The organism is Cryobacterium sp. TMT1-2-1, assembly GCF_004403955.1.
Lineage (GTDB): Bacteria > Actinomycetota > Actinomycetes > Actinomycetales > Microbacteriaceae > Cryobacterium > Cryobacterium psychrotolerans.
Genome location: NZ_SOHC01000029.1, coordinates 1 through 55,560, shown reverse-complemented (window position 1 = coordinate 55,560; position 55,560 = coordinate 1). Strand labels below are relative to the sequence as shown.

General features: G+C 69.0%; 53 protein-coding genes and 1 pseudogene (1 of these 54 only partly in view). 35 read left to right on the top strand and 19 right to left on the bottom strand.

Features of this window, described 5'->3' with window-relative positions:
• The 6 genes from E3T33_RS05240 to E3T33_RS05215 all read left to right on the top strand — a co-directional run.
• Positions 1-1,124, top strand: the 3' portion of a protein-coding gene (locus E3T33_RS05240; protein WP_134574910.1) for an SDR family oxidoreductase. 391 nt of this gene lie to the left of the window's left edge; 1,124 of the gene's 1,515 nt are visible here — the last part of the coding sequence; its start codon lies off the left edge, out of view; the stop codon is at positions 1,122-1,124.
• Positions 1,125-1,234: 110 nt separating this feature from the next.
• Complete coding sequence (locus tag E3T33_RS05235; protein ID WP_166784406.1) at positions 1,235-2,116, top strand: glycerophosphodiester phosphodiesterase family protein; 882 nt, start codon at positions 1,235-1,237, stop codon at positions 2,114-2,116.
• A gap of 69 nt (positions 2,117-2,185) precedes the next feature.
• The gene (locus tag E3T33_RS05230; protein WP_092321565.1) at positions 2,186-2,746 is read left to right on the top strand and encodes a GDSL-type esterase/lipase family protein; all 561 of its coding nucleotides are present in this window, start codon (positions 2,186-2,188) and stop codon (positions 2,744-2,746) included.
• A gap of 19 nt (positions 2,747-2,765) precedes the next feature.
• The gene (locus tag E3T33_RS05225; RefSeq protein ID WP_134574908.1) at positions 2,766-4,628 is read left to right on the top strand and encodes a DUF2207 domain-containing protein; all 1,863 of its coding nucleotides are present in this window, start codon (positions 2,766-2,768) and stop codon (positions 4,626-4,628) included.
• 217 nt (positions 4,629-4,845) lie between these two features.
• A complete protein-coding gene (locus E3T33_RS05220) occupies positions 4,846-7,029 on the top strand; it encodes a DEAD/DEAH box helicase (RefSeq protein ID WP_134574907.1) in 2,184 nt (727 codons plus the stop codon).
• 94 nt (positions 7,030-7,123) lie between these two features.
• The gene (locus tag E3T33_RS05215; protein WP_092321562.1) at positions 7,124-8,152 is read left to right on the top strand and encodes a 6-phosphofructokinase; all 1,029 of its coding nucleotides are present in this window, start codon (positions 7,124-7,126) and stop codon (positions 8,150-8,152) included.
• Positions 8,153-8,258: 106 nt separating this feature from the next.
• Here E3T33_RS05215 and E3T33_RS05210 read toward each other — a convergent pair whose 3' ends face one another.
• Positions 8,259-8,513, bottom strand: coding sequence for a mycoredoxin (locus tag E3T33_RS05210; protein WP_092321561.1), 255 nt, complete (start codon positions 8,511-8,513; stop codon positions 8,259-8,261).
• A gap of 55 nt (positions 8,514-8,568) precedes the next feature.
• Here E3T33_RS05210 and E3T33_RS05205 point away from each other — a divergent pair, with 55 nt between their 5' ends.
• Genes E3T33_RS05205 through E3T33_RS05195 form a run of 3 tightly spaced genes read left to right on the top strand, consistent with a single transcriptional unit; the run spans position 8,569 to position 10,563 of the window.
• Positions 8,569-9,042, top strand: coding sequence for an 8-oxo-dGTP diphosphatase (locus E3T33_RS05205; RefSeq protein ID WP_092321560.1), 474 nt, complete (start codon positions 8,569-8,571; stop codon positions 9,040-9,042).
• Positions 9,035-10,231 (top strand): inorganic phosphate transporter, encoded by a 1,197-nt coding sequence (locus E3T33_RS05200; RefSeq protein ID WP_174775352.1) that lies wholly within the window; start codon positions 9,035-9,037, stop codon positions 10,229-10,231. Before E3T33_RS05205 ends, E3T33_RS05200 begins: the two co-directional genes overlap by 8 nt.
• Entirely contained in the window at positions 10,228-10,563 is a 336-nt protein-coding gene (locus tag E3T33_RS05195; protein ID WP_092321558.1) for a peptidase, read from the top strand. The genes E3T33_RS05200 and E3T33_RS05195 overlap by 4 nt, the downstream gene beginning before the upstream one ends.
• 178 nt (positions 10,564-10,741) lie before the next feature.
• On the opposite strand, the gene E3T33_RS05190 is transcribed toward E3T33_RS05195, so the two are convergent.
• Positions 10,742-12,001, bottom strand: coding sequence for a DUF222 domain-containing protein (locus E3T33_RS05190; protein WP_166784405.1), 1,260 nt, complete (start codon positions 11,999-12,001; stop codon positions 10,742-10,744).
• A gap of 232 nt (positions 12,002-12,233) precedes the next feature.
• Positions 12,234-13,508: a solute carrier family 23 protein gene (locus E3T33_RS05185; protein WP_092325264.1), complete on the bottom strand. Its 1,275-nt coding sequence runs from the start codon at positions 13,506-13,508 to the stop codon at positions 12,234-12,236.
• 40 nt (positions 13,509-13,548) lie between these two features.
• Here E3T33_RS05185 and E3T33_RS05180 point away from each other — a divergent pair, with 40 nt between their 5' ends.
• Together E3T33_RS05180 and E3T33_RS05175 are read left to right on the top strand one after the other, a co-directional pair.
• A complete protein-coding gene (locus E3T33_RS05180; protein WP_241982830.1) occupies positions 13,549-15,132 on the top strand; it encodes a carboxylesterase/lipase family protein in 1,584 nt (527 codons plus the stop codon).
• Positions 15,133-15,275: 143 nt separating this feature from the next.
• Positions 15,276-16,673, top strand: coding sequence for an NCS2 family permease (locus tag E3T33_RS05175; RefSeq protein WP_241982831.1), 1,398 nt, complete (start codon positions 15,276-15,278; stop codon positions 16,671-16,673).
• Between the two features lie 14 nt (positions 16,674-16,687).
• Here the strand turns inward: E3T33_RS05175 and E3T33_RS05170 are convergent, their stop codons facing one another.
• The 5 genes from E3T33_RS05170 to E3T33_RS05150 are packed head-to-tail and all read right to left on the bottom strand — an operon-like array spanning position 16,688 to position 21,777.
• A complete protein-coding gene (locus E3T33_RS05170; protein WP_092325268.1) occupies positions 16,688-17,431 on the bottom strand; it encodes an FCD domain-containing protein in 744 nt (247 codons plus the stop codon).
• Complete coding sequence (locus E3T33_RS05165) at positions 17,431-18,222, bottom strand: 3-oxoacyl-ACP reductase (protein WP_166784404.1); 792 nt, start codon at positions 18,220-18,222, stop codon at positions 17,431-17,433. The genes E3T33_RS05170 and E3T33_RS05165 overlap by 1 nt, the downstream gene beginning before the upstream one ends.
• Before the next feature lie 54 nt (positions 18,223-18,276).
• A complete protein-coding gene (locus E3T33_RS05160) occupies positions 18,277-19,638 on the bottom strand; it encodes an aldehyde dehydrogenase family protein (RefSeq protein ID WP_092325270.1) in 1,362 nt (453 codons plus the stop codon).
• Positions 19,635-20,423, bottom strand: a complete 789-nt coding sequence (locus E3T33_RS05155) for a gamma-glutamyl-gamma-aminobutyrate hydrolase family protein (protein ID WP_198417102.1) — start codon at positions 20,421-20,423, stop codon at positions 19,635-19,637. Before E3T33_RS05155 ends, E3T33_RS05160 begins: the two co-directional genes overlap by 4 nt.
• Complete coding sequence (locus E3T33_RS05150; protein ID WP_092325283.1) at positions 20,410-21,777, bottom strand: glutamine synthetase family protein; 1,368 nt, start codon at positions 21,775-21,777, stop codon at positions 20,410-20,412. Before E3T33_RS05150 ends, E3T33_RS05155 begins: the two co-directional genes overlap by 14 nt.
• 219 nt (positions 21,778-21,996) lie before the next feature.
• Here E3T33_RS05150 and E3T33_RS05145 point away from each other — a divergent pair, with 219 nt between their 5' ends.
• Both E3T33_RS05145 and E3T33_RS05140 read left to right on the top strand, forming a co-directional pair.
• Positions 21,997-23,541: an amino acid permease gene (locus tag E3T33_RS05145; RefSeq protein ID WP_092325274.1), complete on the top strand. Its 1,545-nt coding sequence runs from the start codon at positions 21,997-21,999 to the stop codon at positions 23,539-23,541.
• Between the two features lie 108 nt (positions 23,542-23,649).
• Entirely contained in the window at positions 23,650-24,564 is a 915-nt protein-coding gene (locus E3T33_RS05140) for an alpha/beta hydrolase (protein WP_241982829.1), read from the top strand.
• On the opposite strand, the gene E3T33_RS05135 is transcribed toward E3T33_RS05140, so the two are convergent.
• Genes E3T33_RS05135 through E3T33_RS05125 form a run of 3 tightly spaced genes read right to left on the bottom strand, consistent with a single transcriptional unit; the run spans position 24,540 to position 27,851 of the window.
• On the bottom strand, positions 24,540-25,304 hold the full coding sequence (locus E3T33_RS05135) for a glycosyltransferase family A protein (protein ID WP_134574905.1): 765 nt from the start codon (positions 25,302-25,304) through the stop codon (positions 24,540-24,542). The two genes, E3T33_RS05140 and E3T33_RS05135, sit on opposite strands and share 25 nt — an antisense overlap.
• A 56-nt stretch (positions 25,305-25,360) precedes the next feature.
• Positions 25,361-26,236 (bottom strand): fumarylacetoacetate hydrolase family protein, encoded by an 876-nt coding sequence (locus tag E3T33_RS05130; RefSeq protein ID WP_241982828.1) that lies wholly within the window; start codon positions 26,234-26,236, stop codon positions 25,361-25,363.
• A gap of 4 nt (positions 26,237-26,240) precedes the next feature.
• Complete coding sequence (locus tag E3T33_RS05125) at positions 26,241-27,851, bottom strand: AlkA N-terminal domain-containing protein (protein ID WP_256332742.1); 1,611 nt, start codon at positions 27,849-27,851, stop codon at positions 26,241-26,243.
• Between the two features lie 74 nt (positions 27,852-27,925).
• Here E3T33_RS05125 and E3T33_RS05120 point away from each other — a divergent pair, with 74 nt between their 5' ends.
• From E3T33_RS05120 to E3T33_RS05110, 3 genes are all read left to right on the top strand, one after another.
• A complete protein-coding gene (locus tag E3T33_RS05120) occupies positions 27,926-29,320 on the top strand; it encodes an FAD-linked oxidase C-terminal domain-containing protein (RefSeq protein WP_092323858.1) in 1,395 nt (464 codons plus the stop codon).
• 43 nt (positions 29,321-29,363) lie between these two features.
• Positions 29,364-30,563, top strand: a complete 1,200-nt coding sequence (locus E3T33_RS05115; protein ID WP_092323860.1) for a PrsW family intramembrane metalloprotease — start codon at positions 29,364-29,366, stop codon at positions 30,561-30,563.
• Between the two features lie 170 nt (positions 30,564-30,733).
• Positions 30,734-31,105 carry an FKBP-type peptidyl-prolyl cis-trans isomerase gene (locus E3T33_RS05110; RefSeq protein ID WP_092323862.1) on the top strand — a complete coding sequence of 124 codons (372 nt, stop codon included), beginning with the start codon at positions 30,734-30,736 and terminating at the stop codon, positions 31,103-31,105.
• On the opposite strand, the gene E3T33_RS05105 is transcribed toward E3T33_RS05110, so the two are convergent.
• Entirely contained in the window at positions 31,102-31,344 is a 243-nt protein-coding gene (locus E3T33_RS05105; RefSeq protein ID WP_241982827.1) for a DUF167 domain-containing protein, read from the bottom strand. The genes E3T33_RS05110 and E3T33_RS05105 overlap by 4 nt on opposite strands.
• A 58-nt stretch (positions 31,345-31,402) precedes the next feature.
• Here E3T33_RS05105 and E3T33_RS05100 point away from each other — a divergent pair, with 58 nt between their 5' ends.
• Complete coding sequence (locus tag E3T33_RS05100) at positions 31,403-31,810, top strand: pilus assembly protein CpaE (RefSeq protein WP_134574904.1); 408 nt, start codon at positions 31,403-31,405, stop codon at positions 31,808-31,810.
• Positions 31,811-31,879: 69 nt separating this feature from the next.
• Here E3T33_RS05100 and E3T33_RS05095 read toward each other — a convergent pair whose 3' ends face one another.
• The 3 genes from E3T33_RS05095 to E3T33_RS05085 all read right to left on the bottom strand — a co-directional run bounded on the left by E3T33_RS05095 (position 31,880) and on the right by E3T33_RS05085 (position 33,781).
• The gene (locus E3T33_RS05095) at positions 31,880-32,305 is read right to left on the bottom strand and encodes a pyridoxamine 5'-phosphate oxidase family protein (protein WP_174775332.1); all 426 of its coding nucleotides are present in this window, start codon (positions 32,303-32,305) and stop codon (positions 31,880-31,882) included.
• Positions 32,306-32,404: 99 nt separating this feature from the next.
• Positions 32,405-32,674, bottom strand: a complete 270-nt coding sequence (locus E3T33_RS05090) for a protealysin inhibitor emfourin (protein ID WP_092323868.1) — start codon at positions 32,672-32,674, stop codon at positions 32,405-32,407.
• A gap of 9 nt (positions 32,675-32,683) precedes the next feature.
• Positions 32,684-33,781, bottom strand: a complete 1,098-nt coding sequence (locus E3T33_RS05085; protein ID WP_092323869.1) for a M4 family metallopeptidase — start codon at positions 33,779-33,781, stop codon at positions 32,684-32,686.
• Positions 33,782-33,882: 101 nt separating this feature from the next.
• Here E3T33_RS05085 and E3T33_RS05080 point away from each other — a divergent pair, with 101 nt between their 5' ends.
• Complete coding sequence (locus tag E3T33_RS05080) at positions 33,883-34,770, top strand: LLM class flavin-dependent oxidoreductase (protein WP_134476545.1); 888 nt, start codon at positions 33,883-33,885, stop codon at positions 34,768-34,770.
• Entirely contained in the window at positions 34,767-35,219 is a 453-nt protein-coding gene (locus tag E3T33_RS05075) for a PaaI family thioesterase (protein ID WP_092323872.1), read from the top strand. Before E3T33_RS05080 ends, E3T33_RS05075 begins: the two co-directional genes overlap by 4 nt.
• 69 nt (positions 35,220-35,288) lie before the next feature.
• Here the strand turns inward: E3T33_RS05075 and E3T33_RS05070 are convergent, their stop codons facing one another.
• Complete coding sequence (locus E3T33_RS05070) at positions 35,289-35,573, bottom strand: DUF6457 domain-containing protein (protein ID WP_198417248.1); 285 nt, start codon at positions 35,571-35,573, stop codon at positions 35,289-35,291.
• A 247-nt stretch (positions 35,574-35,820) separates the two neighbouring features.
• On the opposite strand from E3T33_RS05070, the gene ectB reads away from it, so the two are divergent.
• From ectB to E3T33_RS05045, 5 genes are all read left to right on the top strand, one after another.
• Positions 35,821-37,080 (top strand): diaminobutyrate--2-oxoglutarate transaminase, encoded by a 1,260-nt coding sequence (gene ectB, locus E3T33_RS05065; protein WP_198417247.1) that lies wholly within the window; start codon positions 35,821-35,823, stop codon positions 37,078-37,080.
• An 89-nt stretch (positions 37,081-37,169) separates the two neighbouring features.
• Entirely contained in the window at positions 37,170-38,285 is a 1,116-nt protein-coding gene (locus E3T33_RS05060; RefSeq protein WP_092323874.1) for an AI-2E family transporter, read from the top strand.
• Positions 38,286-38,540: 255 nt separating this feature from the next.
• Positions 38,541-39,170: a vWA domain-containing protein gene (locus tag E3T33_RS05055; protein ID WP_134574903.1), complete on the top strand. Its 630-nt coding sequence runs from the start codon at positions 38,541-38,543 to the stop codon at positions 39,168-39,170.
• Positions 39,171-39,456: 286 nt separating this feature from the next.
• A complete protein-coding gene (gene rpsO / locus E3T33_RS05050; protein ID WP_066594293.1) occupies positions 39,457-39,726 on the top strand; it encodes a 30S ribosomal protein S15 in 270 nt (89 codons plus the stop codon).
• A 194-nt stretch (positions 39,727-39,920) separates the two neighbouring features.
• Positions 39,921-40,259 carry a hypothetical protein gene (locus E3T33_RS05045; RefSeq protein WP_134574902.1) on the top strand — a complete coding sequence of 113 codons (339 nt, stop codon included), beginning with the start codon at positions 39,921-39,923 and terminating at the stop codon, positions 40,257-40,259.
• Between the two features lie 13 nt (positions 40,260-40,272).
• Here the strand turns inward: E3T33_RS05045 and E3T33_RS05040 are convergent, their stop codons facing one another.
• Entirely contained in the window at positions 40,273-41,100 is an 828-nt protein-coding gene (locus E3T33_RS05040) for an aldo/keto reductase (protein ID WP_092323879.1), read from the bottom strand.
• Between the two features lie 130 nt (positions 41,101-41,230).
• On the opposite strand from E3T33_RS05040, the gene E3T33_RS05035 reads away from it, so the two are divergent.
• Together E3T33_RS05035 and E3T33_RS05030 are read left to right on the top strand one after the other, a co-directional pair.
• Positions 41,231-42,763, top strand: a complete 1,533-nt coding sequence (locus tag E3T33_RS05035; RefSeq protein ID WP_092323880.1) for an amino acid permease — start codon at positions 41,231-41,233, stop codon at positions 42,761-42,763.
• A gap of 239 nt (positions 42,764-43,002) precedes the next feature.
• Complete coding sequence (locus E3T33_RS05030; RefSeq protein WP_134574901.1) at positions 43,003-43,443, top strand: VanZ family protein; 441 nt, start codon at positions 43,003-43,005, stop codon at positions 43,441-43,443.
• A 16-nt stretch (positions 43,444-43,459) separates the two neighbouring features.
• Here the strand turns inward: E3T33_RS05030 and E3T33_RS05025 are convergent, their stop codons facing one another.
• Positions 43,460-45,151, bottom strand: a complete 1,692-nt coding sequence (locus E3T33_RS05025; RefSeq protein WP_134574900.1) for an alpha-glucosidase — start codon at positions 45,149-45,151, stop codon at positions 43,460-43,462.
• A 103-nt stretch (positions 45,152-45,254) separates the two neighbouring features.
• Between E3T33_RS05025 and E3T33_RS05020 the strand changes: the two genes are divergently transcribed.
• The 6 genes and pseudogenes from E3T33_RS05020 (at position 45,255) to E3T33_RS04995 (ending at position 52,394) form a co-directional block, all read left to right on the top strand.
• Positions 45,255-46,409, top strand: a complete 1,155-nt coding sequence (locus tag E3T33_RS05020; protein ID WP_092323885.1) for an LLM class flavin-dependent oxidoreductase — start codon at positions 45,255-45,257, stop codon at positions 46,407-46,409.
• A gap of 47 nt (positions 46,410-46,456) precedes the next feature.
• Positions 46,457-46,564, top strand: a pseudogene (locus E3T33_RS05015) (NADPH-dependent FMN reductase); the annotation flags it as partial.
• A 350-nt stretch (positions 46,565-46,914) separates the two neighbouring features.
• On the top strand, positions 46,915-49,191 hold the full coding sequence (locus E3T33_RS05010; RefSeq protein ID WP_134574899.1) for a polyribonucleotide nucleotidyltransferase: 2,277 nt from the start codon (positions 46,915-46,917) through the stop codon (positions 49,189-49,191).
• A 164-nt stretch (positions 49,192-49,355) separates the two neighbouring features.
• Positions 49,356-50,258, top strand: a complete 903-nt coding sequence (locus tag E3T33_RS05005; protein WP_134574898.1) for an SGNH/GDSL hydrolase family protein — start codon at positions 49,356-49,358, stop codon at positions 50,256-50,258.
• A gap of 112 nt (positions 50,259-50,370) precedes the next feature.
• Entirely contained in the window at positions 50,371-50,715 is a 345-nt protein-coding gene (locus E3T33_RS05000) for a metalloregulator ArsR/SmtB family transcription factor (RefSeq protein WP_092323892.1), read from the top strand.
• Entirely contained in the window at positions 50,712-52,394 is a 1,683-nt protein-coding gene (locus E3T33_RS04995; RefSeq protein WP_092323893.1) for a SulP family inorganic anion transporter, read from the top strand. The genes E3T33_RS05000 and E3T33_RS04995 overlap by 4 nt, the downstream gene beginning before the upstream one ends.
• A 12-nt stretch (positions 52,395-52,406) precedes the next feature.
• On the opposite strand, the gene E3T33_RS04990 is transcribed toward E3T33_RS04995, so the two are convergent.
• Entirely contained in the window at positions 52,407-52,874 is a 468-nt protein-coding gene (locus E3T33_RS04990; RefSeq protein WP_092323895.1) for an Lrp/AsnC family transcriptional regulator, read from the bottom strand.
• A gap of 132 nt (positions 52,875-53,006) precedes the next feature.
• Between E3T33_RS04990 and pdhA the strand changes: the two genes are divergently transcribed.
• The 3 genes from pdhA to E3T33_RS04975 form a co-directional block, all read left to right on the top strand.
• Positions 53,007-54,104: a pyruvate dehydrogenase (acetyl-transferring) E1 component subunit alpha gene (gene pdhA, locus E3T33_RS04985; RefSeq protein WP_256332743.1), complete on the top strand. Its 1,098-nt coding sequence runs from the start codon at positions 53,007-53,009 to the stop codon at positions 54,102-54,104.
• 29 nt (positions 54,105-54,133) lie between these two features.
• Positions 54,134-55,147 carry an alpha-ketoacid dehydrogenase subunit beta gene (locus E3T33_RS04980; RefSeq protein ID WP_092323971.1) on the top strand — a complete coding sequence of 338 codons (1,014 nt, stop codon included), beginning with the start codon at positions 54,134-54,136 and terminating at the stop codon, positions 55,145-55,147.
• 2 nt (positions 55,148-55,149) lie between these two features.
• Positions 55,150-55,560, top strand: a 411-nt coding sequence (locus tag E3T33_RS04975) for a biotin/lipoyl-containing protein (RefSeq protein ID WP_347233192.1), incomplete at its 3' end; no start/stop codon positions are given.

Here is a 55,560-nt window from a genome sequence, read left to right as displayed (position 1 = left end):
TGGGCAGGATCCTGCTGGCCTCGGGCGTGCCGACGGCAGCGTTGCAAGCCGGCGTGGTGATCGGATCCGGCTCGACGTCATTCGAAATGATCCGCCACCTCACCGACGTGCTGCCCTACATGCCGGCGCCCAAATGGGTGCGCAACCGCATCCAGCCGATCGCCGTGCGTGACGTGCTCTACTACCTCGTGGCCGCCGCCGGTCTCCCGGCCGACGTCAACCGCACCTTCGACATCGGCGGCCCCGATGTGCTCCGGTACGGCCAGATGATGAACGGCTACGCGCTGGAGGCCGGTCTCCGGCAGCGCCCGATCGCGGCCCTCCCCGTGCTCACGCCCTGGCTGGCATCCCAGTGGGTCAACCTGGTCACGCCCATCCCGCGCAACCTCGCCATCCCGATCATCGCGTCGCTCCAATACGACTGCGTGGTGCACGAGCGGGACATCGACACGTACATCCCCCGGCCCGAGGGGGACCTGACCGGGTATCGGCGCGCCGTGCGGCTCGCCCTGGGCCGGATGCAGGGCGGCGAGGTCGAAACGAGCTGGCGGAATGCGTCGATCGAGGGCGCGTCGAGCAACCCGCTGCCCAGCGACCCGGACTGGGCCGGACACCTCGTGTACACCGACCTGCGCCAGAAGCGCACGCGGGCGAAGCCGGAGGCCCTGTGGCGGGTGATCGAGGGCATCGGCGGGGAGAACGGCTGGTATTCGTTCCCGCTCGCCTGGGCCGTCCGAGGCTGGATGGACAAGGTTGTCGGCGGAGTGGGGCTCCGCCGCGGTCGCCGCGATCCGGACCGCCTGCACACTGGCGACGCGCTCGATTTCTGGCGGGTGGAACGCATCGACCGCGGCCGTTTCCTGCGCCTGCGAGCGGAGATGCGGGTGCCCGGCCGCGCCTGGCTGGAGCTGAGCGTCGAACCCACGGATGACGGCGGGGCGCTCTACCGGCAGCGCGCCATCTTCTTTCCCCGAGGGCTCGGCGGCCGGCTGTACTGGTGGTCGATCCTCCCGTTCCACGGCATCATCTTCCGCGGCATGGCCAACCGTGTCACGGAAGAGGCCGCCGCAGAGGGGTCAAGACCGGGAGAAGTCACCCCCGAGCTGGGGCAGCGTCGCAGGTAACGGAACGATAACGGGTCGCGGTAGAGTGACCGGACTGTCCGCCGCAGCGTGGCGCCGGGCAGCCAGAGAGGCTCTACCCTGCAATGAGCGTATTGAGGTCCGTCCGCGGCATGTCACTCCTGTTCGCGATCCCGGCGACGGCCCTCGTGGTCCTCGTGCTCGTGCTCGGTCCGCTCACCCAGCGGGTCGAGGCCGTCGACGTTTTCGGAACGCTGCGAGCGCCGGGTGAAGGCGCCTTCGTGGCCGGCCACCGCGGCGACGGGTCCGCGGCGCCGGAGAACACCATGCCCGCCTTCGACCTGGCGCTCAGCGGACCCAGCGAGTTCGTCGAGACCGACGTGCAACTGAGCAGCGACGGCGTGCCCGTCCTCTTCCACGACGTCACACTGGACCGAACGACCGACGGTCACGGAAGCGTCTCCGACCACACCGCGGCCGAGCTCGCGAGGCTCGACGCCGGCGCCTGGTACGGCAAGTCCTATGCCGGCACCCGGATCCCCACCCTCGACGCGTTCCTCGCCCGCGTGGCGGAATCGGACAAGAAGGCGCTGGTCGAGCTGAAGTTCGGCTGGACGGTGGAGCAGGTGCGCACGGTCACCACCCTGATCGACCGCCATGACGTTCGGTCGAGGGTCGTGCTGCAGAGCTTCAGCCTCGACACCCTGGCCAATCTCCAAGTCGCGGCGGCGCGCTACCCGCGGATCATGCTGGTGCGGGAGCTCCCGGGCGACCCTGTGCCGATGGCCCGCCAGTTCGGTGTCATCGCGCTCGCGACCACGGCGGCCGCGGTCCAGAATGCGCCGGATGCCGTGCGGCTGCTGCACGAGGCGGGGCTCGGCGTGATCTGCTACACGCTCAATTCCCGGGACATGTGGAGCGAAGTGCGGGACCACGGGGTCGACGGGATCATCACGGACACGCCCGGCGACCTCGAGTCGTGGCTGGCCGGCACGGGGCCCGGGACCGGGCGCGCGGCCGGTTCCGCAACCTAGCATCGGCTGGGAGTGCTAGCCACCCCGCCCCGTTGGGGGCATGATGGAGATGGTTTGAGGGAGGCCTGCATGTCGGGATCGATAGTTTTTCTCGGGGACGGACTCACAGCGGCTGGCCGCTGGGAGGAATCGCTTCCGACGTTCGAGGTGCAGAATCTCGGTGTCGGCGGGGACACCACCGACGAGGCCATTGCCCGGCTGGATTCCGTCGTCGGCATGGCACCGGACGCCGTCGTGCTGCTGATCGGCACCAACGACCTGGGCTGGCGCCGGTCGGACGAGTATGTCGTCCGCAACATCGAGACCATCCTCGTGACCCTCCGCAAGCGCCTCCCGCATACCCGGCTCCTCGTGCAGTCCGTGCTGCCGCGCGAGCGTGAATTCGCGACCACCATCCGGTCGATCAACCGCCACCTCCGCCAATTCGCGCCCACCCAGCACGCGCAGTACCTGGACCTCTGGCCGGCGATGGCCGAGCCCGACGGCGAACTGTCTGCCGCGTTCACCAACGACCGGCTCCACGTCAATGACGAAGGCTACGCGGCGTGGGTCGCCGAACTCGGCCCGGCGCTCGAGACGCTCTTCCTGCACGCCCCGACCACAACGGCCATACCGATCCAGCACGCCTGATCGTCGGTAAGGTGGGCGCATGCGTCGAGTAGCCCTGCTCCTGGTGGCGCTGTTCGGCGCCCTCGCGCTCGTTGTCGGGTCGATGGGCGGCGCGGCCGCGGCATCCACAGCGCGGGTTTCCGTCATCGGCGCGGTGCACCAGGGCACCGAGGACTTCACGTTCGACTCCTGGCACTCGGACTTCCGGCTCGGCCTCTCCGCCGACGGGCGCTCGACGCTGACCACAACCGAGGCGATCGTGGCCAGGTTTCCCGACGCCGACCAGAACCGGGGCATCCGTCGCGCCATCCCGACCCACTACGACGGGCATCCGACCGACCTGACGGTCGAGAGCGTCACCGACGGCACCGGTGCGCCGCGCGACTACGAGACCGAAACGAGCGACGACGGCCGGTTCCTGATGGTCACGATCGCGGCCGACGACTTCGTTCACGGCGCCCAGACGTACACGATCAGGTATCGCCAAACCAACGTGACGCTGTTCCCAAGCAACGCCGACGACGAGGAGTTCTACTGGGAGGTGAACGGCTCCGGGTGGGCCCAACCGTTCGGAGAGGTGAGCGCGACGCTGCACGTGGCCCCCGAACTCGTCCCGAAGCTCACCGGGGCCACCAGCTGCTACCAGGGCGCCAGTGCTTCCGGCGAGTCCTGCGCCACGCTCACCAGCGAGGCGGACGGCGACCGTTGGCGGATCGACGTAAGTGCCGGCAGCCTCGGGCCGCAGGAGGGCCTGACCCTGGCGGTCGGCTTCCAGGCCGGGACCTTCCTGCCCAGGGACGGCTCGTTCACCGCTAGCCCGTTCCCCGGCATCGGGCTCGGGGCGGCCCTGCTCGGCCTGGCCGCGATGGTCGTGGCCGGGATCGCCCGCCTGGGCCGGTGGCGCAGCCAGCCGGGGAGGCCGACGATTATCGCCGAGTACCTGCCACCGAAGGGCGTCAACCTGCTCGAGGCGGCGGACGTGGCGCGGGCCACCACCAAGGCCATGGCCGCCCAATTCCTCAGCTTCGCTGTCCGCGGTAACGTGCGCGTGCTCGAGGTGGAGGGCAAGAAGCATTACCAGCTCGAATTAGAGCACGCCGACCAGGTCGACGAGGCCGAGCGCAGCATCCTCGCCAGGCTCTTCCCCGGGCTGCAACAGGGCACCCGCCGTGACCTCAAGGCGAGGGACGCGAAGCTCTCGCTCGCCCTGCAGCGCGAGCTGCGGGTATCCCGCAAACGGATGCTCACCGCGGGTCTGCGGCAGAAGAAAGGCGGGGCCCTGCGCGTCTGGCTCATCGCCCTCGCCGTGGTCTCCGGCATCGTGAGCATCGGCGCGAGCGCCGTCGCGATCGGCAGCGAGATCGGGGGAGCCTGGCCGATCCTGGTCCTCATCCTGGGCGCGGCGTTCTCCGGCGGCATCCTCGCCCTGACGGCCAGCGTCCGCCCGCTCACCGCCGCGGGGGCGGAGCTCCGCGACTACCTCAAGGGCGTGAAGGTGTACATCGCGCTCGCCGAAGCCGACCGGCTTCGGGTGCTGCAGAGCCCGGAGGGCGCCCTGCGCTCGCCGTACCGGCCCGACCAGGCGGCGCTGCCGACCGACGCCGGCGCCGGGGGAACGCCGCAGGTCCTGAAACTCTACGAACGACTCCTGCCTTTCGCCGTGCTGTTCGGCCAGGAGAAGCAGTGGTCGCGGGTCCTGGGAGAGTACTACGAGGCCGGCGGAACCCAGCCCGGCTGGTACAGCGGACCAGGCGGATTCAACGCCGGCTATTTCGCGGCCGGTATCAGCTCGTTCGCCAGCACCACCTCGGCCAGCTGGTCGGGCAGCTCGTCGAGTTCCGGCTCCGGCGGCGGGGGTTCGGTCGGCGGCGGGGGCGGCGGCGGAGGCGGCGGAGGAGTCTGACCCGCGCGCGTGCCGGTGCTCGGGCACCGCCGCGTGGGCGTACACTGAAGGCGCGCCTGAAGGACCCGGTCACCGTCTCGACCGTGCACCTGCATCACAACCGCAGTTGCACGATGCTCGCCTCAGGGTTCGGCGCATCGATCGCACCGGCATCCGCGGATGCCGCGACACGACGAGCGAGTGCTTCCGCACTCGCTCTGAAGTGAAGTGGAGAAGCATGGCTAACACCCGCCACCAGGCCTCAGGCTCGGCCAGCCGAGGCAGCGCCCCCAGCAGGGGCAGCCGCCAGCGGCCCAGGTCCCGCGACGACGATGCCCCGATCATCCCGATTCTCGCGCGCAAGGTGCGCGAAGTGGAGGCGAAGGCGCAGGCCGGCGGCAAGCTGGGCCCCACCAACCGCACCAAGTACCAGGTCATCGCGCTGCTGATGCGCGAGGAACGCGCCAGGGTCAAGGGCGACTCTGAAATCGGCGACGTGAACCGGGCCGAACTGCTCAAGCGGCTGGACGGCATCGCCCAGATTCTGGCCAGGACGGCCGCCAGGGACACCAGCCTGATCACTCTGCTGGAACCGGACGCCGGGGTCTCCACCGTCGCCCAGCGTTTCCGCCGCGACTGGCTGCTGGAATCCGGCGCCGAGCTGAGCCCCGACGAACTCATCATCACCCGCGAGGCGGAGGCCAAACCGGAACTGCCGCAGAACCAGGTCGTTCCGAAGTCGGTCAAGGCCAGGCAGCTTGCGAATCCCTTTCTCGCCCCCGATTTCAGCGCGGCGCAGGCGCGCCCCGTCGTTACCGTTCGCCGGCTGGCCAACTGGGAACTGCTCGGCCCGCTGTTCAAATCGTTCGAGTACGGCTCCGGCGGACAGGCTGCCACCATGGCGCTGCCCGAGGCGCCCCGGCTCGACCGGCTGTCCCCGCGGGGCATGGAACTCATGCACCACCAGGCCAGGTTCATCGAAAGCGCGCGCCTCGGCCACCGCAGCTACCTGCTCGCCGACGAGCCGGGCCTCGGCAAGACCGCGCAGAGCCTGCTGGCCGCATCCGTCGCCGGCGCCTACCCGCTGCTGGCCGTCGTGCCGAACGTCGTCAAGATGAACTGGGCTCGCGAGGTCGAGCTGTGGACCCCGCACCGCCGGGCCACCGTCATCCACGGTGACGGCGACACCCTGGACGCCTTCGCCGACGTCGTCATCGTCAACTACGACGTGCTCGACCGGCACCGTACCTGGCTCGGCACCCTCGGTTTCAAGGGCATGGTCGTTGACGAGGCGCACTTCATCAAGAACCTGCAGTCGCAGCGGTCCAAGCACGTGCTGGCACTGGCCGAGCAGATCCGGCGGCGCACGCCCGGCGGCAACCCGCTGCTGATGGCCCTCACCGGCACGCCGCTGATCAACGACGTCGACGACTTCCGGGCGATCTGGCAGTTCCTCGGCTGGATCGACGGAGACAAGCCGGCACCGGCCCTGATGGCGAAGCTCGAAGAAATCGGCCTGACACCGGCCGATTTCGGCTTCTACGCCGAGGCCCGCAAGGCCGTCATCGACATGGGCATCGTGCGACGGCGCAAGGTGGATGTCGCAGCCGACCTGCCGGCCAAGCGCATCGCCGACCTCCCGGTCGAGCTCGATGACGACCTGGGACGCTCCATCCGCCAGGCCGAGCGGGAACTGGCCGCACGCCTCGTTACCCGGTACAACGCACTCGTGGCGGCCAGGCACCCGGGGACGGCGCCGGCGGACCTCGACGACGAACAACGCACCGCCTACATCCGGGCCGTCGCCAACGCCGAACTCGAAGAGTCCAAGGGCCAGACGACCGGCGAGAACGTCTTCACCATGGTACGCAAGATCGGCCAGGCGAAGGCCGGCCTGGCGGCGGACTACGCCGCCCAGCTGGCGCACTCCGTCGGCAAGGTCGTCTTCTTCGCCAAGCACATCGACGTGATGGATGCCGCGGAGAAGATCTTCGCCAAGCGCGACCTCCGCACGGTGTCCCTGCGCGGAGACCAGACCGCGGTGGCACGCCAGGCCGCCATCGACGCGTTCAACAATGACCCGGATGTCGCGGTCGCGGTCTGTTCGCTCACCGCGGCCGGCGTCGGCGTCAACCTGCAGGCCGCGTCGAACGTGGTCCTGGCCGAACTCAGTTGGACCGCCGCCGAGCAGACCCAGGCGATCGACCGGGTGCACCGCATCGGCCAGGACGAGCCCGTCACCGCGTGGCGGATCATCGCCGCGCACACCATCGACGCCCGCATCGCCGAGCTCATCGGGAGCAAGCAGGGCCTCGCCGCCCGGGCGCTCGACGGCTCGGAGGAGGAGATCTCCTCGGCCGACTCCGTGCAGGCCAGCGCGCTCATCTATCTGCTCGGTCAGGCGCTCGACGGCGAAATATAGGGTTCCTGATTTGAATCCGGTCGCCCGGAGGCAGCATGATATGTAGGCGGTGACTGGCGCCGACATGAATTCGTGTGCATGAAGGAGCGGCCCAATGAAGATCGGTATCCTCACCAGCGGTGGTGACTGCCCGGGCTTGAATGCGGTGATCCGCGGTGCGGTGCTCAAGGGCGTGCGCGTGCACGATGCCGAGTTCGTCGGCATCCGCAACGGCTGGCGCGGCCTCGTCGAGGGCGAGTTCATGAAACTCGACCGGCACAGCGTGCGGGGCCTCTCCCGCCAGGGCGGGACGATCCTCGGCAGCTCACGAACGAACCCGTTCGAGGGCGAGAACGGCGGGCCGGAGAACATCCAGAGGATGCTCGACGCCGAAGGCATCGATGCGGTCATCGCGATCGGCGGCGAGGGAACCCTCACCGCGGCGCGCCGCCTGACGGATGCCGGGCTGAAGATTGTGGGCGTGCCCAAGACCATCGACAACGACCTGGCCGCCACGGACTACTCGTTCGGCTTCGACACGGCCGTGGAGATCGCCACCGAGGCCATCGACCGTCTCCGCACCACCGCGGAGTCGCATGGCCGCTGCATGGTCGTCGAGGTCATGGGACGCCACGTCGGGTGGATCGCCCTGCACTCGGGCATGGCCGGGGGCGCGCACGCGATCCTCATCCCCGAACAGCCCAAGACCATCGAGCAGATCTGCGGGTGGGTGGAGCACGTCCGCGACCGCGGCCGAGCGCCCCTGATCGTCGTCTCCGAGGGCTTCCTGCTCGCCGGGATGGAGGAGGCGCACTCGACCAAGGGCCTGGACGCCTTCAACCGCCCGCGTCTCGGCGGCATCGGGGAAATCATCGCCCCGATGATCGAGGAACGCACCGGAGTGGAGTCGAGGGCCACCGTGCTCGGCCACACCCAGCGCGGCGGCGCCCCGTCGGCCTACGACCGGGTGCTCGCCACCCGCCTCGGCCTCGCGGCCGTCGACGCGATCTACGCCGGCCAGTGGGGCTCGATGGTCTCGCTCAAGGGCACGGACATCGAGATCGTCAGCATCGCGGACGCGACCATCGGCCTGAAGACCGTTCCCGACGCGCGCTACGACGAGGCCGCAGTCCTCTTCGGCTGACCCCTGCCCGACCAACCCTCATGCCGCGAAACCGCACTTGTGCGCGTTATGACCGCCGTTTAGCGCGCACAACTGCGGTTTCGCGGGAAGGGGAGAGGGGGGGGTGTCAGGCGAGTTTGGTTTGGATGTGGGCTAGCGAGGGGTTCGTCGCGGCGGAACCGTCGGGGAAGAGCACCGTCGGCACCGTGCGGTTGCCCCCATTGAGGCTCATCACCAGCTCGGACGTGCCGTCGACTTGCTCGACGTTGACCTCGGTGTAGCCGATCCCGGCCCGGTCGAGTTGCGACTTCAGGCGCGAGCAGTAGCCGCACCAGGTCGTCGTAAACATGGTGATCATTCCGGAGGCGGGCACAAAGTCCATCCCCGAAGCCTAACCGGGCGCCGCTGGGAGCTTGCCCGCCACTACGATTGGCTCCATGAACTTGCCCCAGGTGTGCGTGTGCTATCTGACACGACGCTCTCCGGACGGTACGCAGCAGGTGCTGCTCGGGCGCAAGAAGAAGGGCCTCGGCATCGGCAACATCGTCGGTCTGGGCGGCAAACTCGAGCCGGGCGAATCGGCTCTGGATGCCGCCGTCCGCGAGGTCGAGGAGGAATCCGGCCTGGTCGTGACGACCGCGGCCCTCGTTCCGCTCGGCGTGCTGACCTACCTGTTCCCGCACCGGGAATCGTGGAGCCAGGAATCGAACGTGTTCGTCTGCACGGAATGGACCGGCACCCCGCGGGAGTCCGACGAGCTCAACCCCGAATGGTTCGACGTGGCGACCCTGCCCGTCGACGAGATGTGGGATGACGCCCGGCACTGGCTGCCGGGAGTGCTCGCCGGGACTCCGGTGCGCGCAACATTCACGTTTGGCGAAGACCTGGAGACGGTTGTGGCTCGTGCCTGAATTGACCCTCATCGTTGTGCTGGTGATCGCCCTGGCGCTCATCTTCGACTTCACCAACGGCTTCCACGACACGGCGAACGCGATGGCGACCCCGATCGCCACCGGCGCGATGAAGCCCAAAGTCGCCGTCATGGTCGCGGCCGTACTCAACCTGATCGGCGCGTTCCTGTCCACAGAGGTCGCCAGGACGATTTCCGGCGGCATGATCAAGGAGGGTGAGGACGGCATCCTGATCACCCCGGAGCTCATCTTCGCCGGCCTGATCGGGGCCATCGTCTGGAACCTGATCACCTGGCTGCGCGGCCTGCCGTCCAGCTCGAGCCATGCGCTCTTCGGCGGACTGATCGGAGCCACCGTCATCGGCGTCGGATTCCAGGCGGTCGACTACGACGTCGTGATGGCCAAGGTCATCCTGCCGGCGATCATCGCCCCGATCATCGTGGGGGTTGTGGCCTTCATCGCGACCCGGCTCGCCTACGCCGTCACCCGCCGGGAGGTGGGCCGGCCCGACGGCCGCGGCGGCTTCCGTTACGCGCAGGTCTTCTCGTCGTCGCTCGTCGCCCTCGCGCACGGCACCAACGACGCGCAGAAGACCATGGGTGTGATCACCCTGACCCTGATCGCCAGCGGATACCAGACCGTCGGGACCGGACCGGAGTTCTGGGTCATCGCGTCGTGTGCGCTCGCGATCGCGATCGGAACCTACACGGGCGGCTGGCGCATCATCCAGACCATGGGACGCGGCCTCACCGACGTCAAGCCGGCCCAGGGCTTCGCCGCGGAGACCAGCACCGCCGCCACCATCCTCGCCTCCAGCCACCTCGGGTTCGCCCTGTCGACCACCCAGGTTGCCTCCGGCTCCGTGATCGGGTCCGGCCTCGGACGCCGTGGCTCGACCGTGCGCTGGGGGATGGCGGGCCACATAGCGCTCGGCTGGGTGCTCACCCTGCCTGCCGCCGGCATCATGGGCGCGTTCGCCGCCGGTCTGGCCCTCCTCGGCCCGGTCGGGATCGTGCTCGACGTGATCATCGGTTCGATCGTCGTCGCCGGCATCTACTGGTGGTCGCGCAGCAGCCGGGTGACACACCACCATCTGCTCCACGACATCGACGACGCCGGTCACGTGGTGAGGATCACCAAGACCCCGCGGAAGCCGGCTCGCCGGGACCGAAAGAAGGTGGCCCTGTGATCGACTGGCTCGCGTTTGTCGTTGTCGCCGGCGCCTCGCTCATCTCATCCGCCCTGATCGTGACCCTGTACTCGCTCGGCCTGCGCCTGATGACCAGCGCGGGCCGCAGCCCGGTGGTGGGCCCCGCCGAGTTCACCGGGGCGATCACCGTGCTGACCCCGAAGCGGGCGGCCAAGGAGGCCAAGCGCACGCGCAAGGCCCTCGCCGCGAACCCGCTCACCGACGATCAGAAGAAGCTCGCCCTGGTCGGCGCATACGCCTGTTTCGCGCTCTGTGTCGGTGCGGTGCTGTTCGGCGTCTACCTGATCGTCCCGGCGCTCCACGGCGGCTAGCTACCGCAGGCCCTCCAGCTGAGTTGTCCGCCTGCTCCTTCAGCCCTCAGCCCTCAGTGCTCCTCGCGGGTCGGGCCGTCGGGCGCGTCGGCTTTGCGTCGGAGTTCGGCGCTGATGGCGGTGCCGATTATGGTCTCCGGCTCGGTCACGTAGGTGTGGCCGGTCGGGGTGGTCCAGGTCAGGGTGCCGGTTCCGTCGGAGGCCTGGCTGACTTTCCAGCCGGCCTCGTGTTTGAGGGCGTGGCTGGCGGGGCAGAGGTGGGCGAGTTGTTGTGGTCGGTTCGTCCGCCGAATGCCCAGTCGAGGCCGTGGTCGATGTCCGAGCGGCTGGCCGCCCGGCTGCACCCGGGGTGCCGGCAGGTGCCGTCCCGCACCTGAAGCATCGTGCGGAGCGAGGCGGGGATCGTGTACCGGTCCCGGCCGACCGAGAGCACCGCGCCGGTCTCCGGGTGGGTCAGGATCCGCACCGCGCTCGGACACTTCGCCGCCAGCGCCCTGGCCGTGTCCGGATCGATCGGCCCGTACCCGTCGAGGCTGCCCGGCTCCTCGGTGACACCGAGGAGGGTGAGCATCGGGACGGTCACGATCAGGTTCGGCCGGAGCCCGCCCAGGCTGCCGGCAGCCCCGGCCGTTTCCGTGCAGCCAGTCTCCGCGCAGCCGGTCTGCAGGAGCAGGTCGCGGAACACGTCCGCGCGCAGCTGGGTGAGCGTGCGCGGCTCGTCCGGCCCCTGCAGGGCGATCGCCCGGTCCGTCACCTGGCCGTAGATGCCGAGGGCGTCCGACGCCGGCAGGTAGGCGCTGAGCCAGCCCATCCCGTCGCGGGCCGGGTCGAACCTGAGTGACCGGTCGGCCACGCTCCGCACATGCCGGGCCGTGATCGACTCCGGATCGATCCGCTCCCGCAGCTTCCTGGTCTTCCTTTCGAACTGCGACGCCGTCAACCGGCCGGCCGACGGCAACGCTTCCTGCTCCAGCTGCCGGGCCGCCGCCTCCGGAAGTCCCGCGGTTTCGTTGACGAGGACGATCGCCTGCCGGTAGCCGATCCGCCCCGCGGCCAGGGCCGAAAGGGTGTCGGGCAGGTCCTGGACCAGGGCCCGGCTGCTCTCCAGCAGGCCCGAGGCCGTCGACTCCGGGATCCGCAGCGCGCAGGCCAGCTCGGCCACCAGGGACCGGCGGGTCAACGCCGGACTGAACGCACTGCCGTCGAGCTCCCGCTCGCTGCAGACCCGGGCCGCGTCTATCGCGACCACCCGGGCCGCGGCCTGCACCGCCATCGCCCGGTCGATGGCGGTGACCGCATCGATGAGCGCGCCGAGTTCCTCCAGGTGGACCGCGGCCGCTGTCAGCGGCTGACCCTGGTCGGGGGCGACACCCGGGTCAACGCCCGGGTTAGGGCCGGCCGGGAGTGCCCGACCGGGTGGTCCTGTGATGGTTTCCATACGCCAACGGTACGGCGAACCACCGACATTCTTCCGGCCTGAAACCACCCCTGACCGGCCCTTGTGCATAACTTCCGGCACGCCCGACCTGTGGAAGACAGGCGCAGGAACGGCGCCACTCGCGCACCCCCGCACGCAGCGAGAGTCGCCGTTCCTGCCGACAATCGCCGTTGCAACGGCGACTCTCGGCGGAAACGGCGACTCTCGGCGCCGGACAGTCCGGCGTGCGGGGCTAGCTGGTGCCGCGGACCCGCCCGATAGCGCTCATCAGGTGGTAGATCACGATGGCGGCGATCGTGCCCAGCGCGATGCCGTTGAAGCTGAACGCGCCGACCGTGAATGTGTAGTTGGCGATCCCGATGACCAGGGCGGTCGCGGCCGTGAACTGGTTGACCGGCTTGCTGAAGTCGACCTTGTTGTCGAGCCAGATCTTCACGCCGATCACGCCGATCAGACCGTACAGGGCGGTGGTCACGCCGCCGAGCACGCCGGCCGGAATCGTGTTGATCAGCTCGCCCATCTTCGGCGACAGGCCGAGCAGGATGGCCACCATTCCGGCCACCCAATACGCCGCCGTCGAGTAGACGCGGGTGGCGGCCATGACCCCGATGTTCTCGCCGTAGGTGGTGGTGCCCGAGCCGCCGCCGAAGCCGGCGAGCACGGTGGCCAGGCCGTCGGCGAACAGCGCGCGTCCGGTGTACTGGTTCACGCTGGCATCCGTCATCTGGGCCACGCCTTTGATGTGGCCGACGTTCTCGGCGATCAGCACGAGCACGACCGGCAGGAACGCCGGCAGCACGCCCCACACGGCCGGGTTCTCGAACGGGTTCGACGGCGCGGTGAACTGCGGCAGGCCGATCCAGGCCGCCTCGGCGACCTTGCTGAAGTCCACCTCGCCGAACATCACTGCGGCGACATAGCCGACGACGACGCCGAGGAAGATCGACAGCCGCCCCAGGATGCCGCGGAACAGCACCGTGCACAGGATGACGGCGGCCAGGGTGATCACGGCGGTGAGCGGCGCCGCCTCGAAGTTGGTCTTCGCGACCGGCGCAAGGTTGAACCCGATCAGCGCCACGATGGCCCCGGACACGACCGGTGGCATCAGCGTGTCGATCCAGCCGGTGCCGGTGAACTGCACGAGCAGGCCGATGGCTGCCAGCAGGGCGCCGACGACGAGGATGCCGAACAGGGCGCTCCCCATCCCGGCCGAGGCGGTCGCTGCGACGATGGGCGCGATGAACGCGAACGAGGAGCCCAGGTAGCTGGGCAGCCGGTTCTTCGTGATCAGCAGGAAGAGCAGGGTTCCGATGCCGGAGAACAGCAGGGTAGTGCTCGGCGGGAAGTCGGTGAGCAGCGGCACGAGGAACGTCGCGCCGAACATGGCGACCACGTGCTGGGCGCCGATTCCGATGGTGATCGGCCAGCTGAGGCGTTCACCCGGACCGACGACCTCTCCTGCGGGAACCGATTTTCCGTCACCGTGCAGCGTCCAGGGCAGAGCCATTGTTTCTCGTTTCATTCGTTCTTAGCCTCAGGCGATCGTAGTGAATAAGATCGGGGGCGTGAGTCAACTCGCCCGAACGGACCGCCCCCGCCGCGACGCAGGCCCGGTTGCCGAGGTGCGCGTGGCGACGGGCATGCTCCGCGGCGTCGCCGAACGCGGTGTGCTTTCCTGGCGCGGCATTCCCTATGCAGCGGCGCCGGCAGGACCGCTCCGGTTCCGGTCACCGCAGCCGGCCGAGCCCTGGGCAGGGGTGCGTGACGCCGGCGACTGGGGTCCGGTCGCCCCGCAGCTGCGGCGTGGCCAGTTCATCGGCGCCCACCCGCGCATCCCGCAGGACGAGGATTGCCTGAGCCTCAACGTCCTGGCGCCCGACGCCCCGATCGATCCTGGCTCCCTCCGGCCGGTGATGGTGTTCATCCACGGCGGTGCGTACAGCGTTGGTTCGTCGCGGGAGGTCCCGCACCAGGGCGAGGGGCTGGTGCGCCGCGGCGGCGTGGTCTACGTCAGCCTGAACTACCGGCTGGGCGCCCTCGGCTACCTCGACTTCACCCGGTACTCCACGCCGGCGCGCCCCATTGAGAGCAACCTCGGCCTGCGCGACCAGGTGGCGGCCCTGCGCTGGGTGCGGGAGAACATCCACGCCTTCGGCGGCGACCCGGATGCCGTCACCCTGTTCGGCGAATCGGCCGGCGGAAACGCGGTCACCACGCTGATGACCGTTCCGGCGGCGGCCGGCCTGTTCCAGCGGGCGATCGTGCAGAGTGCGCCGCCGAACGCGGTGTATCCGAGCGCGCTCAGCGCCCAGTGGGCAGGCGACTTCGTCGAGATCCTGCGAGGCCTGGTGGGCGACGGCGCCGATGCCGATGCCGCGAGCCTGCTGGTCGGCGCCGATCCGTCGACCCTCGCCGCAGCGACGGCCGTCCTCACCTCGCGCGCACCCGACAGCTACCCGGGCACGATTCCCCTCTGCCCGGTCATCGACGGTGATTTCCTGCCCGAACGTCCGCTGGACGCCTTCCGGGACGGGCGGGCGCACCGGGTTCCCCTGATCATCGGCACGAACGAGCGTGAGGGCTCGCTGTTCAGCGGGCGGATCGACATTCTCGCCTCGACGCCCCCGCGCATCCGGGCCATCTTCACGAAGACGAAGAAGAAGGCGCGGAAGGCGCTCAAGGCGCACTACCCCGGCCTGCCCGACCAGCGAGCGGCGCTCGATTTCGGCGGCGACTACTCGTTTTGGTATCCGAGCGTGCGGGTGGGGGAGCGGCACTCCCGCTATGCGCCGGTGCATTTCTACCGCTTCGACGCGGCGCCCCTGCTGCTGCGCCGGATGGGCCTCGACGCCACGCACGGGCTGGAGATGTTCCCCTTGTTCGACCGGCTCGACGGCTGGTTCGGGCGCGGGATGACGGTGCTCGGCGGCCGCCGCACGTTCAAAGCCATCGGCGCCAGGATGCAGGGCTGGTGGACCGAGTTCGCCGCGACCGGCGTGCCGGACGCCGACTGGCCCCGGTACGAGGAGTCCGAGCGGAGGACGCTGATCATCGACGCCGTCGACCGGGTCGAGTCGGATCCGCTCGGCGACCGCCGACGTGCCTGGGGCGCCTTCGTCCCCCATGTCTGACGGGAATCACCGTGCGCGTAGACTGGGCGACTGAGACTTAGCCGCGACGGCCACGGGAGAACACCATTTCAGCAACACAGACCGACACCGTTACGCCCGCGCCGAAGCAGGGATTCACGGCCCGCACCGATCGGTACTTCGAGATCACCACCCGCGGCTCCACCTGGGGCCGGGAGGTGCGCGGAGGCGTCGTGACCTTCGTGACGATGGCCTACATCGTCATTCTCAACCCGCTCATCCTCGGCGGGTTCAGCGCCGACCAGGCCACCGTCGACGTGGCCGGCAACTGGCTGCCGAACGCGCAGGTTGCGGCCGTGACCGCCCTGACCGCCGGCGTCATGACCATCCTGTTTGGGGTCATCGCCCGGCTGCCGTTCGGCTTCGCCGCCGGTCTCGGCATCAACTCCTTCCTGGCCGCGAGTGTCGTCGGCCAGGTGACCTGGGCCGAGGCGATGGGCCTGGTCGTCATCAACGGGCTCATCATCGTTCTGCTTGCCTCGACCGGGCTTCGCGCAATGATTTTCACCGCGGTACCGCAGCAGCTGAAGCTCGCCATCACGGTCGGGATCGGTCTGTTCATCGCCTTCATCGGCCTGGTCGACTCCGGATTCGTGCGTTCCAGCGGTTTCGCCGCGCCGCCGGTTCAACTCGGGGAGAACGGCTCGGTCACGACCCTGCCCACCACGGTCTTCGTGATCGGCCTGATCATCATCGGCGTGCTCCTGGCGCGCAAGGTGAAGGCCGCACTGCTGATCGGCATCGTCGCGACCACCGTCATCGCCGTCATCCTCGAGGCCATCTTCAAGGTCGGGCCGTCGTTCGGCACCAATCCGGCCGGCTGGAACCTGAACGCGCCCGTGCTGCCGAGCAGCATCGTCGCCATGCCCGACCTGAGCCTGCTCGGCCAGGTCAGCTTCGGTGCCTTCGACCGCATCGGCGTGCTCGCCGCCACCATGCTCGTCTTCACGCTCGTCTTCACGAACTTCTTCGACGCCATGGGCACGATGACCGGCCTGGCCAACGAGGCCGGGCTGGCCGACAAGGACGGCAACTTCCCGCGGCTCAAGTCCGCGCTGATCGTCGAGGGTATCGGCGCGGTGGCCGGCGGGGCGGCATCCGCTTCGTCGAACACGGTGTTCATCGAGTCCGGCGCCGGCATCAGCGAGGGAGCCCGCACGGGCCTGGCCAATGTCGTGACCGGGGTTCTGTTCCTCGCCGCGATGTTCTTCACTCCGCTCACCCAGATCGTGCCGCTCGAGGTTGCTGCTGCCGCGCTGGTGATCGTCGGGGCGCTCATGGTCTCGCAGATCCGGCACATCGACTTCAGCGAATTCTCGATCGTGCTGCCGGTCTTCCTCACCATCATCGTGATGCCGCTCACGTACTCGATCGCGAACGGCATCGGCGCCGGATTCATCAGCTGGGTGCTCGTGCGCTCGCTCTCCGGCAAGGCCAGGGGCGTCAGCCCGCTGCTCTGGATCGTGGCCGTCGGCTTCCTGGTCTACTTCGTGCGCGGCCCGATCGAAGCCCTGCTGGGCTGATCCGCCCCAGGCGGCTACTCGAGGAAGCCCCGCAGGAGCAGGGCGGTGCCGTCGAGGTGCTCGCTCATCGCCTGGGCCGCGGCCTCGGGCCGGCCGGTGAGGATCGCGATCGCGATCTGCTCGTGCTGCGCGTTCGAGTGGGCGATGTTCGGTCCGAGTGAGGGAATGTTGTCGAGCAGCTCGTTGACGCGCATCCGAACGTCGGCGATCAGCGGCATCAGCGAGGCAGAACCGGCCAGCTCGCCGATCGTGAGGTGGAACCTCGAGTCCAGGCGGCGGTAATTCTCCCCGGCTGCCGCCTTCGCCTCGGTGAGGCTGGCCCAGAGCAGTTCCCGTTCGCCCGGGGACAACGGCCTCCCGGCCGCGTGCCGCGCGGCTCCCACCTCGAGGATCTCGCGGAGGGTGAGGGTGTCCTCGATCTCGGCGGGTGAGATCTCACGTCCGGGCCTGAACGCACCGTCCCCGTCCGTCCCTGGCGTGGGCACGGGGAGCTCGTCGCTGACGAATGTCCCGCCGTACCGTCCCCGCCGGGAGACGAGGTAGCCGGCGTCGGCGAGGGAGGCGATCGCGTCCCGGAGCGTGGCCCGGCTGACGGCGAGCATCGCGGAGAGTTCCCGCTCGGGCGGCAACCGCTCGCCGGGAGCGATGAGCCCGAGGCGCACCGTCTGCAGCAGGCGCTGCACGGTCTCCTCGAACGCGTTGCCCCCGGCCACCGGCCGCAGGAGCAAGCCGCCATCGAGCCCGGCCGGTTCCTGCATCACATTGGCGTCGTATAGGCGGAACTGATGCCGCCGTCAACGAGGAAGGTCGAGGCGGTGATGAAGGATGCGTCGTCGCTGGCCAGGAAGGCGACAGCCGCGGCGAGCTCCTCGGCCTCGGCGAACCGGCCGAGCGGCACGTGCACGAGCCGGCGTGCGGCCCGCTCCGGGTCGGCGGCGAAGAGCTCCTGCAGCAGCGGCGTGTTCGCCGGCCCCGGGCAGAGAGCATTCACCCGGATGCCCTGCCTGGCGAACTGCACGCCCAGCTCACGGCTCATCGCGAGCACGCCGCCCTTGGACGCGGTGTACGAGATCTGGCTGGTCGCCGAGCCCATCACGGCCACGAACGAGGCCGTGTTGATGATCGAGCCCTTGCCCTGCCGGACCATGTGCCGGAGGGCCGCCCTGCAGCAGAGGTAGACCGACTTGAGGTTGACGTCCTGCACCTTCTGCCAGGCCGGCAGCTCCGTGGTCTCGATCGAGTCGTCTTCCGGCGGTGAGATGCCCGCGTTGTTGAACGCGATGTCGACGGAGCCGTAGGTGAGATAGGCGGTGTCGAACAGTGCGTTCACCTCATCCTCCTCGGTCACGTTCACCTTGAAGAAGAGGCCGTCGACGAGGTCGGCGGCGGCGAGCCCGGCCTTCTCGTCCATATCCCCGATCACCACCTTCGCGCCCTCCGCCGCGAAACGCTTCGCCGTCGCGAGGCCGATCCCGCTCGCTCCGCCGGTGATCACGGCGACCTTGCCCGCGAGGCGCTGGGTGAGGTCAATGGGGGTGATGCTGCTCATGGGCTGCTCCTTGCGTGAAAGTGGGCGTGAAACTGGGCGTGAAAGTGGGTACGGCTAATCGACGGCGATGAAGACGTTCTTGGTCTCGGTGAAGTGCAGGGGGGCATCCGGCCCGAGTTCCCGGCCGAGGCCGGACTGCTTGAACCCGCCGAACGGCGTGGAGTACCGCACCGAGGAATGTGAGTTGACCGAGAGGTTGCCGGCCTCGACGCCGCGGGAGACCCGGATGGCCCGGCCGACGTCCCTGGTCCAGATCGAGCCGGACAGCCCGTAGTCGGTGTCGTTGGCGAGCTGCACGGCATCGGCCTCGTCGTCGAAGGGCAGCACGGTCACGACCGGCCCGAAGATCTCGTCCGTCACCGTGCGGTCGGTGCGGGAGGCGGGGGTCAGCACGGTCGGCGCGAACCAGAACCCCGGGCCCTCCGGCGCGGTTCCGCGGAAGGCGACGGGCGCGCCCTCCGGCACGTACGACCGCACCGACGCGAGGTGCTTCGCGGAGACGAGCGGTCCCATTTCGGTGGCCTCGTCGCCGGGGTCGCCCACTCGCACGCCGGCGACGGCCGGCTCGAGCAGTTCCATGAACCGGTCGTAGGCGCTGCGCTCGACCAGGATGCGGCTCCGGGCGCAGCAATCCTGCCCGGCGTTCTCGAACACCGAGTACGGCGCCGTGGCGGCTGCCTTCTCCAGGTCGGCGTCGGCGAAGACGATGTTGGCGCTCTTGCCGCCGAGTTCGAGCGTGACCCGCTTCACCTGTGCGGCGCATCCGGCCATGATCTGCTTGCCGACGGCGGTCGACCCGGTGAACACGACCTTGCGCACGGCCGGGTGCGTGACGAAGCGCTCGCCCACCACGGAGCCCTTGCCCGGCAGCACCTGGAACAGTCCCTCCGGCAGGCCGGCCTCGAGGGCCAGTTCGCCCAGGCGGATGCTGGAGAGCGGCGTCCACTCGGCGGGCTTCAGCAGCACGGCGTTGCCGGCCGCGAGCGCCGGGGCGAAACCCCAGGCCGCGATCGTCATCGGGAAGTTCCACGGGGTGATGATTCCGACCACGCCGAGCGGCTCGTGGAAGGTCACGTCGAGGCCGCCGGCGACGGGGATCTGCTGTCCGAACATGCGCTCGGGGGCGGCCGAGTAGTAGGTGAGCACATCGCGCACGTGGCCGGCTTCCCAGCGCGCCTGCGTGATCGGGTGGCCGGAGTTCTGCACCTCGATCCGGGCGAGGTTTTCGCGGTCTCCGTCGACGGCCTCGGCGAATCGGCGCAGCAGGGCGGCCTTGTCGGCGGGGGAGACGCCCGCCCAGGCCCGCTGGGCGAGCTGTGCCCGCGCGATGGCCTCGTCGGTCGCGTCCCGATCGAGATGATCGACCAGGGCGACCTCGGTCTCGTCGGCCGGGTTGATCACGGTGTAGCTGCTCATGCGTGTGCCTTCCGATCGTGCTCGTATTCTCGTGCCGCGTCGACGAGGCCGGCGAAGAGGCGGATGTCCTCCGCGGTCTGCTCCGGATGCCACTGCACGGCCACCCCGAACGGCACCGACCCGAACTCCACCGCCTGCACGACCCCGTCGGCGGTGCGGGCGGTCACGACGAGACCGTCGGCCACGCGGTCGATCGACTGGTGATGGTAGACCGGGACCTGGAGCGGACCGGCCTGCGCGCCCAGCACCCCGTGCAGCCGGGACTCCGGTTCGACCTCCACGTCGACGACGTTGAAGATGCCCCCGCCGGCCTGGTACCTGGTGTCGCCCACCACGTCGGGCAGGTGCTGGTGCAGGGTGCCGCCGAGGGCGATGTTCAGCATTTGGGCGCCGCGGCAGATGCCCAGGAATGGGAGCCCGCGCGCCAGCGCCTGGCGGAGGAGTTCGTCCTCCCAGGCGTCGCGGTCGGGCCGGGGCTCGTCGGTGGCCGGATGCGCGTCCTGGCCGTAGCGGGCAGGGTCGACGTCTTTGCCGCCGGTGATGATCAACCCGTCGAGCGCGTCGAGCACCCGCGCGGCGATGACGGGGCTGACCGGCTGCGGCGGCAGGAGCACGGCGATGCCGCCCGCCCTGGTCACCGCCTCGAAGTAGGACTGCGGCAGGAACGCGGCGCGCACATCCCAGACGCCGGTCTGCGACTGCTCGAGGTAGGTGGTCAGGCCGATCACCGGGGGACGGGCATCCGGGGTGCTGCCCGGCTCGGCGGCCGGCTCAGAGGCGTTCAAAGCCCCGCACCCGTTCCCAGTCGGTCACGGCCGAGTCGTAGGCCGCGATTTCGATCTGCGCGTAGTTGAGGTAGTGGTCGACGACCTCGTTGCCGAACGCCTCCCGGGCGAAGGCGGACCGGGCGAACAGCGCGGCCGACTCGCGCAGCGTCGCCGGGACCCGCGGCACGTCGCTGGTGTACGCGTTGCCCTCGAAGAGGTCCTCGAGTTCGAGTTCGTTCTCGATGCCGTACAGCCCGGCCGCGATGAGCGCGCTGACGGCGAGGTACTGGTTCACGTCGCCGCCGGGAACCCGGTTCTCCACTCGCATCCCGTGACCCTGGCCCACAACGCGCAGCGCGCAGGTGCGGTTGTCGAGGCCCCAGGCGAGCGCGGTCGGGGCGAAGCTGCCCGGCACGTAGCGCTTGTAGGAGTTGATGTTGGGGGCGGAGAACAGGGTGAGTTCACGCATCACGGCGAGTTGGCCGGCCAGGAAGTGACGGAACATCTTCGACATGCCGTGCGGGGCATCCTTGTCGGCGAAGACGGCCGAGCCGTCGGTGCCGCGCAGGCTGATGTGGATGTGGCAGCTGTTGCCCTCCTTCTCGTCGAACTTCGCCATGAAGGTGATGCTCTTGCCGTGCGCGTCGGCGATCTCTTTGGCGCCGTTCTTGTAGACCGAGTGGTTGTCGCAGGTGTCGAGCGCCGGCGCGTACCGGAAGCCGATCTCCTGCTGGCCCAGGTTGCATTCGCCCTTGACCCCTTCGCAGTACATTCCGGCGCCGTCCATGCCCACCCGGATGTCGCGCAGGAGCGGCTCCATCCGGGTGCCGGCCAGCAGCGCGTAGTCGATGTTGTAGTCGCTCGAATTGCGCATGCCCCGGTAACCCTTCGCCCAGGCATCCCGGTAGCCGTCGTCGAAGACGATGAACTCGAGTTCGGTCGCGACGAGGGCCTCGAGTCCGTGCTCGGCCAGGCGGGCGAGCTGGTTCTTGAGAATCTGCCGAGGGGAGGCGACCACCGGGTTCTCGTCCAGCCAGTGCAGGTCGGCCGTTACCAGGGCGGTCCCGGGCAGCCAGGGCGCCCGTCGGAGCGTGGCCAGGTCGGGAATCATGGCCATGTCGCCGTAGCCGCGCGACCAGCTCGACATCGCATAGCCCTCGACGGTGTTCATGTCCACGTCGACCGCGAGCAGGTAGTTGCAGCATTCGGCGCCGTGCGAGGCGGCGTCTTCGAGGAACAGCCTCGCCGACAGGCGCTTGCCGATTAGGCGCCCCTGCATGTCCGTGAACGCCACGATGACCGTGTCGATTTCTCCGGCGCCGACGGCTGCGGTCAGCTCTTCGAGCGTCAGGTTTCCAGAACGGTGGGTCATGAACGTCTCCTCATTGAGGCTTCGAATCGTGCGCTTTCCGACCATTAGACCACAGATCAACTCGGGAAGCGCGGGTCAATTCGATGACGACGATCGAAAATAAAGTTTGCAAAGGTATGTACACGCCACCATTGCGGTCCTATAGTCATGCCAAGTTAACTCACAGCGTTGCGGCAGCGACCTTTCGGTGCGCGCAACCAGAGCGCAAAGGAAAACAGGATGTCCAAAGACACCTTGAACGTCTCGGGCGTGACATACACCACCGCTGACGATGGGTATTTCGAGAAGCGCAAGCTGACCAGGTCTGCCGGCATCTGGGGGCTCTGGGGGCTCGCCGTGGCGGCGGTCATCTCCGGCGACTTCTCCGGCTGGAACTTCGGCATCGACTTCGCCGGCTTCGGCGGGATGCTCATCGCCTTCGCCCTGCTCGTCGTCATGTACTACGGCATGATCTTCAGCATCGGCGAGATGGCCTCGGCAATGCCGCACACCGGCGGCGCGTATTCCTTCGCCCGGGCGGCGATGGGGCCGTGGGGCGGATTCGTCACCGGGCTGGCCGAGACGATCGAGTATGTCGCCACCACCGCGGTGATCGTCTACTTCTCGGCCGCGTACGCCGGGAGCATCACCGCTGAACTGCTCGACTTCACGCTCCCCTCCTGGGTGTGGTGGATCATCCTCTACGCCGTCTTCATCGCGCTGAACTCGGCCGGAGCGGCCATCTCGTTCACCTTCGCGATCGTCGTGTCGATCATCTCCATCGCGATCCTGCTGGTGTTCTCGGTCATGGCGGCCTTCTCCGGCCTGTTCAGCTGGGACAACCTGTTCAACATCGTTCCCGACGCCGGCCAGACCGAATTCCTGCCGCACGGCTGGATCCCGATCCTCTTCGCCCTTCCCTACGCCATGTGGTTCTTCCTCGGCATCGAGGAACTGCCGCTGGCCGCGGAGGAATCACACAACCCCGTGCGCGACATTCCCCGCGCCGGCCTCATCGCCCGCACCACGCTGATCATCACCGGCCTGCTGGTGCTGTTCCTCAACACGGGAATCGTCGGCGCCGACAAGATCGCAACGGCCGGCGAGCCGCTCCTCGACGGCTTCCGCGCCATGGTCGGCGACGAGCTCGCGGCGGTCCTGTCGCTGTTCGCGCTGGTCGGCCTGCTGGCCTCCCTCCAGGGGATCATGTTCGCCTACGGGCGCAACATGTACTCGCTGTCCCGGGCCGGCTACTACCCGAAGTTCCTCTCCCTGACCGGCAAGCGGCAGACGCCCGCCGTCGCGCTCCTGGTCGGCGCGGTCATCGGCTTCATCGCCCTGGTGCTCGTCGACGCGCTCGGCGGCACCGGCGGGGTCGCAGGCGCGATCGTGCTGAACATCGCGATCTGGGGAGCCGTGATCGCGTACGTGCTGCAGATGGTCTCCTTCCTCATCCTGCGCCGGAAGTACCCGAACGCGAACCGGCCCTACCGCAGCCCGTGGGGCGTCCCGGGGGCGGCAATCGCCGGCATCCTCTCGCTGGCGATCTTCTTCGGCTTCTTCATCAACGAGCCGGCCCGGCCGGCCATCGTGGCCATCGCGGCGGTCTATGTGGTCATGCTGTTGATCTTCGCGTTCTACGGCCGGAAGCGCCTGGTGCTCTCCCCGGAGGAGGAATACGCGGTGTCCGGCGGCCTGCACGGCGACCCGCAGAAGGAGGGCTACGGCGGCACCGTCGAGGACGACCTCCTTTCCCTCGACGGGCGCGACGAGACCAAGAAGTAACGCGGCTCGCTTCCTCCCCTCGCCGAACTGTGAGTTTGGCACCTTCCCGGGCCCCACGAAGGTGCCAAACTCACAGTTCGGCGGGGGGTGTCGCGCTAGTCTCGGGGCGTGGCCATCCGGGAACGACGTCGCGAAGGCAGCGACAACCATCGTGACGCACTCGAGGCCCTTGACCGCGCGATCGAGGATCTCGACTGGACCGTGCCGCCTCCCGGCACGCGGGCCCACGGTTTCACGGCACCGAGCGGCATGCTGGCCTCGATCTCGCTGGGCGATCCCGCGCATCCCCGGGCCGTGCTCCTGCCGGGGGCGACCGGATCGAAGGAAGACTTCGTGCTGTTGCTGCCGCTGCTGCAGGACGCCGGGTACTTCGTGCAGAGCTACGACCTGGCCGGCCAGTACCAGTCAGCGGCGGCCGGGCCGGGGGAGAACGGAGCGTACGATTACGCCCTGTTTGTGGCCGATCTCATCGCGTTCCTCGAGGCGGGGCCCACCCCGGCGCACGTGCTCGGCTACTCCTTCGCCGGGATCGTCGCCGAGCTCGCCCTCGCCGAGCGGCCGGAACTGTTCGCGACCCTCACCCTGCTCGGCGCCCCGCCCGAGCCCGGCCAGGCCTTCCGCGGCGTGCGCTGGATCGGCAGGCTCAGCCACGTGCTCTCGGCACACCGGATCGCGTCGCTCATCATCTGGGGCATCGTCACGAACAAGAACAAGGTTCGGGCCGGCCGGCTGGCCCTGGTTCGGATGCGATTCCAGTACACCAGCCGGCGGAGCCTCGACGACATCGTCGCTTTGATGAAACACGTGCCCGACGTGCGCGCGGTGCTCGCCACGGCCGGGATCCCGATCCTGATCGCCGTCGGCGACAATGACCTGTGGCGCCATGACCTGCACCGCGGCCTCGCCGACCGGATCGGGGCGGAGATCCGGGTGTACCGCACCGGCCACAGCCCCTGCGAGACCACGCCGCACCAACTGGCTCACGACATGCTGGAGCTCTACGCCCGGGGCGCCACCCGGTAGTGCCTGGCTTTCTGCAGGCGCCGGCGCCTGGCGATCCTGCGCCTCACCGGCGAATCCTCCGGCCAATGCAGCCGGAGCGTGCGGATGGCCCAGGTCAGCCGGCGTTTGAGCCCGCTCCAGGAGTCGAAGGGCCGGGCGGAGATGCCGACCCGCAGGGTGCGATCGTAGGCGACGGTCACGGCCGGATCGAGGTGGATGCTGAAGTCCAGGTCGTCGTGCACGTCGCTGCGATCGCGGTGCACGACGCCTCGCGTGTCGAGCCACACCTGGCGGCGCATCGCGAAGTTCGAGCCGAATATCGGGGGATGGGTGAGCCAGAGCCCGATCGACCAGAAGTAGCCGCCGATGTAGGCGTTCTTGCCGAGGGCCCTGACGAGCGCGCTGCTGCCATAGAAATCGCCGGGACCCGTGAGGACGTCGACCTCCGGCGCGGTGTCCAGGCGGCCCTCGATCCGCAGCAGCCAGTCGGCGGGGGGAATCGAATCGGCGTCGAGACGGGCGATCACGTCGCCGGTGGCCGCGTCATACCCTGCCGCAGCGGCCGGCCAGATGCCGCGCATCGGTTCGTGGACGACCCGTGCCCCGGCCGCGCGGGCGACCAGGGCCGTGGCATCCGTGCTCGCATTGTCGACGACGACGATCTCGTCAGCCGGGCGAAGCTGTGCGGCCAGGGCGACCAGGCAGGTGTTCAGGAACACCGCGTCGTTGTACGAGGGGATCACGACCGAGATGGTGCCCATGCTTGTCTCCTCCCCGCGGCCACGGGGCCTCTGGCCGATCCTACGCTTGCCCGGGACTAGCTGACGCGGCAGTGCGTGGTGAGGAAACCGATCTTGTCGATCGACACCGTCACGGTCGAGCCGTCCTGAAGGAATACCTGCGGCTTGCGGCTGTACCCCGCGCCGCCGGGGCTTCCGGTGGAGATCAGGGTTCCCGGCAGCAGGGTCGACGTGGTGGAGAGATACGCGATGATCTCGGCCACCGTGCGCACCATGTCGCCGCTGGAGGCGTCCTGAAGCACGCGCCCGCCCAGATGGGTCGTCAGCCACAGGTCCTGCGGGTCGGAAATCTCGTCGGCGGTGACGACGACGGGGCCGGTGGGGGTGAAGCCGTCGAAGGACTTGCACCGGGACCACTGCGCCTCGGAGAACTGCAGGTCCCTGGCCGTGATGTCGTTGACGACGGTGTAGCCGAACACGTAGTCGAGGGCGTCGTGAACCGACACGTTTCGCGCCGGGCGGCCGATGATCACACCGAGTTCGGCTTCGTAGTCGACCTGGCCGGTGAGGTCGCCCGGCCAGGTGATGGTCGACTCGTGCCCGGTGAGGGAGTTCGGCCAGAGCGAGAACACCGTCGCGGCGGTCTCGGAGCGCAGCTTGAGCTCGTCGGAGTGGGCGGCGTAGTTGGCGCCGATCGCGATGATCTGCGGCGGGCGCAGCACGGCGGAGGAGTGGCGGAGCCCGTCGAGCGGGGTGAGGCTCGCTCCGTGGGAGGCCGCGTTGAGGCTGAGCGCGCGCACCCGGTCGAACTCCTGCTCACCCTTTTCGATCATGTCCTGCAGGTCGCGCGGGGCGTCGTCCATGATCTCGTCGAGGAACAAAGCGGCGTCCCCGAACACCACCGCCAGCCGAGGTGTGGACTGGCCTTCGACTCTGAGGTGCGCAAACTTCACCTGTCTAGGCTATCGGCACCGGGGAGGCGTTCGGTTGTGGGGCGTAGCCAAGAGCCCCGCCGGATCGTTGGAGGACATCGACGGGCGCGCCGGCCGCGCGCCACAGGTGCATCCCGGCGTAGCTGCGCCAGGGTGCCCAGCCGGCCCCGCGGACCGCCAGCGCCCTGGCCTCGCCCGGCAGCCCGAGCCGTGCGGCGCCCTGGCGGAGCGCCAGGTCGCTGGTGAGCAGGATGTCCGGGCTGCCGAGCACGCGCATCGCCACATACCCGGCCGTCCACGGTCCGATCCCGGCCAGGGCGGTCAGCCGGGACTCCAGGTCTTCGCGGGTTTCCCCAACGTCGAGCGCCAGCTCGCCCGTGCTGAGCGCCTCGGCGACGCGGATGATCGTGTTGATGCGTGCGGCCGGGCCCCGCAGCACGGAACGTCCGTCGGCGGCGATGCGCTCGGCCGTGGGGAACAGGCGCCGCGGCCCGTGCTCCTCGCCCGGGAGCCCGCCGCCCGGGTGCTCGTCGCCGAGCGCGGCCGCCAGGCGGGTGAGCGCCGTGCGGGCCGCGGCCACCGAGACCTGCTGCCCGATCAACGCGCGAAACAGCGTTTCCTCGGGATCCATGCTTCCGGGCACCCGGATGCCGGGGAGCGCCGCGACCGAGGACGCGAGCGCGGGATCGGCGGCGAGGGCCAGGTCGATCGCCGCGGCGTCCGCGTCCAGGTCGAGCAGGCGGCGAACCCGGCTGACGAGCGGGGCCAGGTCGGTGAGGTTCGTCAGCTTCGCGGTGCAGAGGATCGCGGGGGCCGCGTTCGTTCCGGCGAGGGACAGCGCGATTGTCGCGACGCCGTGGGGCAGCCGGAGCGTGCGCGCGTAGCCGGTGCCGGTGGCCTGTTCGACGTCGGCGATGGCGCGCGTGCCGAGGAAGGCGAGCACGCCGGCCCCGTCGAAGGGCGCCCGGGCCGGAAGCTGCAGGGTGATGCCGGTCGCCAGCGCGGCCGCGGCATCCGTTCGCTCGTCGTGGGACCGGCGGGCCGAGCCGGTGGCCCGCAGTTCGGAGGGGGTGCGCTCATAGACGGCGGCGATCGTGTCGTTGAACTGGCGCACGCTGCCGAAGCCGGCCGCGAACGCGACCTCGGCGATCGAGAGCCCCGTGTTGATCAACAGCACCCGGGCCGTCTGGGCGCGGTGCGCGCGGGCCAGGGCGAGCGGCCCTGCCCCGACCTCGGCGACGAGCACGCGGGTCAGGTGCCTCGGGGTGTAGCCGAGGCGCGCCGCGAGGCCCGGCACGCCGTCGCGTTCGACCGCGCCGTCGGCGATCAGGCGCATGGCCCGTGCGGCGAGGTCGTCACGGATGTTCCAGACCGGCGATCCGGGGACGGCGTCAGGCAGGCACCGCTTGCAGGCGCGCAGCCCCGCCTCGTGGGCCGCGGCGGCGGTGAGGTAGAACGACACATTCGCAGGTTTGGGCGTGGCGGCCGGGCAACTGGGCCGGCAGTAGATGCCGGTCGAGTGCACGCCGGTGATGAACTGGCCGTCGAAGCGGGCGTCGCGGCTCGACATGGCCCGGTACCGCTCGTCGAAGGCCGGGTCGACCGGGCCCGGCCGTGTGGTTCGGTCTCTGCTCACCAACCCAGCCTGTCACGTCCCGGCGGCCTCCGGTAGCGGAAATCGGACATCGCCGGCACGCTATCCTGAGCCCCATGACCACACTCGCCCGGCTGCAGGCCGAACTCGGCTCGATCGTCAGCACGGACCCGACCGACCTGGCGGCGGTGCGCGAGGACAAGTCGGGCTGGGTTGCCGCGGGGATTCCGCTGGCCGTGGTGCGTGCGACGACCACGGAGCAGGTCCAGGCGACATTGCGCATCGCCAGCGAGACCGGCACGCCCGTCGTCACGCGCGGCGCCGGCACCGGGCTGGCCGGGGGAGCGTGCGGCACGGACGGCTCGATCGTGCTCAGCGTGGCCGGCATGAACCGGATCCTCGAGATCCGGCCGGAGGACGAACTCGCCGTGGTCGAACCGGGCGTGATCAACCAGGACCTGAACGACGCGCTCGCCGCCTACGGGCTGTGGTTCGCGCCCGACCCGGCCAGCAAGGCGATCTGCTCGATCGGCGGCAACATCGCCACGAACGCGGGCGGTCTGCTCTGCGTGAAGTACGGGGTCACCCGGGAGGCCGTGCTCGCACTGACCGTCGTGCTCGCCGACGGCCGGCTGCTGAAGACCGGCCACCGCACCGTCAAGGGCGTCACCGGGTACGACCTCACCGCGCTGCTCACCGGCTCGGAGGGCACGCTCGGCGTCATCGTCGAAGCCACCGTGCGGGTGCGGGCAATCACCCCGGGCGAGGTCGTCACTCTCGGCGCCGTGTTCCCGGATGTCGCATCCGCGGCCGCCGCATCCGCCGCCGTCATCGCCGCCCGGGTTCGCCCGGCCGTGATGGAGCTCATCGACCCGGTCGCCCTGGCGATGATCGCGGACTACCTCGGCCCGGACGGTTCCGCCGGGCTCCCCATCGAGGGAGGAGCGTTCCTGCTGCTGCAGACCGACGGGCCGGCCGCGCTCGCCGAAGCCGACCAGGCCGCCGCCGTGCTGCGGAGCTCCGGCGGCCAGGTGCGCCAGTCGACGGACCCCGCCTCGGGCGAGCGGCTGCTGGCGATCCGGCGCTCCGCGCACCCGGCGCTCGCCGCCTACGGCGAGGTCCTGATCGAGGACGTGTCGGTGCCGCGCTCGCGGATGGCCGAGATGTTCGAGCGGATCGCCGAGATCAGCGCCCGCACGGGCGTGCCCATTCCGACGGTCGCCCATGCCGGGGACGGCAACCTGCACCCGAACTTCGTGATTCCGATCGACCCGCTGCGGCGGATCGGGGATCCGATGGTGCCGGACCACATCTGGGCCGCGGCCGACGAGCTGTTCCGCGCCGCGCTCGCGCTTGGCGGCACGCTCACCGGCGAGCACGGCGTGGGCGTGCTCAAACGCCGCTGGCTGGCCGAGGAGATCGGCGACACGAGCCTCGAGCTGCAGCGACGGATCAAGGCGGTGTTCGACCCGCTGGGCATCCTGGGTCCGGACACGATGTTCGGCGGCTGACGGCCGGGCGCCCGAGCCGGAGCTGCTGCGTCAGAATAGAGGCATGACCTTCGACCAGTCGCCCGTGCAGCCGAGCCCCGAGCCCGTGCAGCCGGTGTGGACCCCGCCGAAAGCGCCGTCCCGGGCCGGGACGCTCGCCCTGGCCGTCACCGGAATCACCCTGGCCGCGCTCGCCCTCCTGCTCGTCTTCGTCTACCTCGCGAGCTTCCTCGGCACGTCCGGCCTGCTCGTCTCGCTCCTGCTCGCGCTGATCCCGCTGACCGCGGTGCTGTTCGCGGTGCGCTGGATCGACCGGTGGGATCCGGAGCCTCGCCCGGCGCTCTGGTTCGCGTTCCTCTGGGGAGCAGGCGTCTCCGTCGTCACGGCGCTCATCTTCGACCTGGGCGTGCAGCTGACGATCCGGGCCAGCGGGGGCGAACTGGTCGGCAACGACCTGGTCACCGGCGTCGTCCAGGCTCCGATCGTGGAGGAGGCGGCGAAGGGATTCGGCGTGCTGCTGATCTTCTGGGCCATCCGCAGGCACTTCGACGGCCCGGTCGACGGCATCGTCTACGCCGCGACGATCGCCGCTGGCTTCGCGTTCTCGGAGAACATCCAGTACTTCGGCACGGCCATGGCCGACGGCGGGCCGGGAGTCCTGGGCGTGACGTTCCTGCTGCGCGGCGTGTTCTCGCCGTTCGCGCACGTCATGTTCACCGCCTGCACCGGCCTGGCCCTGGGGATCGCGGCCCGGCGCACCGGCGCGTTCGGCGCCATCGGCTACTTCGTGATCGGTCTGATCCCGGCCGTGCTGCTGCATGCCCTGTGGAATGGCGCCTCTTTGGTCTTCGTCGGCGACTCGGCGCTGCTGCGGTACTACGTCTTCGTGCAGGTGCCGCTGTTCATCGGCGCGATCCTCGTCGTCAACCTGATGCGCCGGCAGGAGAGGCAGGTCACCCAGGCGCGGCTGAACGAGTACTCCGCGGCCGGCTGGTTCACGCCGGAGGAGGTCGCAATGCTCGCCACCGCGGCGGGACGTCGCCAGGCCCTGGCCTGGGCGACCGCGCAGCCGCCCGGCCGGCAGGCCGCGATGCGCGGGTTCATCACGGATGCCACCCGCCTGGCCTTCGCCCGGGAGCGGATGCTCAACGCGGGGGCGGGCGCCAGGCCCGCCGACCGCTCCGGCGAAGCCCGCCTGCTGGCCTCGCTGCGGGCCAACCGCGCCGTCGTGATTGGCACGCCCCCGGCGGCTCGTCGCGACTAGCACGTCGGCGCCGAGGCGCAAAAAAACTCGCCGCCCGGTGGTGTGGCACTGCCGACGACTCTCCCGGTGCGGCGAGTTTGTCTGGTTACAGCCTGCACCCGGCGACCCCGTTCGCGCAAGGAGGAATTCTCCGGTGTGCGATCCGGCCCGGAATCCGGTTGGATGGTGCAATGACTGATTTGAACTCAAAGCCCGAACTCGACGCCCCGGAGGGCCCCGCGCCCGAACAGCTCGAGATTGTTGACATCGTCGTCGGGGAAGGCGCAGAGGCCACGCCCGGCGCCACCGTCGACGTCCACTACCTGGGCGTCGAGTACGACTCCGGTGACGAATTCGACTCCTCCTGGAACCGCGGGCAGTCGATCAACTTCCCGCTCGGCTCGCTCATTGCCGGCTGGCAGCAGGGAATCCCCGGGATGAAGGTCGGCGGACGCCGCAAGCTCGTCGTCCCGCCGCAGCTGGCCTACGGCCCCGCCGGCGGAGGCCACCGCCTGTCCGGCCAGACGCTGATCTTCGTGATCGACCTGCTCGGTGTGAGCTAAGACTCGATCCGCACGTGCTTCACACGTGAGGTGTGGCCCCGGATGATGCGCACCGCGCTCCGGGCCACACCGAAGTGTGCGGCGAGCAATCGGACGAGCGCGTCGTTCGCGGCCCCGTCGACCGCCCGCTGCTGCAGGAACACCGTCAGCGACGCGTCGTCGGAATCCTCCGTCACGACCAGCGGCCCTTTGCGGCTGCCCGGCTTCACGCGTACCGTGAGATTCACCGCTGGGGTCACGTACGGTCCTTCCGGTGCAGGCAGCGTCGTCGAGGCAAACGCCAGGATCGAGTGTCCCATGATTTCCGTCGAAAACGCCCGTGTGCTCCGCGAGGCCGGCCTGCACTGGCATCCGGTCTCCGGGGATTCGTTCCGCATCGAACGCCCCGATTTCGACAGCGACGTGTTCACGGTGAGCGAGATGACGATCGAAGCCCACGAATTCGACACCGGCACGATCCTCGGGTTCAACGGGACCACCGAATGGGCGCTGGACTCCCTCGCCCTCGAGCACGCTCTCTGGCTGCCGCGGGAAGACCAGCTGCGCGAGCTGCTGCGGGGCACCTTCCGCTCGCTCCACCGGCTGGCAGCTGCCGGTTACCGAGTGGAGGTCGAGGTCGCGGGGGAGAGCACGGCGTTCGACGCCGCGGATGCGTCGGATGCCTACGGCGCGGCGCTCCTGGCGCTGCTCACCCGGTCCGCCTGACCGGTACCGCTTGTCCGGTCCGCTTGACCGGTCCGCTTGATCGGCACCGCTTGCCGGCACCGGTTCGGGTCAGAACCGTTCGGGTTCGGGGCCCAGGGTGAAACGACGCCCGGACATCCTGGCGGGCGTGATCTCGACCCAGATGTATTTGAGGGTGGGGACGAGCGGTCGGAGTGGCAGCTGTTCGGCGGCGTCGATCTCCGCCCGCGTTTCGAGGACGCGCGCCGTGCCCTTGACCACGACGCTCCAGGCCTGCTCCCGGCCGACCCCGTCGCTCTCGAACGCGACCTTGTTGTTCACGGTGAGTTCGAGCAGCTTCTCGCCCTCGGAGGTGCGGAACAGCAGTTTTTTGTCGGACGCGACGAAGTTCACCGGGTAGATGTCGGGTTCGCCGACGACGCTCACCGCCAGGCGGCCCAGGTTGGCGGATAGCAGGAATTCCCAGCATTCGTCGTCGCTGAGAATCTCAACCGGGTTCAAGTCGTTGATAGCCATGTGCACATCGTCCCACGGGAGGAGCGTCCGTGCGAGCGAACCACGCCACGAAACGCGCCACGAACCACGCCACGAAATGCGCCGCGCATCGCCCGCGCGCTACCGACCCTCGTTGACGGCCCTGACCCGGTCGACGAGGTCCTTCCACGGCCCGGCCACCTGCGGCTCCGGCAGCACCACCTCGTGCGGGGCGCACCGGATGCGATACACATACCGGTCGGGCTCGGGGGCGGTTTCCTCGGCCTGGCCCCAGGGCAGCGAGTCCAGGAGTTCCCGCCAGCTGGGGGCATCCGGCTGCTCGTCGACCTGCACTTCCCAGGTGACCCGGATGCCGGCGATGCCGCCGCTCCGCGAGACGATGACCTTCATGCGGGAATGTTACTCCGAGGGCGCTCGCGCAGGCAGCGACAGGCCGAGACCCACCTCGTGCCACGCGGAGCGCACGGCCGCATGCTCGCGGGAACCGGGGCCGAAGCGCGCCGCCGCCGCGGCCTCGGTCGCGCGAGCGAAACCCGCGAAGTCGACCCGCCTGCCCAGGGCGCCGCCGGTCAGGGTGTCGTACCAGATCTGCCCCGGCGCCTCCCAGGCATTGCCGCCGAGGGCCTCGGCGACGAGGTAGAACGCACGGTTCGGGATGCCGGAATTCAGGTGCACGCCCCCATTGTCGTCTTCGGTGTCGATGTACCCCGCCATGCTGCCTGGTTGCGGGTCCTTACCGAGCACATCGTCGTTGTAGGCGGTGCCGGGCGCCTTCATCGACCGCAGCGCAACGCCCTGGACCTGCTCCGTGAACAGACCCTCCCCGATCAGCCAGCTCGCCTCCGCCGTGGTCTGGCCCCTGGCGTGCTGCTCGACGAGCGAGCCGAACACATCGGACATCGATTCGTTGACCGCCCCCGACTGGCCCGCGTAGGTGAGGTTCGCGGTGTGCTGGGTGACCCCGTGGGTGAGTTCGTGCCCGATCACCGTGAGCGAGAGCGTGAACCGGTTGAAGACCTGGCCGTCCCCGTCACCGAAGACCATGCGCTCGCCGTCCCAGAACGCGTTGTCGTATTTCCGGCCGTAGTGCACGCTTGCTTCCAACGGCATCCCCCGGTCGTCGATGGAGTCCCGCGCAAATCGCGTCCAGAACAGGGTGTGGGTCTCACCGAGGCCGTCATGGGCCTCATTGACCGCGGGGTCCGAGGTGGGCGGCCAGCCCTCCGCGCGGGCGAGAAGGCGCCCGGGCAGCCGTTCCAGGCCCACGGCATCCCAGATGCTGCGGTCGATCCGGCCGCGCTGCCTGGCCGCACCGGCGCGAACCGCGAGCGCCGGGGGCAGCGGATGCGCCGCGGCACGATGTTCGCGCAGCGGGATGTCGCGGAGCAGCGATTGCCTGGCCGCTTCCGCCGCCGCGGCGAAGCGCGGGTCGTCCAGCCGCGCCAGCCGCACCAGCAGGTACGGGGGCACGATCGTGCATCGCGCCGTGGCCTTCATCGGTTTGCTCCCTCGCGCCCGGGCGGGCGTCGCACCACAAGGTAGCACCGGGCGCATGCAGCCACGAGAGCGGACCGCTGCGGCATCCGTAGACTCGCTGCATGCGCTTTGGAATCGTCATTCTCCCGCAGGACTCGTGGCCGGAGGCCCGGCGTCGCTGGCAGGCGGCGGAGCAGTACGGCTTCGACCATGCCTGGACCTACGATCACCTTTCCTGGCGGACGCTCGCCGACGAGCCGTGGCACGCCACCGTGCCCACGCTCACGGCCGCCGCGACGCTCACGAGCCGGATCCGGCTGGGCACGTTCGTGTCGTCGCCGAACTACCGGCATCCCGTCCCGTTCGCCAAGGAGATCGCGACGCTCGACGACATTTCCGGCGGGCGATTCACCCTCGGCGTGGGATCGGGCGGGACCGGTTTCGACGCGTCGGTGCTCGGCCAGCCCGGGTACACGCCCCGCCAGCGCCACGAACGGTTCGCCGAATTTGTCCGGGCCCTCGACCAGCTGCTCCGGCACGAGGAAGGCGTCGGCGGCATCAGCTTCGACGGCGACTGGTACAGCGCCGTAGAGGCGCGCATGGTCGGCCGGCCGGCGCAGCATCCCCGGGTGCCGTTCGTGATCGCCGCGAACGGGCCGAAGGGTCTGCGCCTGGTCGCCGAGCACGGGGCCGGGTGGGTGACCACGGGCGCCGACGGTGCCACCGGTGAGGACTGGTGGGCCTCGGTCGCCGCGCTCACGGCCAGGCTCGACGACACCGCGCTCGCCGCGGGCCGCGATCCGGCGTCGATCGAGCGCTACCTCTCGTTGGACAGCAACGGGGCATACTCGCTGCAGAGCGTGGACGCGTTCGACGACGCTGTCGGCCGCGCGGACGCACTGGGCTTCACCGATGTGATCAGCCACTGGCCGCGCGCCGAGGGGATCTACGCCGGCCGCGAGTCGGTGCTCGAACGCGTGGCCTCAACCCTGGAAGGGCGACGCGCATGATTTCCCTCTTCGACGAGATCGCCCCGGGGCTCTCCGGCCTCGAACAGCTCCGCGCGATGATCGCCTCCGGCCGTCGCCCGGGGATGGGCGAATCGCTCGATTTCACCCTGGTCGAGGCCGAGGAGGGACGCGCCGTTTTCGAGAGTGTGCCCGGGCGGCACGCCTACAACCCGATCGGCACGGTGCACGGCGGGTATGCCGCGACGCTGCTCGACAGTGCCTGCGGCTGCGCGGCGCACTCGCGGCTGACCGCGACGCAGGGGTACACCACCCTGGAGCTCAAGGTGTCGTTCCACCGCCCGATCACCGCCGACACCGGGCCGGTCCGGGCCGAGGCGACGCTGATCTCCTTCGGCCGACGAGCGGCCTTCGCCCAGGCGGCCCTCACGGATGCCCGGGGCCGCGTCTACGCCACCGCCACCTCGACCCTGCTCATCTTCGAACGCTGACCCCCGCGAAAACGCAGTTGTGCGCGTTATTCGGGCGTTTTAGCGCGCACAACTGCGGTTTCGCGGGGGTTATTCGGTCGCGAGCCGGGTGGCGATCGCGGCGATCCGTTCGACGTCGTCGGGGGCGCCGCCGGCGAGGGCGGCCGCGTAGCCGACCAGGAACGTGGTGAGGGGCGCGGCCGGACGGGCCACGCCGTGGGCTGCGTCGCGGGCGAGGTCGAGCACGAGCGCGACGTTGATGACGTCGGCCGGAAGACCCAGCTCCCGGACGAGTCGGGTGACCCACTCGTCGAGCACGGCCGGGCCGGATGCCGCGGGGCTGGGCGGCAACACTGGTGCGGTGTCTTCTGGCATGGCGCTACTCCTTGGCGACGGTGATGGCTGCGGCCGTGCTGGCTGCGGCGGTGCTGGCGGCCGAGCGGCCCCCCGCCAAGGTTAGCCATCCGGAGGGGGAGTGCATAGGCTCAAGGGGCGCATGCCGACAACGACCGGGTCGTCACGAGCTCACTTTCGAAGAACAAATTTCCCGGACGCCCACGATGCCGAGCCGCTCCACCCGATCGGCCGGCCGGGCCATCACCCCAAATGCGGAGGAACTCCCATGGCCATGATCACTGACGTCTTCACCACGCGAGAATCACAGGTCCGGAGCTATTCCCGGTCCTGGCCGGTCGTGTTCGACCGCGCCGTCGGCAGCACCATGTACGACGAGAACGGCCGCGGCTACCTGGACTTCTTCGCCGGCGCCGGCGCCCTCAACTACGGCCACAACAACCCGCAACTCAAGAAGGTCCTGATCGACTACCTGAGCGACGACCGGGTCATGCACTCGCTGGACATGTTCACCACCGCGCGCCGGGACTTCCTCGAGACCTTCGACTCGCTGATCCTGAAGCCGCGGAACCTCGACTACAAGATCGTCTTCCCCGGCCCCGGCGGCACGAACGCCGTCGAGGCTGCCCTCAAGCTCGCCCGCAAGGTGACCGGCCGAACCGGCGTCATCAACTTCACGAACGCCTTCCACGGGATGACGCTCGGCGCGCTCGCCGTGACCGGCAACGCGCTCAAGCGTGGCGGCGCCGGCGTTCCCCTCGTGCACACGACGCCGATGCCGTTCGACGGCTACCTCGAGGGCGGCGCCGACTTCGCCTACCTGGAACGCCTCCTCGGCGACAGCGGCAGCGGGCTGGACAAGCCGGCCGCGGTCATCGTGGAGTCGGTGCAGGGCGAGGGTGGCATCAACGTGGCCAGGGCCGAGTGGCTGCGCGGCCTGTCCGAGCTGTGCCGGGAGCACGGCGTGCTGCTGATCCTCGACGATGTGCAGATGGGCTGCGGACGAACCGGCGGGTTCTTCAGCTTCGAAGAAGCCGGGATCGTGCCCGACATGGTCTGCCTGTCGAAGTCGATCAGCGGCTACGGCCTGCCGATGGCGCTCACCCTCATCCGTCCGAAGCTCGACATCTGGGCGCCGGGGGAGCACAACGGCACCTTCCGCGGCATCAGCCCCGCGTTCGCCACCGCGGCCGAGGCCATCCGCCTCTACTGGTCGGATGACGCGCTCGAGCGTTCGACGCTCGCCAGGGGCGAGACCGTGCAGGCACGCTTCGCCGCCATCGCGGCCCGCTACCCGGAGCATGCCCTCGTGGCGAAGGGACGAGGACTGGCCCGCGGGCTGCAGTTCGCCGACGGTGACCTGGCCGGCCGGGTCTGCGCCGAGGCCTTCACCCGGGGCCTGCTGATGGAAACGTCGGGTCCGGAGGGCGAGGTCATGAAGATCCTGCCCGCACTGACCATCACCGACGAGGAACTCGAGCGCGGGCTCGGCATCATCGACGAATCCGTCGCGGCGGTCTTCGGCTAAAGGTCAGGCGGTCGGTCCTCGGCCAGGGCGATTCACGGCAGGCCGCACGACAGGAGTCGTCGGCCCCGCCGCCTGTCTAAGGTTGCACCATGGGAGAAGACGACAACACCGGCCGACCGTCCATTCGAGCACCCTGGACGGACCGCCTGGGGCGCCTCGGCATCCGCAGCGGGCAGCTCATCCTGGTGATCACGCTCGCCTCGGTGGTCGTGTTCGGGTTGGTGCAGTTGAAGCTCGTGGTGATTCCGGTCCTGATCTCCGTGATTCTCGCGGCCGCGATCGCCCCGCTCGTCGGCTGGCTGCGGCGGCGCGGCCTCTCGGCGATGCTCGCCACCTGGCTCACGCTGCTCGCCGGTGTGCTCGTTTTCGGCGGGATCATCACCCTGATCGTGTTCGCCGTGCGCAACCAGTGGGGCGAACTGGCCCAGGCCGGCTCTGACGGCCTGGACGAGCTGCAGGCCTTCCTGGCCGACGGGCCGATCCCGATCGACCAGGCGCAATTGGATGACGCACGCGCGGCACTCGTCGATTTCATCACGAGCAGCCAGTTCGGCACCGGTGCGATTGCCGGGGTCTCCGCCGCGGCCGAGGCGATCACCGGGATCCTGCTCGTGGCGGTCATCCTGTTCTTCTTCCTCAAAGACGGCGACGGGATCTGGGCGTTCTTCCTGCGCCCCTTCCGTGGCGAGCGCCTCGAGCGGATGCGCCGCATCGGGGACACCGCGCCGCGGGTGCTCGGCGGCTACGTGCGAGGCACGGCGATCATCGCCCTGGTCGACGCGGTGGCGATCGGAGGCGGGCTGGCGATCCTCCAGGTCCCGCTGGCGCTCCCGCTGGCCGTCATCATCTTCCTCACCGCCTTCATCCCCCTGATCGGGGCGACGGTCGCGGGTATCCTCGCCGCACTCGTCGCGCTGGTCGCCAACGGGCCGGTCGTCGCCCTCATCGTGCTGGGCATCGTCATTGTGGTCAACCAGCTGGAGGGGGACCTGCTGCAGCCCCTGGTGATGGGGCAGTCCCTCAAGCTTCACCCGCTGGTGATCCTGGTGGCCCTGACCGCCGGCACGATCCTCGGCGGCATTGCCGGGGCGGTCCTCGCGGTGCCGATCACGGCGGTGGGTTGGGCGATCCTCAAGGTGTGGAACGGTCCGGACGAATCCCTCCTCGCGCGGGCGCCCCGCAAGCGGCGGGCCGCGAGCGTGTAGCGTCGTCCGCAACGCCGCGTACCGGAAGCTGTTCGGCTGCCGGTTCCGAGCTGCGCGGGTGGCACGCCGCTGCGCGGGTGGCGCATCGCACGCGATGCGGCGTACTACCCGCGCGACGCTTCCGACCCGGCACATCGGAAGGAATGTCGGTCGTCCCCTGCACCATGTGGGATACGAGTCGTCCTGCGGTTGTAGCTGCGACGCCGGGTCCGGCCAACGTGGCGCGGGCGCACACCCACGCGACAGGAGACTCCCATGACCGACCCCAACTACACCGGACTGCTGCTCATCATCGACCGCAGCGGATCGATGACGACGATTCGGAACGACATGGTCGGCGGGCTCGAATCGATGCTGCGCGACCAGGCCGCCGAGGCCGGCCGGCTCAGCGTCGACATCGTGACCTTCGACACCGAGATCGAGACGCAGGCCACCTTCGCCGACCCGGCCAACGTCGTTGTCGCGCTGGAACCCCGCGGGGCTACGGCCCTCTACGACGCGATCGGCCACGCCGTCTCGACCTTCGGCTGGCGCCTCGCCCTGCTGCCCGAAGACCAGCGTCCCGGCACGGTGCAGGTCGTCGTGGCCACCGACGGAGAGGAGAACTCGAGCCACGAGTGGACCGCGGAATCCGTGCGCACGCTCGTGCGGCAGCAGACGAACGACTTCAACTGGGACTTCGTCTTCCTCGGCGCGAACCAGGACGCCGTGCTCACCGGGGCCCACCTCGGCTTCCAGGCCGACAAGTCGATGACCTACGCGGCCGTGCCCGACGGTGTCGCCGGGCTCAGTGCGAGCCTGAACGACTACATCAAGCGCTCTCGCACCGGCGTCGACGGGGCGTTCTCGTCGGAGCAGCGGAAGGCCGCCACGGGGGAGAAGTGACGCTTGCGCATAACTCCGCCAGAATTTCGAACCCGCGTCCTGAGCCGGCGAAATCACGGGGTTGTTCCGGCGACCGCCGCAGATCTGGCGGAGTTATGCACCGCGGCCGTCACGGCCTGAGCCGCCAGCCGCCAGCCGCCAGCCGCCAGGGTCCGGTGCCCGAGGGAGCGAGCCCGGGCATCCGACTCTGCTAAACTCTTCAGGTTGCCGTCTAACGGCCGCGGACAAAGAGAGCCCAGGCATTCTGCCCCGGGCACCGCGCAGTGAGAGAAAGGGGATCCCATCTATGGCACTCGAAGCTAATGCTAAGAAGGCGATCATCGAAAAGTACGCTACCCACCCAGGCGACACGGGTTCCCCCGAGGTCCAGATTGCAATGCTCACGCAGCGCATCCTCGACCTGACGGAGCACCTCAAGGAGCACAAGCACGACCACCACTCACGTCGTGGCCTGCTGCTTCTGGTTGGACAGCGTCGCCGTCTGCTCGGTTACCTGTCGGATGTCGACATCAACCGGTACCGCTCGCTGATCGAGCGCCTCGGCCTTCGTCGATAACGCGATCTTCTTACGAACGGGCCGTCACCTTGGGGTGGCGGCCCGTTTTGTTTTCCCCGCTCGAGGGCCCGCGGCTGTCCCCCTTCATGCCGACTGCGGGCATCCGTCGCCGATGCTAGCGTGGCGCCAGCGCCGTTCCGGATTCCAACTCCGGATCAGGCGCAGGCACGAACAATGCACCGGGGGAGAAGATCATGAACCAGGTTTCATATTCCGGAGAGTCCTTCCTGACCACGGATGAAGGCGCGGACGCCCTCTTGCTTCTCGTCGCCTCCTTTGACGACGGAGACAATTCCGAGATGGTGGAACGGGCCGTCAAGAACGACGCGAGAACGGTGACGGTGCAACTGATCGTCGGCTCGCGGAGCGCACTGACGGGCATCCCCGAGGATCTGGCGGCGGAACCGGACTCGACGGACGTGCTCTCGGAGCTGCGTGACCGCGCGCGAAGCCTGTCCACGCAGCTGGAGCGGGAATACGCCGATGCCTGCGCAGCGATGGAGTATGGCTGGGACGACATCTACGCGCGCTGATCCGCGCGCTCTGTCAGTGCCCGATCACGTCCGAGTCGACGCCGGCATCCGGTCCCTGATCGAGCGCGGCCAGCGCCTCGACGTCCGTCGGGTCGAGGGTGAAGTCGAACACGTCGATGTTCTGGCGGATCCGCTCCGGGGTCTTCGACTTCGGGATGGCGACCAGGCCGAGTTCGATGTGCCAGCGCAGCACGATTTGGGCGGGGGTCTTCTCGTACTTCTCGGCGAGGAAGCCGAGCAGCGGCTCGCTGAGCAGCTCGGTTCCCTGCCCGAGCGGGCTCCAGGATTCCGTGACGATGCCATGCATGGCGTTGTAGGCGCGCTGCTCTGCGCGGGTCACGTAGGGGTTCAGCTCGATCTGGTTCACGGCCGGCACGATGTCCGTCTCCGCGAGGAGCCGGTCGAGGTGGGCGGGCTTGAAGTTCGACACCCCGATCGACCTGGACTTCCCGGACGCCACCAGCTTCTCGAACGTCTTCCAGGTCGAGACGAAGAGGCCGCGCTGCGGCACCGGCCAGTGGATCAGCAGCAGGTCCACGTAGTCCAGGCCCAGCCGGGTGAGGGACTCATCGAGCCCGGCGATCGCCTTGTCGTCGCCCATGTAGACGCCATTGAGCTTCGTCGTGACGAACAGCTCGCCCCTGGCGATGCCGCTGTCCCGGATGCCGCGGCCGACGCCGGCCTCGTTGCCGTACTTGACGGCCGTGTCGAGGTGCCGGTACCCGGCCTCGATGGCGGTCACGATCACGGGAGCCACCTCGGCGTCGTCCAGCGGCCAGGTCCCGAGCCCGATCTGAGGGATGCTGCGACCATTGCCCAGCGGCAGGAGCGGTGCGTTCATGAGGTCCTTTCGAAGCGGATGGTCGCGGACAAATTCCGTAGCCCCGTCAACGCGGGACACTGCGACACCTAGGATTGGTGTTTGCCCGGCAGGGAAGCCGGACGACCAACTGAACGGACACTACCCCGCCATGAGCCTCAGGCGCACCAAGAGTATCGAATCTTCCATCGCGGACTCCCTCGAAAAGGGCCACAGCCTCAAACGCACGCTGGGCACCTGGGACCTGATGATCATGGGCGTCGCCGTCGCGGTCGGGGCCGGTATCTTCTCGGTCGGCGCGAAGGCCGCCGGCAGCTACGCCGGGCCGTCCGTCACGCTGGGCTTCATCCTCGCGGCCTTCACCTGTGCCCTCGCGATCATGTGTTACGCGGAGTTCGCGTCGGCCGTTCCGGTCGCCGGATCCGCCTACACGTTCACCTACGCGACGCTCGGCGAACTGCTCGCCTGGATCATCGGCTGGGACCTCATCCTCGAGATGCTGACCGCCGCGGCCGTCATCGCCAAGTACTGGGGCATCTACCTCAGTAACGTGTTCGCGCTCTGGAATTGGGACATCCCCGCCGAGATCGATGTGGTCGGCCTGAAGGTGAGCTGGGGCGCGTTCGTCATCGTCGCCATCTTCACGACCCTGCTCGTCTTCGGCACCAAGCTCTCCGCGCGCGTCGCCAGCATCTTCACCCTGATCAAGATCGCGATCGTCGTCTTCGTGATCGTCGTCGGCGCGTTCTTCATCAACATCAAGAACTACACGCCGTTCATCCCGGACGCCATTCCCACCAAGGGCGGCGACGGCGACGCCTGGGGACAGTCGCTGTTCTCCTTCATGACCGGAGCGGCGCCCGCCCAGTACGGGATCTTCGGTCTGCTGGCCGGCGCCTCGCTCGTGTTCTTCGCCTTCATCGGCTTCGACGTGATCGCGACCTCCGCGGAGGAAGTCAAGAACCCGCAGAAGACCCTCCCGCGTGGAATCTTCGCCGGCCTGGCCATCGTCACGGTGCTCTACATCGGTGTCAGCCTCGTGCTGACCGGCATGGTGCCCTACACGGTGCTCGCCGACGACCCCAACGCGTCCCTCGCGACGGCATTCGTCGCGGTCGGCGCAGGATGGGCCGCCCAGGTCATCTCCGTCGGCATCCTGGTGGGCCTGACCACCGTGATCATGGTGCTGCTGCTCGGCCTCTCCCGCGTTCTCTTCGCGATGAGCCGCGACGGCCTGCTGCCGCGGTCGCTGAGCAAGACCTCCGCCAAGCGCGGCACCCCGGTGCGCATCCAGATCATCACCGGCCTGGCCGTTGCCCTGATCGCCGGGCTCACCGACGTTGGCGTGCTCGAGGAAATGATCAACATTGGCACGCTGTCGGCCTTCGTGCTTGTAAGCATCGCCGTCGTCGTGCTGCGCAAGAAGCGCCCGGACCTGAAGCGGGCGTTCAGGGTGCCGTTCTCGCCGTTCCTGCCGATCCTCTCCGCCGTGCTCTGCTTCTGGCTGATGCTGAACCTCACCACGCTGACCTGGGTTCGTTTCGCGGTCTGGCTCGCGATCGGGCTCATCGTGTACTTCGCGTACGGCCGTCGCCACTCGGTTGTCGGCATCGAAGCGAAGCGGATCTTCGACGATACGATCCGCGACGAAGCCATCGCCGAGGAAGACTCGCTCCGCAAGTAGTGCGTCACCGGTGAATCGAGCCCGCCGCCACCGTGTTCTCGGCGGGCTCGACCTCGGCCACCTCCTGTCGCGACGGCCCGGTGGCCAACTCAGGAGATTCCGGGGGAATGGTGCGCAAACGGGCGAATTCCGGCCGTTTTCCCCGATTCTCCTGAGTTGGCCCCGGGGCGAGGGCGAGAGGCCGCGGCTGAGGCGCGCCGCGGGGTGGACATCCAGGCGCGATCGGGCACGATGGGGGGATGCTGCATCGCCATCCCGTCCTGTCCCTGGTCACGCTCGCCTACCTGGCGTTCGTTGGCTGGGTGACCCTCGGACCGCAGCCGCTCGACAGCGCAAACAACGGCTGGCTGCTCCGCGCGCTGGGGTTCTTCGCCCGGCACGACTCGACCGACTGGATCACCTATGGGCGGGTCGAATTCGCGGCCAACATCGGTATTTTCATCCCGATCGGGGTGTTCCTGCTCCTGCTCTTCGGGCGCCGGCTCTGGTGGCTCGCCATCGTCATCGGCGTCGTGCTCACCTGCTCCATCGAGTTCACCCAACAGTTCCTGCCGACCCGATACCCCGACGTTCGCGACCTCATCGCGAACGGCGCCGGCGCCGTGCTCGGGGTTGTGTTCGCCCTCGTCATCACGGCCTGGCAGGTCGTGCGTCGCCCGCCCGACCGTGCACGCGTGTAAGGATCGCGACAAGCCGTCACAGCCGGTAGAGCCGTGCCTCCCAGGGCCGCAGCCCGCTTCCCGCGGCGTCGGCGTAGTTGCCGAGCACCAGTTCGCCGCCCGTGACATCGACCGGGAGCGGCCCGGCCAGGGGCGCATCCGAGGCGTTGGCAACAACGAGGAGCGCCTCGTCGCCGAGCGTGCGGGTGAACGCGTAGAGCTGGTCGTGCTCCGGCTCGAGCATCGAGAACGCGCCGAGCGCCACGACCGGGCTCCCGTGGCGCAGCGCGATCAGGCGCTGGTAGAAGCGGAAAATGCTCCGCTGGCCGGCCCGGTCGGCGACCGTGTTGATCTCGGGATAATTCGGGTTCGCCGCGATCCACGGTATTCCGGAGGTGAAGCCGGCGTTGTCGGACGCGTCCCACTGCATCGGCGTTCGGGCGTTGTCCCGGCCCATGGTGTGCACCCCTGCCAGCACCGCGGCGGGCGACTGGTCGAACTCCTGCACGGCCTCGCGGAAGTGGTTGAGCGACTCGATGTCGCGGTAGTCGTCGATGGAATCGAAGCGCACGTTGGTCATACCGATTTCCTCGCCCTGGTAGATGTAGGGCGTTCCGCGGTGCAGGTGCAGCACGAGCGCCCAGAGCGTGGCGGATTCGTACCGGTATTCGGCGTCGTTGCCGAACCGCGACACCAGCCGGGGCTGGTCGTGGTTGTTGAGGTAGAGGCTGTTCCAGCCGGTTTCGGCCAGGCCGTCCTGCCAGCGGGAGAGGCTCTTCTTCAGCGCGGGCAGGCTGCGCGGCAGCGCCAGGAACTTGTGGTCTCCCTGATCGAGCGACACGTGTTCGAACTGGAAGATCATGTCGACCTCAGCCCGGGCCGGGTCGGTGAACAGCACGGCGTCGCTGACGCTCACACCGGGCATCTCTCCGACCGTGAGGTGCTCGCCCGCTCGCCCGGCGAAGACCTCGCGGTGCATCTCCTGCAGGTAGTCGTGGATCTGCGGCCCCATCGGGGAGCCGCCGTCCAGGCTCGGGTGGGGTCCGTCGACGAGCTCGATCTGCTTGGCGATGTAGTTGATCACGTCCATCCGGAAGCCGTCGACCCCGCGGTCGAGCCACCAGTTCATCATCGCGTAGACGGCCTGGCGCACCTCGCGGTTCTCCCAGTTGAGGTCGGGCTGCTGCCGGGCGAACAGGTGCAGGTAGTACTCGCCGGTGGCCCCGTCGAGGGTCCAGGCCGGGCCGCTGAAGGCGCTGCGCCAGCCGTTGGGCGGTCCGCCGTCGGCTGCGGCCGGCCGCCACCAGTACCAGTCGCGCCGGGGGCTCGTCCGCGAGGAGCGAGACTCCTCGAACCAGGCGTGTTCGTCGCTCGTGTGGTTGACGACGAGGTCCATCACGATCTTGATGCCGCGCTCGTGAGCCTCGGCCAGCAGCGCGTCGAACTCCGCGAGGCTGCCGAACACCGGGTCGATGTCCTGGTAGTCACGGATGTCGTAGCCGTTGTCGTGCTGCGGCGACGGGTAGACCGGGGAGAGCCAGACCGCGTCGACGCCGAGCTCGGCCAGGTAATCGAGCTTCGACCGGATGCCGCCCAGATCGCCGATCCCGTCGCCGTCCGAGTCCGCGAAACTGCGCGGGTACACCTGGTACACCACGGCCTGCGTCCACCACGGGGCAGGAGCGGGGACCGTGGCGAAGGCAGGATCGAGGTCCGGGGCATCCGTCATTGGCCAATCCTGTCACGCGATCACGGGCGCGACGGAATAAGATCACTCGGTCGGTCGTTGGCTAGAATATCCATGCAAACGCATTGAGATTGAGAGGCTGGAAATGCAGTTCGGAATCTTCACCGTCGGGGACATCACCACCGACCCCACGACCGGTCGGACCCCGACCGAACACGAGCGCATCAAGGCCATGGTCACCATCGCCAGGAAGGTCGAAGAGGTCGGGCTCGACGTCTTCGCCACCGGCGAGCACCACAACCCGCCCTTCGTGCCCTCCTCGCCGACCACCCTCCTCGGCTACATCGCCGCGCAGACCGAGCGGATCGTGTTGTCCACGGCGACCACGCTGATCACGACCAACGACCCGGTCAAGATCGCCGAGGACTACGCCATGCTGCAGCACCTCGCCGAAGGCCGGGTCGACCTGATGCTGGGCCGCGGCAACACGGGCCCGGTCTACCCCTGGTTCGGCCAGGACATCCGCCAGGGCATCCCGCTGGCCCTCGAGCACTATGCGCTGCTGCGCCGGCTCTGGCGCGAGGACTCCGTGGACTGGTCGGGCCAGTTCCGCACCCCCCTGCAGGGCTTCCAGTCGACGCCGCGTCCGCTCGACGGCGTGCCGCCCTTCGTCTGGCACGGCAGCATCCGCACCCCGGAGATCGCCGAGCAGGCCGCCTTCTACGGCGACGGCCTCTTCTCGAACCACATCTTCTGGCCCGCCTCGCACACCGCGAAGATGGTGGGGTACTACCGCCAGCGCTTCGAGCACTACGGCCACGGGACCGCCGCGCAGGCCATCGTCGGACTCGGCGGGCAGGTGTTCATGCGCAAGAACTCGCAGGACGCCGTCAATGAGTTCCGCCCGTACTTCAACAACGCCCCGGTCTACGGCCACGGCCCGAGCCTGGAGGAGTTCACCGAGCAGACTCCGCTGACCGTCGGCAGCCCGCAGGAGATCATCGACCGCACGCTCGGCTTCCGCGATTACGTGGGCGACTACCAGCGCCAGCTCTGGCTGATGGACCACGCGGGCCTGCCCCTGAAGGTCGTGCTCGAACAGCTCGACCTCCTCGGCGAGGAAGTCGTGCCCGTGCTCCGAGCCGAGTTCGCGAAGATGCGCCCGGCGACCGTGCCGGATGCCCCGACGCACGCCTCCCTCACGGCCGCCGCCGAGGCGCGGGCGATCGCGGAGACCGTCCTGAAGTCGAGCCCGGCCGGTGCCCCCGGCCTCGCCGCGTCGAACCCGAAGGGGGCCTGAGATGACGACCCGCCGACTTGCCGTGGTGTCCGCCGGGCTGAGCCAAGTCCCTCACCGACATGCCGGTGCTGATCGGGGCGACCGCCGGCACGGCGCGCCACTCGCTGGCGCTGGACCACGCGCTGCGGCCGATGTTCACCTACCTGCATTCCGTGGGCGTGCCGTCTAACCCGCGAAACCGCAGTTGTGCGCGCTAAAACGTCGTTTTAGCGCGCACAACTGCGGTTTCGCGGAGGGGGGAAGGGGGTATTTGGGGGCGGGGCTGTTAGAATTGGGACGGCCATTCTCGGATGGCCGAGCAATTGGAGCAGGCTGGCAGGAAGCTGGTCCTCGGTGGTGGTTTCCCAACCGCGGTTCACACGAACGGCGTGGTGGTGAATTTCTACTGGTGGCCAGCACGAGTCGGCGCTCACTGCGCACGACTTCGTCCTGCCTGTTCCCTGCTCCTTGTCCCACTCGCGCGCCACACGGGCATGCGAGTCTAAACAAAGGAGAGAACCCCCACATGGAGGGTCCAGAAATCACGTTCGCTGAAACCGTTATCGATAACGGCAAGTACGGCAAGCGCACCATCCGTTTTGAAACCGGGCGTCTCGCCCAGCAGGCGCAGGGTTCTGCCGCCGCATACATCGACGAAGAAACCATGCTTCTCTCCGCCACGAGCGCGAGCAAGCAGCCGAAGGAAAACTTCGACTTCTTCCCGCTGACCATCGATGTCGAGGAGCGTATGTACGCTGCCGGCCGCATCCCGGGCAGCTTCTTCCGTCGCGAAGGTCGCCCGTCGACCGAGGCGATCCTCACCTGCCGCCTGATCGACCGGCCGCTGCGCCCGTCGTTCGTCGACGGCCTCCGCAACGAGATCCAGGTCGTCGTGACCGTTCTGGCCATCGCGCCGGACGAGTACTACGACGTGCTCGCGATCAACGCCGCGTCCATGTCGACGCAGCTCGCCGGCCTCCCCTTCTCCGGACCGATCGGTGGCGTTCGCGTCGCCCTCATCCCCGATGAGAACGGCTCCGGCCAGTGGGTTGCCTTCCCGAAGTACTCGCAGATCGCCGACGCCGTGTTCAGCATGGTCGTTGCCGGTCGCGTCGTCACGGATGCCGATGGCGGCCAGGACGTCGCGATCATGATGATCGAGGCCGAAGCCACCGACAACTCGTGGGACCTCATCAAGGGCGGCGCCATCAAGCCGAACGAAGAGGTCATCGCCGAGGGCATCGAGGCATCCAAGCCCTTCATCAAGAAGCTCATCGAGGCCCAGCAGAAGGTCGCGGCATCCGCTGCCAAGCCGACCGGCAACTACCAGGTCTTCCCGCCCTACCAGCCGGAGACCTACGACGCCGTCGCGGCCCTGGCCGAGGCCGAGCTGGGCGACGTGTACAAGATCGCCGGCAAGGTCGAACGCCAGGATGCGGATGACGCACTCAAGGCTCGTGTCAAGGACGCCATCGCGGCCAGGATCGACGCTGGTGAACTTCCCGCCGGTGCGCTCGGCCAGGTCTCAGCGGCGTACAAGTCCGTCACGAAGAAGGTTGTCCGCACCCGCGTCCTCAACGAGGGCGTGCGCATGGACGGTCGCGGCCTCGCCGACATCCGCCCGCTCGACGCCGAGGTGGCTGTCATCCCGCGCGTGCACGGTTCGGCGATCTTCCAGCGCGGCGAGACCCAGATCCTGGGTGTCACCACGCTGAACATGCTCAAGCTCGAGCAGACGATCGACTCCCTGAGCCCGGTCACCAAGAAGCGCTACATGCACAACTACAACTTCCCGCCCTACTCGACCGGTGAAACCGGCCGGGTCGGAACGCCGAAGCGCCGCGAGATCGGCCACGGAGCACTCGCCGAGCGCGCCCTGGTCCCCGTGCTGCCCACGCGCGAGGAGTTCCCGTACGCCATCCGTCAGGTCTCCGAGGCGCTCAGCTCCAACGGTTCCACCTCGATGGGTTCCGTCTGCGCCTCGACCCTGTCGATGCTCAACGCCGGTGTGCCGCTGCGCGCGCCCGTTGCCGGCATCGCCATGGGCCTCATCTCCGACACCGTTGACGGCAAGACCCGCTACGCGGCCCTGACCGACATCCTCGGCGCCGAAGACGCACTCGGCGACATGGACTTCAAGGTCGCCGGCACGAGCGAGTTCGTCACCGCGATCCAGCTCGACACCAAGCTCGACGGCATCCCCGCGTCGGTCCTGGCCGGAGCGCTCACCCAGGCCAAGGATGCTCGCACCACGATCCTCGCCGTGCTGAACGCCGCGATCGACAAGCCCGACGAGATGGCCCCGACCGCGCCCCGCGTGATCTCGGTCCAGATCCCGGTCGACAAGATCGGCGAGCTGATCGGCCCGAAGGGCAAGATGATCAACTCGATCCAGGACGAGACCGGAGCCGACATCTCGATCGAGGAAGACGGAACCGTGTACATCGGCGCCGTCGACGGTCCCTCGGCCGAGGCCGCCCGCGCCATGGTCAACGCCGTCGCGAACCCGACCAACCCCGAGGTTGGCGAGCAGTTCCTCGGAACTGTCGTGAAGATCGCCGCATTCGGCGCCTTCGTCTCGCTGCTCCCGGGCAAGGACGGCCTGCTGCACATCTCCGAGGTGCGCAAGCTCGCCGGTGGCAAGCGGGTCGAGAACGTCGAAGACGTGCTCGGCGTGGGCCAGAAGGTCCTCGTTGAGATCACCAAGATTGACGACCGGGGCAAGCTGTCGCTCGCACCGGTTCTCGAGGAGTCGGCCGAGTCGGCCGAGTCCGCGAACGCCGAGGCTCCGACCGAAGCGTAGTCTGGTAGTTCTCCCGATCACCTCTCGCCAGGTAGATCGGTGAGACGGAGGGCCCGTCCTGCTTCGGCAGGGCGGGCCCTTTCGCCTGCCGGGCGATCGCCACCCCCGAACTGGGGCCAGAGCCCGCCCTAGTCGGCGTCGCCGGACGGGCAATAACCTGCAGCATGACAAATTCTCAGAATCGCACGCGTTCCCTGTCGCGCCTCGGCGCCCTCTCCCTTCTGAGCGTCGCCCTGGTCGTCGGCGTCGTTGCAGCCCCGGCCACCGCCGCCCCGTCCCTGTCCGCCCCCACCGGGCCCGTCGCGAGCTCGAATGCGACCCGGGCCGGCCTCGCGCTCTCCGCGCCGCTCGGCTATGTCGCCCTCGGCGACTCGTTCACCTCCGGCCAGGGTGCCCCGCCGTACTCCGACGCGACCTGCCAGCGCAGCCGGTACAAGAGCTACCCGGTGATCAGCTCCCTGCTCAGCCCGTACCGCCTGAGCGCGAACAAGGCCTGCTCCGGGGCGCGCATGGCCGACATCCCGGCCCAGCTGGCCGGGGTGAGCGCCACGACGACGCTGGTCACGATCACGGTCGGCGGCATCGATGCCGGATCCACCGCGATCCTGCAGGCCTGCGCCCCGGACCCGGCGAGTGTGCCCTGCGGACTGGCCGTGCAGACGAGCGGGGCCACCCTGTCCAGCCCGGCCTTCGTGACCGGCCTCGCGCAGACCTACGGCTACATCGCGGCGACCCTGCCGAATGCCCGCGTCGCCGTGCTGAACTATCCGCTGTTGTTCCAGCCGGGAGTGTCGCCCCTGGGTGACCTGGTCAACCAGGGCACCGCGGGCCTGAACAGCGCGATCAATCTGGCCGTCACCGCCATTCCCGAACCGGCCGGCGTCGACCGGATCCGCTACATCGACGCGACCCAGGAATTCGCCGGCCACGGCATTGGGTCTGCCGTGCCCTACATCGCGTTCAACCCGGCGAACCTGCTGGCGCCGAGCAACTTCCACCCGAACGCGCTGGGCAACACCTTCGGCTACTACCGGGCACTCGTGGGCGACGGCGTGCTGCGCCGCTGACGGCGTCGGGAGCGCTCGTGGCCGCGAGGCTGCGAGCGCTCCCTTGCGCTTCCCGGACCCGGGCACCCGGGCGAATCTATGTAAAGAAAATGTAACTTAGCGATATAGTCAGATGGTGCTCTCCACCGAACTTCCCGTTGCTCAGCTGAAGGCCGAGCTCTTCAAGGCCCTGGGCCACCCGTTGCGAGTCCAGGTGCTCGAGCAGCTCGTCGGCGGCGAACGCTCCGTCGGCAGCCTGGCCGATGCGCTTGGCTCCGAGCTGTCGAGCCTGTCGCAGCAGCTCGGCGTGCTGCGCCGCGCGGGTGTCGTGACGACCCGGCGAGAGGGCAACACCATCTTTTACGCGCTGCGCGACCGGGACATGATCGACCTGCTCGAGGTTGCCAAGCGGATGCTCGTCGCCAACCTGCAGGACTCGCACGCCCTGCTGCGCACGATGGAAAAGGACGCACGATGAAGACGAAGGCGCTGCACGGACTGGCCTTCGCGCGGGGGCTCTTGCCGCAGCGCGCCGACTTCACCCTGATGCGCCGCTCGCCCGGGCGCGACCTGCTCGCCGGGCTCACCGTCGCCATCGTCGCCCTGCCCCTCGCCCTGGCCTTCGGGGTCGCTTCCGGGCTGGGGGCGACGGCGGGCCTCACGACGGCGGTCATCGCCGGCATCCTCGCCGCGGTGTTCGGCGGCAGCAACATCCAGGTCTCCGGTCCGACCGGGGCGATGACGGTCGTGCTCGTGCCCGTGGTGCACCAGTTCGGGGTGTCCGGCGTGCTCGAGGTGACGCTCATGGCCGGCGTCATCCTGCTCGTCCTGGCCCTCAGCGGCATCGGCCGATACGTGCGCTACCTGCCCGCCTCTCTGGTGGAGGGCTTCACCGCCGGCATCGCTGTGGTCATCGCGCTGCAGCAGGTGCCCAACATGCTGGGCGTGGAACCGGGAGACGAGGAGAAGGTCTGGGCCCTCGCGTGGGACGCGGTCGTACGCTTCATGCAGGCGCCGGACCCGGTCGCCCCGCTCATCACCCTCGGCGTGGCCGGGGTCATCCTGGCCGGCGCCCGGTGGCGCCCGTCGCTTCCGCTTTCGCTGCTCGCCGTGGTGATCGTGACGGTGATCGCTGCCTACGGCCGGTCCGACCTCCCGGTCATCGGCGCGCTGCCGAGCGCGCTGACCGCCCCGGCCGCCGACTTCTTCGACCCGGCCATGCTCGCCGTTCTGCTGCCCTCGGCGCTGGCGATCGCAGCCCTGGCGGCCCTGGAGAGCCTGCTGAGCGCAACCGTAGCCGACGGGATGAGCGTGGGGGAGCGGCACAACCCCGACCGCGAGCTGTTCGGGCAGGGGATCGCCAACCTCGTCGTGCCGTTCTTCGGCGGAGTGCCGGCCACGGCCGCCATCGCCCGAACGGCCGTCAACGTGCGCAGCGGCGCCCGGTCCCGGCTCGCCGCGATCTCGCACTCGGTCGTGCTGCTCGTGGTCGTGCTGGTCGCGGGGTCGCTCGTGGGCTACGTGCCGCTGGCCGCCCTGGCCGGTGTGCTGCTGGCCACGACCATCCAGATGGTGCAGCTCGGCGCGATCCGCGCCATCATGAGGGCCACCCGCGGTGACGCCGTCGTGCTCGTGGTCACATTCGGTGTCACCGTCGCCATCGACCTGGTCACCGCGGTCGTGGTGGGGCTCGCGGCGGCGGCGCTGCTCGCCCTGCGAGAGGTTGCCCGCAGCGCCCGGGTCGAGCGGGTGCCGCTGGACACCGCGGACCACAGCGCAGAGGAACGCGAACTTCTCGCCGAGCACATCGTCGCCTACCGGTTCGACGGACCGCTGTTCTTCGGCGCGGCGCACCGCTTCCTGCTCGAGCTCACAGAGGTGAGCGCCGTGTCTGTGGTGATCCTCCGGATGAGCCGGGTCACCACCCTCGACGCGACCGGAGGCCTGATGCTCGATGACGTGATCACGCGCCTGGAGGCCAAGGGGATCGTGGTGCTCGTCTCCGGCGTCACCGACGAGCACCGGGCGGTGCTCAGGCGACTCGGCGTCGCGCCGCACCTGCGTGAGCTGGGGCGGGTCTTCGCCGGCACCCCCGACGCGATTCGCTACGCCCGCACGCTGATTCCGCCGGCCCGGAAGCCACGCACCGCCGGCTGAGGGGTGCGCGGCTCAGGCGCCGTTGTCCTCGAGAATCGGTGTGATCCGGTACGGGATCAGTTCGCCCATGGCGAGCGACGTCTCGGTGCGCTCGACGCCGTCGCAGGCGAGAATCGTGCCGTCGATGCGGAACAGGTCGTCGGCGTCCCGGCAGACCACCCGCACGAGGAGGTCAGCCGGCCCGCTCATGCCGTGGGCCTGCACGATCTCCGGGATCAGGGCGAGGTCGACCACGATCTGGGACAGCCTTTTCTGTTGCACATGCACGGTGATGAACGCCGTCAGCTGGAAGCCGAGGACCACCGGATTGATGCGACGGTCGAAGCTCAGGAACGCGTTGGAGTCCTCGAGCCTGGCCATCCTCGCCTGCACGGTATTGCGGGAAAGGCCCAGCTTCTGCGCGAGAGCCACGAAGGTGCTGTTCGGGTCGTCGCAGAGAGCGGCAAGAAGCTGCGTGTCGGTTTTGTCCAGGCTGTGCATAGTGCAAGACGTTAGCACGCGGCTCGCGCGCTGGATAGGGCAGTATGCACAATGGATTCGAATGGAGTTGTGCTTTGTGCCGCATGACTCTAGGCTCGGGTCAACTTTAGCAAGGACGCTAGGAGCGGTACTTTGGTTGATTTCCCCGCAGATTTCGTGCAATTACTCACTCCCGGCGGTGTCCGGTCGGCCATGGTCGACTACGACCCGTGGGTCGCCGACGTCACCGGCGAACAACTGGCGGCGATGTACGAAGACATGATCGTCGTTCGCCGCATCGACACCGAAGCCACCGCGCTCCAGCGCCAGGGCGAGCTCGGCCTGTGGCCGCCGCTCCTCGGCCAGGAAGCCGCGCAGATCGGCTCGGCCCGCTCACTCCGCAGCGACGACTTCGTCTTCTCCAGCTACCGCGAGAACGCGGTCGCGTACTGCCGCGGCGTCGACTACACCGACATCCTCCGGGTGTGGCGCGGCTCCGCGCAGTCAGGCTGGAACCCGTTCGAGATCGGCATGGCGACCCCGGCGATCATCATCGGCGCGCAGACGCTCCACGCCACCGGCTGGGCGATGGGCGCCAAGTTCGACGGCTCCGACTCCGCCGCGATCACCTACTTCGGCGACGGCGCCACGAGCGAGGGCGACGTCAACGAGGCCATGGTCTTCGCCGCCAGCTTCCAGGTTCCGGTGATCTTCTTCTGCCAGAACAACCAGTGGGCCATCTCCGAGCCGGTCGCCCTGCAGGCCCACCGCAACATCGCCGACCGCGCTCCCGGGTTCGGCATCCCCAGCATCCGGGTCGACGGCAACGACGTGCTCGCGGTGATGGCAGCGACCCGCATCGCCCTCGACCGGGCACGCAACGGCGGGGGACCCACCTTCATCGAGGCCGTCACCTACCGGATGGGCCCGCACACCACCGCGGATGACCCCACCAAGTACCGCGAGACCGCCGAGCTCGAGGCGTGGAAGGCGAAGGACCCGATCCTGCGCCTGCAGCGCCTGCTCGACTCGATGGGCCTCTTCACGCCCGAGCTGGAGGCGAAGACGCAGGCGAAGGCGGATGCCGTCGCCGCGGAACTCCGCGCCGGCTGCATCGGGATGCCCGACCCCGCGCCGCTCACGGTCTTCGACCACGTCTACTCGACGCCGAACGCCACGCTGGACGGCCAGCGCGCCGAATACGCCGACTACCTCGCGAGCTTCGACGCCGCGGACGGGAGCAGCTCATGAGCATGACAACGCTGAAGACTCAGGACTCGATGACGACGAGCGCCGTGAAGACGACGACCGCCCTGGCAACGCCGACGACCCTGACGCTGGCCAAATCCATCACCGCGGCGCTCCGCCAGTCGATGCTGGACGACCCCAAGGTGGTGCTGCTCGGTGAGGACATCGGCGCTCTCGGCGGCGTTTTCCGGGTCACCGACGGGCTGCTCGCCGAGTTCGGCGCGAATCGCGTGATCGATACCCCGCTGGCCGAATCCGCCATCATCGGCACCGCCGTCGGCCTCGCCTACCGCGGCTACCGTCCGGTCTGCGAAATCCAGTTCGACGGCTTCATCTACCCGGGCTTCGACCAGATCGTCAGCCAGGTCGCCAAGCTGCACTACCGCACCCAGGGAGCGGTGAAGATGCCGATCACGATCCGGGTGCCGTTCGGCGGGGGCATCGGCGCCGCCGAGCACCACTCCGAGTCGCCCGAGGCCTACTTCACCCATACCTCCGGGCTCCGCGTGATCTCCGTGTCCAACCCCCAGGATGCCTACAGCATGCTCCGCCAGGCCATCTCATTGGACGACCCGGTGCTCTACTTCGAGCCAAAGCGCCGGTACCACGTCAAGGGTGAGGTTTCCCCGGTGCTCGGCGAATCGATGGAGAAGGCGGTCATTGTCGCGCCGGGCACGGATGTCACGCTCGTGACCTACGGCCCGCTGGTGCCCACCGCCCGGGATGCCGCCCTCGCAGCCGCCGACGAAGGCGTCTCGGTCGAGGTCATCGACCTCCGCTCGCTTGCGCCGGTCGACTACGCGACGGTGGAGGCATCCGTTCGCAAGACCGGACGGCTCGTCGTCACCCACGAGGCGGTCCGCTCCGGCGGCATCGGCGGCGAGATCATCGCCAGCATCACCGAACGCTGCTTCAACTATCTCGAGGCCGCCCCGGTGCGCGTCACCGGCTGGGACATTCCGTACCCGCCCGCGAAGCTCGAGAGCCACCACCTGCCAGACCTCGACCGCATGCTCGCCGGCGTCGACCGCGTGATGGGACGCTGAACGTGATCAAGGTTTTCAAGCTGCCCGACCTCGGTGAAGGACTCACAGAGTCGGAGATCGTGGCCTGGCACATCGCCCCTGGCGACACGGTCACCCTCAATCAGCACATCGCCGACGTGGAGACGGCCAAGGCCGTGGTCGAGCTCCCGTCTCCGTTCGCGGGCACCGTTTCCACGCTGCACCAGCCGACCGGTGTCGTCGTGCAGGTCGGCGAGGCGATCGTGTCGTTCGACGTTGAAGGCGCCGAGCCGGCCGCTGCCGCGCCGACTGCCGGGACGGATGTCCCTGCCGGTGTCCCTGCCGGTGTCGCCGCCCCGGCCGAGCCGGCGCAGGAGCGTGAGGCCGTGCTCGTCGGCTACGGCGCGTCGGTCGAACGCGGCGGACGCCCACAGCGGCGCGCGCGCCGCGGTGCC

Coding starts and splice junctions, on each gene's coding strand:
- E3T33_RS04990 (WP_092323895.1), bottom strand. CDS start 52,874: ATGCACAGCCTGGACAAAACCGACACGCAGCTTCTTGCCGCTCTCTGC.
- E3T33_RS05135 (WP_134574905.1), bottom strand. CDS start 25,304: ATGGGCACCATCTCGGTCGTGATCCCCTCGTACAACGACGCGGTGTTC.
- E3T33_RS05085 (WP_092323869.1), bottom strand. CDS start 33,781: ATGAAGGCCACGGCGCGATGCACGATCGTGCCCCCGTACCTGCTGGTG.
- E3T33_RS05115 (WP_092323860.1), top strand. CDS start 29,364: ATGACCTTCGACCAGTCGCCCGTGCAGCCGAGCCCCGAGCCCGTGCAG.
- E3T33_RS05070 (WP_198417248.1), bottom strand. CDS start 35,573: ATGCCAGAAGACACCGCACCAGTGTTGCCGCCCAGCCCCGCGGCATCC.
- E3T33_RS05045 (WP_134574902.1), top strand. CDS start 39,921: ATGAACCAGGTTTCATATTCCGGAGAGTCCTTCCTGACCACGGATGAA.
- E3T33_RS05235 (WP_166784406.1), top strand. CDS start 1,235: ATGTCACTCCTGTTCGCGATCCCGGCGACGGCCCTCGTGGTCCTCGTG.
- E3T33_RS05055 (WP_134574903.1), top strand. CDS start 38,541: ATGACCGACCCCAACTACACCGGACTGCTGCTCATCATCGACCGCAGC.
- E3T33_RS05100 (WP_134574904.1), top strand. CDS start 31,403: ATGATTTCCGTCGAAAACGCCCGTGTGCTCCGCGAGGCCGGCCTGCAC.
- E3T33_RS05060 (WP_092323874.1), top strand. CDS start 37,170: ATGGGAGAAGACGACAACACCGGCCGACCGTCCATTCGAGCACCCTGG.
- E3T33_RS05035 (WP_092323880.1), top strand. CDS start 41,231: ATGAGCCTCAGGCGCACCAAGAGTATCGAATCTTCCATCGCGGACTCC.
- E3T33_RS05020 (WP_092323885.1), top strand. CDS start 45,255: ATGCAGTTCGGAATCTTCACCGTCGGGGACATCACCACCGACCCCACG.
- E3T33_RS05150 (WP_092325283.1), bottom strand. CDS start 21,777: ATGACCCACCGTTCTGGAAACCTGACGCTCGAAGAGCTGACCGCAGCC.
- E3T33_RS04995 (WP_092323893.1), top strand. CDS start 50,712: ATGAAGACGAAGGCGCTGCACGGACTGGCCTTCGCGCGGGGGCTCTTG.
- E3T33_RS05110 (WP_092323862.1), top strand. CDS start 30,734: ATGACTGATTTGAACTCAAAGCCCGAACTCGACGCCCCGGAGGGCCCC.
- E3T33_RS05170 (WP_092325268.1), bottom strand. CDS start 17,431: ATGCAGGAACCGGCCGGGCTCGATGGCGGCTTGCTCCTGCGGCCGGTG.
- E3T33_RS05215 (WP_092321562.1), top strand. CDS start 7,124: ATGAAGATCGGTATCCTCACCAGCGGTGGTGACTGCCCGGGCTTGAAT.
- E3T33_RS05090 (WP_092323868.1), bottom strand. CDS start 32,674: ATGAAGGTCATCGTCTCGCGGAGCGGCGGCATCGCCGGCATCCGGGTC.
- E3T33_RS05010 (WP_134574899.1), top strand. CDS start 46,915: ATGGAGGGTCCAGAAATCACGTTCGCTGAAACCGTTATCGATAACGGC.
- ectB (WP_198417247.1), top strand. CDS start 35,821: ATGGCCATGATCACTGACGTCTTCACCACGCGAGAATCACAGGTCCGG.
- E3T33_RS05190 (WP_166784405.1), bottom strand. CDS start 12,001: ATGGAAACCATCACAGGACCACCCGGTCGGGCACTCCCGGCCGGCCCT.
- E3T33_RS04980 (WP_092323971.1), top strand. CDS start 54,134: ATGACGACGAGCGCCGTGAAGACGACGACCGCCCTGGCAACGCCGACG.
- E3T33_RS05145 (WP_092325274.1), top strand. CDS start 21,997: ATGTCCAAAGACACCTTGAACGTCTCGGGCGTGACATACACCACCGCT.
- E3T33_RS05120 (WP_092323858.1), top strand. CDS start 27,926: ATGACCACACTCGCCCGGCTGCAGGCCGAACTCGGCTCGATCGTCAGC.
- E3T33_RS05025 (WP_134574900.1), bottom strand. CDS start 45,151: ATGACGGATGCCCCGGACCTCGATCCTGCCTTCGCCACGGTCCCCGCT.
- E3T33_RS05220 (WP_134574907.1), top strand. CDS start 4,846: ATGGCTAACACCCGCCACCAGGCCTCAGGCTCGGCCAGCCGAGGCAGC.
- E3T33_RS05205 (WP_092321560.1), top strand. CDS start 8,569: ATGAACTTGCCCCAGGTGTGCGTGTGCTATCTGACACGACGCTCTCCG.
- E3T33_RS05075 (WP_092323872.1), top strand. CDS start 34,767: ATGATTTCCCTCTTCGACGAGATCGCCCCGGGGCTCTCCGGCCTCGAA.
- E3T33_RS05210 (WP_092321561.1), bottom strand. CDS start 8,513: ATGGACTTTGTGCCCGCCTCCGGAATGATCACCATGTTTACGACGACC.
- E3T33_RS05160 (WP_092325270.1), bottom strand. CDS start 19,638: ATGAGCAGCTACACCGTGATCAACCCGGCCGACGAGACCGAGGTCGCC.
- E3T33_RS05225 (WP_134574908.1), top strand. CDS start 2,766: ATGCGTCGAGTAGCCCTGCTCCTGGTGGCGCTGTTCGGCGCCCTCGCG.
- E3T33_RS05230 (WP_092321565.1), top strand. CDS start 2,186: ATGTCGGGATCGATAGTTTTTCTCGGGGACGGACTCACAGCGGCTGGC.
- E3T33_RS05095 (WP_174775332.1), bottom strand. CDS start 32,305: ATGGCTATCAACGACTTGAACCCGGTTGAGATTCTCAGCGACGACGAA.
- E3T33_RS05165 (WP_166784404.1), bottom strand. CDS start 18,222: ATGAGCAGCATCACCCCCATTGACCTCACCCAGCGCCTCGCGGGCAAG.
- E3T33_RS05030 (WP_134574901.1), top strand. CDS start 43,003: ATGCTGCATCGCCATCCCGTCCTGTCCCTGGTCACGCTCGCCTACCTG.
- E3T33_RS05185 (WP_092325264.1), bottom strand. CDS start 13,508: ATGGCTCTGCCCTGGACGCTGCACGGTGACGGAAAATCGGTTCCCGCA.
- E3T33_RS05000 (WP_092323892.1), top strand. CDS start 50,371: ATGGTGCTCTCCACCGAACTTCCCGTTGCTCAGCTGAAGGCCGAGCTC.
- rpsO (WP_066594293.1), top strand. CDS start 39,457: ATGGCACTCGAAGCTAATGCTAAGAAGGCGATCATCGAAAAGTACGCT.
- E3T33_RS05080 (WP_134476545.1), top strand. CDS start 33,883: ATGCGCTTTGGAATCGTCATTCTCCCGCAGGACTCGTGGCCGGAGGCC.
- E3T33_RS05005 (WP_134574898.1), top strand. CDS start 49,356: ATGACAAATTCTCAGAATCGCACGCGTTCCCTGTCGCGCCTCGGCGCC.
- E3T33_RS05040 (WP_092323879.1), bottom strand. CDS start 41,100: ATGAACGCACCGCTCCTGCCGCTGGGCAATGGTCGCAGCATCCCTCAG.